Annotated in this window: 49 protein-coding genes and 1 pseudogene (1 of these 50 running past the window's edge); 20 read left to right on the top strand and 30 right to left on the bottom strand. The window is 63.4% G+C overall.

Going from position 1 to position 57,671, the window contains the following annotated elements; translation table 11 throughout:
- The 3 genes from ACX80E_RS06940 to ACX80E_RS06930 form a co-directional block, all read right to left on the bottom strand.
- On the bottom strand, positions 1-2,003 hold the 5' portion of the coding sequence (locus ACX80E_RS06940; RefSeq protein WP_459301178.1) for a hypothetical protein. Its footprint begins 109 nt before the window's first position; only the first 2,003 of its 2,112 coding nucleotides appear in the window; its start codon is at positions 2,001-2,003; its stop codon lies off the left edge, out of view.
- A 315-nt stretch (positions 2,004-2,318) separates the two neighbouring features.
- The gene (locus tag ACX80E_RS06935) at positions 2,319-3,254 is read right to left on the bottom strand and encodes a glycosyltransferase family 2 protein (RefSeq protein WP_459301177.1); all 936 of its coding nucleotides are present in this window, start codon (positions 3,252-3,254) and stop codon (positions 2,319-2,321) included.
- 28 nt (positions 3,255-3,282) lie between these two features.
- Entirely contained in the window at positions 3,283-4,794 is a 1,512-nt protein-coding gene (locus tag ACX80E_RS06930; protein WP_459301176.1) for a lipopolysaccharide biosynthesis protein, read from the bottom strand.
- Positions 4,795-5,169: 375 nt separating this feature from the next.
- Here ACX80E_RS06930 and ACX80E_RS06925 point away from each other — a divergent pair, with 375 nt between their 5' ends.
- The 3 genes from ACX80E_RS06925 to ACX80E_RS06915 are packed head-to-tail and all read left to right on the top strand — an operon-like array spanning position 5,170 to position 9,371.
- Positions 5,170-6,645, top strand: coding sequence for a tyrosine-protein kinase domain-containing protein (locus tag ACX80E_RS06925; protein ID WP_459301175.1), 1,476 nt, complete (start codon positions 5,170-5,172; stop codon positions 6,643-6,645).
- A 12-nt stretch (positions 6,646-6,657) separates the two neighbouring features.
- Positions 6,658-7,962 (top strand): hypothetical protein, encoded by a 1,305-nt coding sequence (locus tag ACX80E_RS06920; protein WP_459301174.1) that lies wholly within the window; start codon positions 6,658-6,660, stop codon positions 7,960-7,962.
- Entirely contained in the window at positions 7,959-9,371 is a 1,413-nt protein-coding gene (locus ACX80E_RS06915) for a glycerophosphodiester phosphodiesterase (RefSeq protein ID WP_459301173.1), read from the top strand. The genes ACX80E_RS06920 and ACX80E_RS06915 overlap by 4 nt, the downstream gene beginning before the upstream one ends.
- A 109-nt stretch (positions 9,372-9,480) precedes the next feature.
- Here ACX80E_RS06915 and ACX80E_RS06910 read toward each other — a convergent pair whose 3' ends face one another.
- From ACX80E_RS06910 to rfbB, 7 genes are all read right to left on the bottom strand, one after another.
- Positions 9,481-9,813 (bottom strand): nuclear transport factor 2 family protein, encoded by a 333-nt coding sequence (locus tag ACX80E_RS06910; RefSeq protein WP_459301172.1) that lies wholly within the window; start codon positions 9,811-9,813, stop codon positions 9,481-9,483.
- Positions 9,804-10,127: a hypothetical protein gene (locus tag ACX80E_RS06905; protein WP_459301171.1), complete on the bottom strand. Its 324-nt coding sequence runs from the start codon at positions 10,125-10,127 to the stop codon at positions 9,804-9,806. Before ACX80E_RS06905 ends, ACX80E_RS06910 begins: the two co-directional genes overlap by 10 nt.
- A 188-nt stretch (positions 10,128-10,315) precedes the next feature.
- Positions 10,316-10,609 carry an MBL fold metallo-hydrolase gene (locus ACX80E_RS06900; protein WP_459301170.1) on the bottom strand — a complete coding sequence of 98 codons (294 nt, stop codon included), beginning with the start codon at positions 10,607-10,609 and terminating at the stop codon, positions 10,316-10,318.
- Positions 10,610-10,728: 119 nt separating this feature from the next.
- Entirely contained in the window at positions 10,729-11,214 is a 486-nt protein-coding gene (locus ACX80E_RS06895; protein ID WP_459301169.1) for a MarR family winged helix-turn-helix transcriptional regulator, read from the bottom strand.
- Positions 11,215-11,261: 47 nt separating this feature from the next.
- Positions 11,262-12,569, bottom strand: a complete 1,308-nt coding sequence (locus tag ACX80E_RS06890; RefSeq protein WP_459301167.1) for a UDP-glucose dehydrogenase family protein — start codon at positions 12,567-12,569, stop codon at positions 11,262-11,264.
- 62 nt (positions 12,570-12,631) lie between these two features.
- A complete protein-coding gene (locus tag ACX80E_RS06885) occupies positions 12,632-14,050 on the bottom strand; it encodes a sugar nucleotide-binding protein (protein ID WP_459301166.1) in 1,419 nt (472 codons plus the stop codon).
- Positions 14,051-15,082, bottom strand: a complete 1,032-nt coding sequence (rfbB, locus tag ACX80E_RS06880; RefSeq protein ID WP_459301165.1) for a dTDP-glucose 4,6-dehydratase — start codon at positions 15,080-15,082, stop codon at positions 14,051-14,053.
- 49 nt (positions 15,083-15,131) lie between these two features.
- Between rfbB and rfbA the strand changes: the two genes are divergently transcribed.
- The 3 genes from rfbA to sufU all read left to right on the top strand — a co-directional run bounded on the left by rfbA (position 15,132) and on the right by sufU (position 17,896).
- Positions 15,132-15,992, top strand: a complete 861-nt coding sequence (gene rfbA, locus ACX80E_RS06875; protein ID WP_459301164.1) for a glucose-1-phosphate thymidylyltransferase RfbA — start codon at positions 15,132-15,134, stop codon at positions 15,990-15,992.
- 126 nt (positions 15,993-16,118) lie between these two features.
- Positions 16,119-17,429, top strand: coding sequence for a SufS family cysteine desulfurase (locus ACX80E_RS06870; protein WP_459301163.1), 1,311 nt, complete (start codon positions 16,119-16,121; stop codon positions 17,427-17,429).
- A gap of 5 nt (positions 17,430-17,434) precedes the next feature.
- Positions 17,435-17,896, top strand: a complete 462-nt coding sequence (sufU, locus tag ACX80E_RS06865; protein ID WP_459301161.1) for a Fe-S cluster assembly sulfur transfer protein SufU — start codon at positions 17,435-17,437, stop codon at positions 17,894-17,896.
- Here sufU and ACX80E_RS06860 read toward each other — a convergent pair.
- The 3 genes from ACX80E_RS06860 to ACX80E_RS06850 all read right to left on the bottom strand — a co-directional run bounded on the left by ACX80E_RS06860 (position 17,893) and on the right by ACX80E_RS06850 (position 20,316).
- Entirely contained in the window at positions 17,893-18,030 is a 138-nt protein-coding gene (locus ACX80E_RS06860) for a hypothetical protein (protein ID WP_459301160.1), read from the bottom strand. The two genes, sufU and ACX80E_RS06860, sit on opposite strands and share 4 nt — an antisense overlap.
- A gap of 9 nt (positions 18,031-18,039) precedes the next feature.
- Positions 18,040-18,408 (bottom strand): hypothetical protein, encoded by a 369-nt coding sequence (locus ACX80E_RS06855; protein WP_459301159.1) that lies wholly within the window; start codon positions 18,406-18,408, stop codon positions 18,040-18,042.
- Between the two features lie 192 nt (positions 18,409-18,600).
- Positions 18,601-20,316, bottom strand: coding sequence for a sensor histidine kinase (locus ACX80E_RS06850; protein WP_459301158.1), 1,716 nt, complete (start codon positions 20,314-20,316; stop codon positions 18,601-18,603).
- A gap of 370 nt (positions 20,317-20,686) precedes the next feature.
- On the opposite strand from ACX80E_RS06850, the gene ACX80E_RS06845 reads away from it, so the two are divergent.
- The 5 genes from ACX80E_RS06845 to ACX80E_RS06825 all read left to right on the top strand — a co-directional run bounded on the left by ACX80E_RS06845 (position 20,687) and on the right by ACX80E_RS06825 (position 24,406).
- Positions 20,687-21,232 carry an alternate-type signal peptide domain-containing protein gene (locus ACX80E_RS06845; RefSeq protein ID WP_459301157.1) on the top strand — a complete coding sequence of 182 codons (546 nt, stop codon included), beginning with the start codon at positions 20,687-20,689 and terminating at the stop codon, positions 21,230-21,232.
- An 81-nt stretch (positions 21,233-21,313) separates the two neighbouring features.
- On the top strand, positions 21,314-21,907 hold the full coding sequence (locus tag ACX80E_RS06840; protein ID WP_459301156.1) for a hypothetical protein: 594 nt from the start codon (positions 21,314-21,316) through the stop codon (positions 21,905-21,907).
- Positions 21,908-21,918: 11 nt separating this feature from the next.
- A complete protein-coding gene (locus ACX80E_RS06835) occupies positions 21,919-22,530 on the top strand; it encodes a signal peptidase I (RefSeq protein ID WP_459301155.1) in 612 nt (203 codons plus the stop codon).
- Positions 22,530-23,441 carry a hypothetical protein gene (locus tag ACX80E_RS06830; protein ID WP_459301154.1) on the top strand — a complete coding sequence of 304 codons (912 nt, stop codon included), beginning with the start codon at positions 22,530-22,532 and terminating at the stop codon, positions 23,439-23,441. Before ACX80E_RS06835 ends, ACX80E_RS06830 begins: the two co-directional genes overlap by 1 nt.
- The gene (locus ACX80E_RS06825; RefSeq protein WP_459301153.1) at positions 23,438-24,406 is read left to right on the top strand and encodes a hypothetical protein; all 969 of its coding nucleotides are present in this window, start codon (positions 23,438-23,440) and stop codon (positions 24,404-24,406) included. The genes ACX80E_RS06830 and ACX80E_RS06825 overlap by 4 nt, the downstream gene beginning before the upstream one ends.
- On the opposite strand, the gene ACX80E_RS06820 is transcribed toward ACX80E_RS06825, so the two are convergent.
- The gene (locus ACX80E_RS06820; protein WP_459301152.1) at positions 24,379-26,094 is read right to left on the bottom strand and encodes a sensor histidine kinase; all 1,716 of its coding nucleotides are present in this window, start codon (positions 26,092-26,094) and stop codon (positions 24,379-24,381) included. The genes ACX80E_RS06825 and ACX80E_RS06820 overlap by 28 nt on opposite strands.
- A gap of 222 nt (positions 26,095-26,316) precedes the next feature.
- On the opposite strand from ACX80E_RS06820, the gene ACX80E_RS06815 reads away from it, so the two are divergent.
- A complete protein-coding gene (locus ACX80E_RS06815) occupies positions 26,317-27,126 on the top strand; it encodes a response regulator transcription factor (RefSeq protein WP_459301151.1) in 810 nt (269 codons plus the stop codon).
- Here the strand turns inward: ACX80E_RS06815 and ACX80E_RS06810 are convergent.
- Both ACX80E_RS06810 and nhaA read right to left on the bottom strand, forming a co-directional pair.
- Positions 27,123-28,127 (bottom strand): sensor histidine kinase, encoded by a 1,005-nt coding sequence (locus ACX80E_RS06810; RefSeq protein WP_459301150.1) that lies wholly within the window; start codon positions 28,125-28,127, stop codon positions 27,123-27,125. The two genes, ACX80E_RS06815 and ACX80E_RS06810, sit on opposite strands and share 4 nt — an antisense overlap.
- Positions 28,128-28,320: 193 nt before the next feature.
- Complete coding sequence (gene nhaA, locus ACX80E_RS06805) at positions 28,321-29,628, bottom strand: Na+/H+ antiporter NhaA (protein ID WP_459301149.1); 1,308 nt, start codon at positions 29,626-29,628, stop codon at positions 28,321-28,323.
- Between the two features lie 300 nt (positions 29,629-29,928).
- Between nhaA and ACX80E_RS06800 the strand changes: the two genes are divergently transcribed.
- Together ACX80E_RS06800 and ACX80E_RS06795 are read left to right on the top strand one after the other, a co-directional pair.
- A complete protein-coding gene (locus ACX80E_RS06800; RefSeq protein ID WP_459301148.1) occupies positions 29,929-30,390 on the top strand; it encodes an alternate-type signal peptide domain-containing protein in 462 nt (153 codons plus the stop codon).
- Between the two features lie 157 nt (positions 30,391-30,547).
- Positions 30,548-31,219 carry a hypothetical protein gene (locus tag ACX80E_RS06795; RefSeq protein ID WP_459301147.1) on the top strand — a complete coding sequence of 224 codons (672 nt, stop codon included), beginning with the start codon at positions 30,548-30,550 and terminating at the stop codon, positions 31,217-31,219.
- A 119-nt stretch (positions 31,220-31,338) separates the two neighbouring features.
- On the opposite strand, the gene ACX80E_RS06790 is transcribed toward ACX80E_RS06795, so the two are convergent.
- Both ACX80E_RS06790 and ACX80E_RS06785 read right to left on the bottom strand, forming a co-directional pair.
- Positions 31,339-32,790: a hypothetical protein gene (locus tag ACX80E_RS06790; protein ID WP_459301146.1), complete on the bottom strand. Its 1,452-nt coding sequence runs from the start codon at positions 32,788-32,790 to the stop codon at positions 31,339-31,341.
- Between the two features lie 478 nt (positions 32,791-33,268).
- A complete protein-coding gene (locus tag ACX80E_RS06785; RefSeq protein WP_459301145.1) occupies positions 33,269-33,769 on the bottom strand; it encodes a DUF2505 domain-containing protein in 501 nt (166 codons plus the stop codon).
- A 227-nt stretch (positions 33,770-33,996) separates the two neighbouring features.
- Between ACX80E_RS06785 and mfd the strand changes: the two genes are divergently transcribed.
- Entirely contained in the window at positions 33,997-37,641 is a 3,645-nt protein-coding gene (mfd, locus tag ACX80E_RS06780) for a transcription-repair coupling factor (RefSeq protein ID WP_459301144.1), read from the top strand.
- Between the two features lie 66 nt (positions 37,642-37,707).
- On the opposite strand, the gene ACX80E_RS06775 is transcribed toward mfd, so the two are convergent.
- Both ACX80E_RS06775 and ACX80E_RS06770 read right to left on the bottom strand, forming a co-directional pair.
- Positions 37,708-38,439, bottom strand: a complete 732-nt coding sequence (locus ACX80E_RS06775) for an ANTAR domain-containing protein (protein ID WP_459301143.1) — start codon at positions 38,437-38,439, stop codon at positions 37,708-37,710.
- 9 nt (positions 38,440-38,448) lie between these two features.
- A complete protein-coding gene (locus tag ACX80E_RS06770) occupies positions 38,449-39,162 on the bottom strand; it encodes a GAF and ANTAR domain-containing protein (protein WP_459301142.1) in 714 nt (237 codons plus the stop codon).
- A 389-nt stretch (positions 39,163-39,551) separates the two neighbouring features.
- Here ACX80E_RS06770 and ACX80E_RS06765 point away from each other — a divergent pair, with 389 nt between their 5' ends.
- Positions 39,552-39,926, top strand: coding sequence for a hypothetical protein (locus ACX80E_RS06765; RefSeq protein ID WP_459301141.1), 375 nt, complete (start codon positions 39,552-39,554; stop codon positions 39,924-39,926).
- 135 nt (positions 39,927-40,061) lie between these two features.
- Here ACX80E_RS06765 and ACX80E_RS06760 read toward each other — a convergent pair whose 3' ends face one another.
- The 5 genes from ACX80E_RS06760 to nirB all read right to left on the bottom strand — a co-directional run bounded on the left by ACX80E_RS06760 (position 40,062) and on the right by nirB (position 45,727).
- On the bottom strand, positions 40,062-40,286 hold the full coding sequence (locus ACX80E_RS06760; RefSeq protein ID WP_459301140.1) for a hypothetical protein: 225 nt from the start codon (positions 40,284-40,286) through the stop codon (positions 40,062-40,064).
- 83 nt (positions 40,287-40,369) lie between these two features.
- Positions 40,370-41,077, bottom strand: a complete 708-nt coding sequence (deoC, locus tag ACX80E_RS06755; protein WP_459301139.1) for a deoxyribose-phosphate aldolase — start codon at positions 41,075-41,077, stop codon at positions 40,370-40,372.
- Positions 41,078-41,130: 53 nt separating this feature from the next.
- A complete protein-coding gene (locus tag ACX80E_RS06750; RefSeq protein ID WP_459301138.1) occupies positions 41,131-42,252 on the bottom strand; it encodes a uroporphyrinogen-III synthase in 1,122 nt (373 codons plus the stop codon).
- 23 nt (positions 42,253-42,275) lie between these two features.
- On the bottom strand, positions 42,276-43,052 hold the full coding sequence (gene cobA / locus ACX80E_RS06745) for a uroporphyrinogen-III C-methyltransferase (protein WP_459301137.1): 777 nt from the start codon (positions 43,050-43,052) through the stop codon (positions 42,276-42,278).
- 11 nt (positions 43,053-43,063) lie between these two features.
- Positions 43,064-45,727, bottom strand: a complete 2,664-nt coding sequence (gene nirB / locus ACX80E_RS06740; protein ID WP_459301136.1) for a nitrite reductase large subunit NirB — start codon at positions 45,725-45,727, stop codon at positions 43,064-43,066.
- A gap of 243 nt (positions 45,728-45,970) precedes the next feature.
- Here nirB and nirD point away from each other — a divergent pair, with 243 nt between their 5' ends.
- On the top strand, positions 45,971-46,357 hold the full coding sequence (nirD, locus tag ACX80E_RS06735) for a nitrite reductase small subunit NirD (protein ID WP_459301135.1): 387 nt from the start codon (positions 45,971-45,973) through the stop codon (positions 46,355-46,357).
- Here nirD and ACX80E_RS06730 read toward each other — a convergent pair.
- Positions 46,354-48,147, bottom strand: a complete 1,794-nt coding sequence (locus ACX80E_RS06730) for a phospho-sugar mutase (protein ID WP_459301211.1) — start codon at positions 48,145-48,147, stop codon at positions 46,354-46,356. The two genes, nirD and ACX80E_RS06730, sit on opposite strands and share 4 nt — an antisense overlap.
- A gap of 43 nt (positions 48,148-48,190) precedes the next feature.
- A complete protein-coding gene (locus ACX80E_RS06725) occupies positions 48,191-49,033 on the bottom strand; it encodes a purine-nucleoside phosphorylase (protein ID WP_459301134.1) in 843 nt (280 codons plus the stop codon).
- Between the two features lie 65 nt (positions 49,034-49,098).
- Between ACX80E_RS06725 and ACX80E_RS06720 the strand changes: the two genes are divergently transcribed.
- Entirely contained in the window at positions 49,099-50,526 is a 1,428-nt protein-coding gene (locus tag ACX80E_RS06720; RefSeq protein ID WP_459301133.1) for an NAD(P)H-quinone dehydrogenase, read from the top strand.
- A gap of 72 nt (positions 50,527-50,598) precedes the next feature.
- Here ACX80E_RS06720 and ACX80E_RS06715 read toward each other — a convergent pair whose 3' ends face one another.
- From ACX80E_RS06715 to ACX80E_RS06705, 3 genes are read right to left on the bottom strand one after another with little or no spacing between them, the layout of a single operon-like run.
- Complete coding sequence (locus ACX80E_RS06715; RefSeq protein WP_459301132.1) at positions 50,599-52,119, bottom strand: FAD-dependent oxidoreductase; 1,521 nt, start codon at positions 52,117-52,119, stop codon at positions 50,599-50,601.
- Positions 52,116-54,197 carry a molybdopterin oxidoreductase family protein gene (locus ACX80E_RS06710; protein ID WP_459301131.1) on the bottom strand — a complete coding sequence of 694 codons (2,082 nt, stop codon included), beginning with the start codon at positions 54,195-54,197 and terminating at the stop codon, positions 52,116-52,118. The genes ACX80E_RS06715 and ACX80E_RS06710 overlap by 4 nt, the downstream gene beginning before the upstream one ends.
- A 59-nt stretch (positions 54,198-54,256) precedes the next feature.
- Positions 54,257-55,654 (bottom strand): MFS transporter, encoded by a 1,398-nt coding sequence (locus ACX80E_RS06705; RefSeq protein WP_459301130.1) that lies wholly within the window; start codon positions 55,652-55,654, stop codon positions 54,257-54,259.
- Between the two features lie 272 nt (positions 55,655-55,926).
- Between ACX80E_RS06705 and ACX80E_RS06700 the strand changes: the two genes are divergently transcribed.
- The gene (locus tag ACX80E_RS06700) at positions 55,927-57,336 is read left to right on the top strand and encodes an MFS transporter (RefSeq protein WP_459301129.1); all 1,410 of its coding nucleotides are present in this window, start codon (positions 55,927-55,929) and stop codon (positions 57,334-57,336) included.
- 155 nt (positions 57,337-57,491) lie between these two features.
- A pseudogene (locus tag ACX80E_RS06695) lies at positions 57,492-57,671 on the top strand (IS5/IS1182 family transposase); the annotation flags it as partial.

The raw sequence follows: 57,671 nt of genomic DNA, 5'->3' as shown, positions 1-57,671 counted from the left end.
ATGCGGATGGGGTACTTGGAGCCGTTGCCAAAGTCCATCTGGTTGCGGCCCAGGTAGTTGCCGCGCACGGTCACCGTGATGTTGGCATAGTTCTTCGCCGTGTGGTCGATATTGATGCTGGTCTGGCCGTCATCAACCCAGTTCTTTTCAATCACCACATTGGCCAGTTTGGCCACGTTCTGTTGGATCATGATGCCAATGCCGCCGTGGGTGCCGCGGGGGCTCGGGGCACTCCCGGCACCGGTGACGATGGATGAAACAACCGTGTTGCCGAAGAGGTGGATATTCTCGCCACCTTGAATCTGAACACCATCATTGTGGGTTCCATCGGAGTGGGCGGGGTCATTGCTCCAGAACGTCAGGTCATGAATGTAGTTCCCGGAGGCGGTCACATTTGCATTCGGTGAACCACCGGGCTTGTTGAAGATGCCCAGCCCGTCGTTAGTGCGGTAAATGTGGTTGCGTGTTGCCGTGTAGTCGTGACCAACAATCCCGTCACGGTAGTACGACGCCTGGTCGGGGGTGATCGTGTTGTTTGAAACGACCAGGTTCTGCACGTTTACGTTATTGGCGTCAATGATTCCGGTGTTGCTGTTGGGAATGTACTTTCCGCCGCGAAGGTGGCTGTTCTTGATGACAACGTTCTTGGCGCGCACCTTGATGTCACCGTAGATCATCAAACCGTCAAGAACCGTATTGTCCTTGTCGATGATCAAGTCAGCTCCGCTGGTGTTGTAGGGCGTGAGTTTCGCCCCGGCCGGGGCGCCGGTATTTGTTGCGTTGGGCTTGCCGGTAGTGGGCTGTGGGGCTGTCACAGCAGGTGTGGTCGCAGCGGGAGTGGTCGGCGTGGGCGCCGGCGTCGTCACAGCAGGAGCGGTCGGGGTGGGCGTCGGGGTGGGAGCCGGCGTGGGAGTCACCGCCGGCAGCTGGTTGGAGGAGGCGACGTCGTCAAAGCGGATGCCCGAGTTGCGGCCCACGGCCAGCAAGGTGCCATTGTCGGCCCACTTGTTGGTCGAAAGACCCGTCACGGTGCTGGCCTTCTGGCTCTTGATGCGAATGACGTACTTGGAGCCGTTGCCGTAGTCGAACTGGTTGCGGCCCAAGGAGTTCTCCCGCACCGTGACGGCGATGCTCGGGAACTTGGTGACGGTGTGGTCGATGTTGATGCTGGCCTTGCCGTTATCAACCCAGTTCTTTGCCACAACAACGGTTTCCAACTTGGAAACATTTTGCTGCAGGGTGATTCCACTGTTCCCATAGCTGGGCGTGCCGGTGGTGATGCCGGGGCCGCGCTGGAGAACGCTGGCAACAATGTTGTTGCCAGTGATGTTGATGTTGCGCCCGCCCTGAACCTGGATGCCGTCGTTTGCCGTGGCCTTGGGCTGGGTGGTGTCGTTGACGAACTGGGTCAGCGAGTGAATGTAGTTGCCGGTGGCCGTCACATTGGCGTTGAGGGAACCGCCGGGCTTGTTGAAGATGCCCAGACCATCATTGGTGCCGTAAATATGGTTGTTCGTTGCCTTGTAGTCGTGCCCGACAACACCGTCACGGGTGGTTGAGGGAGCATCGGGGGCAATGGTGTTGCCGGAGACCACAAGATTGAGCACCTTGGCGTCATTGGCGTCGACAATTCCGGTATTGGTGGCTGGTTTGGACTTGCCGCCGCGAAGATAGCTGTCACGAATGACAACGTTCTTTGCACGCACCTTGATGTCCCCATAGATCATCAAGCCGCTCAGCACCGTATTGTCCTTGGTGATGATCAAGTCGGCGCCGCTGGTGTTGTACGGTGTCAGCTTTGTCCCGGCCGGCACACCTGTTGTTGCGGGGGCGGGCTTATATGAGCCGGGCACGCTGGTGATTTGAGACGACGGGGCCGCCGTGGCCATCTGGCCGCCGACACCCCCCGCAGCAGCAGTGAGCAGCAGGGAGCCAAGAGCAATGGTGGCTGTGCGCTTCTTGAGTTTTGAAGTGTTACGGGCAAGGGGGAGAGTTGTGTTCACTTAATTTCGCCGATTTTAGAGATTCCGGGCACGAAGAAAGCGATGAGCATACTGACAGGAGCTAGGCACAAGGCACTAGCTAAGAATTAGACGATTCTGCGCAGTATTCCTGCGGCCTAAATCCTCATTGTCTCTACAAGTCGAGTCCACAGAGGAGTCATCGCGAGAGTCCTTCGACCCCGGCGGGCATTTTTAAAATGTAACCGTATCGTGACCATTGAGCAAGTTTATGGCGCATCAAACGTCACAATGTGATGCAAATCAATGGATTGCACGCGTGTTCGAGTGGACTTCTGGGAACCCTTTGGGTAACTACTAGGGTTTTCGTTGATATTCGCTGTAAACATACCCGAAGGCGCCTGAGAGCATTCCGGCGCCCCGGGCCGTCGTACGCAGTCCCTTGGCGCGATGCTTGGGGGCCCGCAACACAACGCCCAGGGAGTACCTGCCAAGACCGCCCGCCAGGCGAAAGCCGCCACGAGCGGAAAGGACTGTCCGGGTCAGCAACTGTTCCTTGGGGCCCGCCGCCAGTTCCAGAGCCACCCGACTCCAGGAATTCCCGCTGCGCAGCGACCGTCGCAGCACCCAATCCTTGGTTAGCCGGCTCACCGGAACCCTGTCGATGACTATGGCCTCATCGCACCACTCCATGCGGGCGCCGCTGGTGACCAGCCGCCGGGTGAACAAGGTGTCCGAACCGCCGCTGAGGCCAAACCGTTCGTCAAAGGTCAATCCAAGGGAGCGGATCTGCCCCAAGTCCAACAATAAGTTGTTGGTCGCAGCAACCGTCAGGGGAGTCCCCGAGGCCATGCGCCGCCGCTTGAAGAACTCGCCCTCCTTGATCCACCCCGAGGGTTCCTGCTCGTATTCGGAGATGACGGGCCCGGCCACGGCTGCAGGCCGGGTGGTCAGGTACTGCGCCAGCAACAAGTTAATCCAGTTCTCAACCGGCACCTCGTCGTCGTCGATGAAAGCGAGCACCTCGGCCCCGGCGGACTCCGTCAGGGCCCGGTTTCGGGCGGCAGCAATGCCCGGCTGGGTCTCATTGGCGTAGCGAAGATTTGCGGCGTTGAACGATTCCACCATGGACCGGGCGCTACCGTGCGGATCGTTGTCGATCACGAGCACCGAGCACTCATGGCTACACGACTGCGCCTGTTCGAGCAGTCTGGGCAGCGCAACACCAATATCCGCCGGACGCTTGTAGGTGAGGACGGCAATCACAACCCTGATTTCGCTGGTGCTGGGCACTGCGGCCTCCTTGCAAATAACAACAGCACTACAGGCTGCCGGCTTTGGGCTTACGTATTAAAAGGTGAAGTTGGCTCAGGACCCAGCGGGTGGCGCGCCGGTGGAATAAGACCAACACGGCCGCGGCGACGGCGGTAAAAGCAAGCAGTCCAAGAAGGATGAGCAGGGGGTCCGGAAGCGCAAGCAAGCTCATGCCGAGGTAGGCCAAGGCCCCCCACAGGCTGGCGTGCAGGGCGGGGGCCAGTGCGCGTAGTTGCGAGCGGATCCGAATCCCACACATCTTCTTTTGAATGAGGAGGAGTGCGGGGGCCAACAGAAAACCTGCCGCAGTCAAGCCCACAGCCACACCCAGGATGCCGAACTGCAGCCCAATAACGATGCCACCGACCTGCACCAGGGTCGCAAGGATCTCATACACAAAGTTGAGTCGTGCATGCCCCATGCCCTTCATGAGGGTGGGGGTGATGTAGAGGATGGTTTCGCGCGCCCCGCCAATGGCAAGGACCGTGATCAGGGGTGCTGCGGGCAACCACTGATCACCCAAGACCACATGGACCAATTCGGGTGCGGCAACGGCCACCCACGTCATGACGGGAATGACGGCAAACGCCAGAATTCGGGTAGATTTCAGCAGGTTTGATGCCACCAACTCCCGATCATGGGCCATGCGCGAAAACGCCGGGAACATGACCCTGTTCACCGATTGCCCGAGGAGCTGAACTGGCACCACCAAAATTCGGTAGGCCATGCCATAAAGCGACAGGGACGTCAGGCCCAAATACCGGCCAACCAAGATGTTGTCGATATTTCTGGAGAAATAGGCCAGGAAGTTTGTGGCCAGCACCTGCAGGCTAAATGACAGTAGCGGGCCAAGGCTCATGAAATGAAAATTGGGTACGGGCCCCCGCGCAACCACCAGCACAATGATCACCGTCAGCAAGTCTGTAGCCACCACCTGGAAAACGATGGCGAAGTAGCTGGCACCCAATGCCGCGGCAAGAATACCCGCCGCGGCCCCGCACGCGGCGCCCACAATGTCCGCCCACGCTACGCCCACGAACCGCAGCTCCCGCGAGAGCAAGGATCGCGGCGTGATGGCCAGGGCCTTTAGGGGCAAGCCGCAGGCGAGCAGAAGCAGCACGGGGGATAGTTCGGGAGCGTGAAAGAAATCCGCCAGTGCCGGTGCTAAAAACCAGGTGGCCGCCGCCAGGGCCACCGACATGACCACGTTTAAGGTGGCGGCGGCCCCCGGCATGGCCCTGGACAGTGTTGGTCGCTGGATCAAGGCAGCCGACAAGCCCTGATCAAGCAGCAAGGACGTAAACGTCACGTAGATGCTGGCGGCGCTGATCACACCGTAGCTGCTGGGACCGAGAATGCGGGCCAGCACCAAGGCGCTGACTATTTGCAGGACTTGCCGGGAGAGGACCGCCAGCAGGCTCCAGCGAACACCCTGGACGGCTGTGGCGCCTTCAAACTGTGGTTGTGCGGACACCAGCGGCTCCTGGGCAGAAACCACTCTCCGGCGATCGACGCTCATGCGCATACACCACGGTTCCGCCCGGCAGCGCCTACCGGACGCCGCAGCGGCCCACGCCACAGACGGGGACTGCGGCATGTTCGGGCAAGGGAGAAACTACTGCTACAGAGGCGAATGAGCGTCCCCTTTCCGTGCCGTTCCGAAAAAGAATTTCACAGGTATTTGTACAGTAGTCCACGGACCCATGCTTTGGTGCTGGGCGCCTTAAAATGCCTGCCCAATCTTTGCTGGCAAACAATCGGCTTTATTGTTGCGCAGGTATGTAAGAATGGGGATGAAACGGAGGCTACGCGCTCAGGCGATCCAAAAAACACTTCGCCGGTGCAATCACCACCAGAGTCGGGTGGCTTCGGATGTGGGAAGCGAAGTGATGCAGTGGAGCTTTCAGAAGTTGTCCGTGCACTAGGCCGGCGCTGGTGGATTATCGCCGCCACCCTCGCGGCGGGGATCGCCATCAGCCTTGGTTCTATCGCAGCCACCCAACCCGTCTACCGAAGCTCGGTGGGGTTCTTTGTGGTTGCCCCCACGGCCGACCGACTATCGGCTTTAGAAGCTGACAATTTGGTGCGAGGCCGCATCACCTCCTACGCCAGCCTGGTGACCAGCGACCGGTTCCTGGAACAAATAGTCGCCGCCACCGGTGACGGTGTCACCAAGGCGCAGGCAGCCAACAGTATTAGCGCGTTTGGTGATCCCACCACATTGTTGCTCAAAGTTGAGGTCAACGATGTGGATCCCCAGCGATCGTTGGCGATGGCCACGGCAGTGTCCACCCACTTTGGCGCCTTGGTCAACGAACTTGAAGGCAGATCCAAGACCTCTGATACCGAGACAGTGCTCAACGTGGTCTCGGGACCCACCCTGTCACCCACTCCTGTGGAACCTCGAAAGGCCCTGAATCTTGGGTTGGGAGTGCTGCTGGGCCTGGCGGTTGGAACTGGAATCGCCATTGCCCTCCACCGTGGTGACAGCACCATCCGCAAGGAGGAACAACTGACGGCGGGGCTGTCGTTGCCGGTGTTGGCCACACTGCCCAAGGACAAAGTGGCAAAGAACGCCGCGCACATGATGGTCCCGCACGCCAACTCGGTGCTCGATGAGGCTGCCCGACGGCTTCGAACCAGCATCCAGTTCCACCCCCGGTCCCAGGAACTGCAACTGCTGGCTGTCACGGCGGCCCAGGCGGGGGACGGAACCACCACGACTTCGCTCGTGCTGGCCAAGGCGGTCTCCGAGACGGACCGCAAGGTGCTCCTGGTGGAAGCAAATTTGCGGATGCCAGAACTCGCGGCCCATCTGGGGCTGGACTCCGGGCCCGGCCTGACGGAGGTCCTGGCGGGGACCTGCGAGGTTGGCGAGGCCATTCAAAAAACATCCAACCACAGCCTCGACATTTTGGTGGCTGGCAAACACACCGACCGTCCGGCGGAGTTGCTGGGTGCAGGCATCTCGGAGTTGATGAAAACGATCCGAGAGCGTTACGACGTCATTGTGGTCGACACTGCCGCGCTCTCGACGTGGACGGACGCCGCGCTGGTGGCAGCAGCCGCCGACGGAACCATAGTGGTGGCACGCCATGGCAAGACCACCCCGGCCATGCTCGAAGCTGCCACGCATTCACTGGGCTCCGTAAGTGCCGAGGTTCTCGGAACTGTGTTGAACGCAAAACCGATGAAACGCTCCCAAAGCCATGAAGTCATGGTCGGCAAGGGCTACTCGGATGGCCGGGTGAACGACGATGTGCCGCATCCGGTTGCTGGGGAGTCAACGCCGGCTGGGGTGAAGGCGCCAACGCCGCCGGCCCACGTCGGCCCGGATGTGAAACGACGCACCTCAGGAACCAAGATTTAGGAGTAGCTTGCCGTGCTGCAACTAGGGCTGTGGATCGGATTGTGCGGGGCCGCTGCCTTTGTGTTGCGCCGCAAACCGTTCATCCTGGTCGTGGCCGTGCTGGCGCTGATGTTCTTTGTCCCCACCGTGGGTAGCCCCTTGATCACGGGGCAAAGCGCCGGGCCCTTGTCCCTCCACGCCGGGAGCTGGCTGATTTTCCTGACCGCCGCGGTTCAACTGCTTTTCAACTCCGACGCCGTGGCGCGAGTGATCTCCAAGTACGCATATCTGTTCCTTACTTTGGCCGTTGTGGCGGTGGCAGGAATCCTTGCCACGGAGGCTCAGGGCAGTGGCGGTGGCCTGGTGGTGCTGGTGGACCAGGTGATGGCGCCTGTGGTGTTGTTCATCGTCATAGTCTCCCTTGGGCCCAAGGACCCGGCCCTGGTGACTAAATTGCGGGCCGTGCTGTTAACCTTCGCGGCGGCCGTGAGCGTCATTGCCGTGATCCAGTGGAGCACCCACAGCGTGCTGTTCTATGAAAACGGTTTTGAAACCCAGTATTGGTTCACGCCGGAACAATCACGCTGGATGGGCACCTTTGACCAGCCGTTGGCTCTGTCCTTCGCCCTGTGCACAGTCGCTGCCTTGTTGGCCGGGGTTCGGCGTCTGGCCATCCAACTTCCCCTGCTGGCACTGTTTGCCACGGCAGTATTGACCACCCAGTCACGGGTTGGCATCCTGATCTTCCTCGCCGTGGCCCTGCTGGTGGTGATGAGATCCACAGCAAAATTCCTGGCCAAGGCCTTCATGCTGGTGGTGTTGGTGACGGCCGGGTACCTCTTCTACGATTCACCCCTGGCCGCGGGCGTTTTGGGCAGGTTTGTTGATGACACGGGCTCCGGCCAGGCCCGGGAGGCGGCCACCAGATTCTTCCTGGATACGTGGCCGCAGTTCATTCTCACCGGGCAAGGAATGACATCGAGCTACCAGGTGGGGCAGACCGCCGGCCTCGGGACAAGCCTGGAAAGCTCCATCTTGATGTACTCGATAGATGTGGGTGTCTTGTTCGCCCTGATGTATTTTGGCTCCATGGTGTTCATTGTGCTTCGCGGTGCGCGGGCCAAGATCGGTGGGGGACTTGTCCTTGCCGGCGTGTTGGCGGTAGCCATACCGCAAACGTACAGTTCCCTGGCAACACGCTCAGTGGCGGGGATCATTGTCTGGACGATCCTGGCCCTGATTGTTGTGGCCACTGACGCGCGCTCCGCAGCAGGGGACCGGGGCACGAATGTTGGTGAACCAGGCATCGACTATCAACGAGGGCGAAGCCTGAAATGAGCACAGCAGTCAGCCGCCGACAGTTTTTGATCCTCAGTACAGCCCTGCTCGCCTTGAGCGCCTGCGACTCGGGACCGCCGCCGGCGAACTTCACCGTCAAGGACTTGTTTGCCACCACGCCGTTCTATATTGCCCACCGTGGGTCCGGGGACAACTGGCCCGAGCATACCCAATCCGCCTACCACCGCGCCGTGGAGGCAGGGGCGAAGGCCCTTGAAATATCCGTTCAGGCCAGCAGCGACGGGGTGTTGATTTGCCATCATGACCTCTCCACCTTGCGGATGACTGGTGTGGGCGTGGACATTGCCACAAGCACCTTCGCGGAGCTGCAAACGTTGGACAACAACGCCCGCCAGTGGCTGGGACCGCACAGTAACTTATTGCCGATTCCCCGGCTCAAGGAGGTCCTTGACGAACATGCCGCCCACCGGGTCATCTTTATCGAAGACAAACAAGGAACCAACACGGAGGCCCTGCTAGAGCTGATGGAAAGCTACCCCAACCCGACGGAGCATTTCATTTGGAAACAACCCGCCCCGTCCCGACGGTTTAGTGTTTTCAAGGAGAAGGGCTACGCAACGTGGGGGTATTTTGCGCCGGAAGACTATGCCAAGATTGCGCAGTTTTCCGGCGATTTCGACTACCTGGGTGTTCACCACTCGGCGCCGCAGCGCATTGTTCAGGAGCTGGTGGACACGGGCAAACCCGTCATTTGTTGGGAAGTTCATACCCGGTCGTTGCGGGACACCATGGCCGCATGGGGTGTGCAGGGAATGATGTGCTCCAACTTCCCCTACGTCACCTCGGGAAAGGCGAAGAGCACCCACGACCAATTCTCCACGGGGCTGCGGGCGGCCGGGGATCTGCCGTCGGCCCTGGCCTGGAACAGGCAGCCGCTGCTCATACCCGGGGCAGCGGCTGTGCGCTTGGACCAAAAAGAAAAATCAAGCTACAGCATGGGATCGCTGTGTCCCATCCAGCCGCGCAACTACACCATCAGTTTTCACCTGGCGTGGCCGGATAAGGTACCGGCCGACTTTGAACACGCCGGTGTTGCCTTCGGCCAAGAAAGTGATGCCGCCTACCTGGTGCGAGAACCCAGCGAGGTGAGCGGATATCACCTGGTCCTGCGCGGCAGTGGCTCCCTTGAACTCTTCTCCAGGGCCGCCGGCAAGGTGTCCGGAAAACTGATCAGAGCGGTGAAGACCGAGCCGCCAAAAGCCGGAAACTGGATGCGGTTCCGGATTCAAGTCAGTGACACCGAGCTGAGAATCGACCGCGACGACGGCATTGGCTGGTTGCTCACCTCACAGGACAGCCAGTTCCGGGGCGGCTACTTTTCCCTGTGCCGAAACTACGACAACGGGCCCGCCGCACAGTTTCGAAGCATCTCCGTGAGCGACGCATAGCGCCGGTCCGGTCAGCTGGGTGGGGGCTGGCTTGCCTCGGCGACTTTCTCTGTGTCGACGAATTGTTCGAAACGGACGATGAGCCCGCCACGGACGACAAAGTGGTGGGCTACCCGGACGTTGAGGGGTTTCCTGTCGCCAGGTGGGTGGCCGTGTACCGGGCCAGGACCACCACGTTTTCGCCGTCGACGATGTAGGTGTGGTCGTGGGCCGTCCGGCCTTCCCAGTCCCGGCCGAGGACTTCCATGACATTGGAGGTGACGCTGGTGGGGGTGCGGTAGGTGCCGGCAAGGGGGAAGCCAGCCATTTCGGTCCATTCGACATCCGGGGCCAGCGTGGCACGAAGTGCCTCGAGGTCACCGGCAGCCGAGGCGAGGTATTGCCGGCGGACGACGTCGCGCGGGGAGGTTGACGGGGCGGGTTCGGTGTTGGTCAGCCCCATGTCATTTCTCCCGTGGCAACCTTGGGCCCGACTTGTGCGGCGATGAGCATACCGGAGTTCGGGTACTTTTCGACCAGCGCGGCGGTAGCTGTTGCTGCATCGGCCGCGGTGGAGAGGAATCGCTCGAAGTCTTGCAGGTACGTCCGGGTGTAGGTGATACCCGTGGCGTCGTTGGCAGATCCCGGCAGGCGGTGGCCTGCGATGACGAGGTCCGGGTCCAGGGCCTGCATCTGGTCAAGGAGATCGATCCAGGCGGAGCGCAACGCGGCAGTTGCGGTATCTGCTGTCCAGACGTGCTCCTCCTGGAAGACCAAAACCCGCCGACGACTGCGTGGTGATCTGCGTTGTACAGGTAGTGACGGTCGGGAAGGGCCGCCGAGCCGCCCCGGAGCTCGAAGCGGTAGCTTTCGAGGTCGATCGCGTCGGCCCTGAGGGGAGTGATGGCGGCCAGGCGGGTGGGCAGGTTTGCCCCCAAGGCGGCCCAGGCTGCGAGCTTGCCCTCTTAGCTCACCTTGATGTGCTCAATGACGAGGGGGGTCGCCAGGATTCTGGCCTCGGGGAAGGCGCCGGCGATGACTTCCAGGCCGAAGTAGTAGTCGGGGTCGGTGTGGCTGATGAAGACAGTTTCCAGGTCCTTGCCGGAGTCCAGGACTGCCGCGACGAGACGGTGCCCGTCAGCCCGGGTGAAGCCGGCGTCCACGAGCAGTGCCTTGGTGTGGCCGGTGATCAAGGTGGCTGACTTGTTGGGCGAACCCGCAGGGAAGTCGAGATCGAAGACCTCAAATTTCAGTGACATGTGGTGAACCTTTCCTCGATTGGCCTCGATTTGCCCGGGGTGAGTCGCGCCGGGCGCGTCCACTCAAGTACAACAATAGCTGAGCTGTCAGCTATTCCCGAGTTCCCTGACATGGCCGATCAGGGCATGATCGGCAGCAGCTGCGCGGCGTTTTTGCTGATCTTTTTCACGGCGGTGGCAAAAACCTCGGCCTCGGCGGGGGTGAGTAGATCCACAAGGTACGTTTCGATGTTCTCCACGTGGCGGGTACTGGCGCAAAGAAGCACGTCCTCTCCCCGCGCCGACAGACGGATCAGCTGAACCCGGGCGTCGCGAGCGGAGCTTTCGCGTTCAATCAGGCCCAGTGTTGCCGCGCGCTGCACCAAACGGGTCGCTCCACCTGAGGTCAGGACCCTCGCCTGGGCGATGTCGCGCACCGGGATTCCCTCGGCGCCGGCCCGCCCTGCCAGGAGAAGAAGTTCAAAGAGTGGGTGCGTGATGCCGAACTCTCGTTCCAGGCCGCGGCCAAGGAGGTATTCCAGCCGGTTCGCCGCACCCAACAGGCGCCCGAAGACCACAACACGAGGATCATTGGCCGCTTCTTGGCCGGACTCAAATTTCTTCACTGCTCAACACTATGCGCAAGCGCCGGAGGGCGGTGGCTGGACCAGCTCTAGGGGCGGCCCAGGGCGCGGTACGTCCACCCGGCCGCGCGCCATTTGCCCGGGTCCAGACAGTTGCGGCCATCCACAATGACAGGGGCCGCCACCAAGGCCGCCAACTCAAACGGGTCCAGGTCAACGTATTCTTGCCATTCGGTCAGCAGCATGATGGCGTCGGCGCCCGTGACAGCTTCTTCCAGTGACTCGGAAAACACCAGCTCCGGGAACCGCTTGGCCGAATTCGCCACCGCCTTGGGGTCGGTGGCCACCACCGAGGCGCCCTGGAGCTGCAACTGTGCCGCCACGCTCAGCGCGGGGGAGTCCCTCACGTCGTCGGAATTGGGTTTGAAGGCCAAGCCCAACACGGCGATGCGTTTGCCCAGCAGGCTGCCCCCGCACACCTCGCGGGCCAGATCGATGGTGCGTGACCGCCGTCGCATATTAATCGAGTCAACCTCGCGCAGGAACGTCAAAGCCTGGTCCGCCCCCAACTCGCCGGCTCGGGCCATGAACGCGCGAATGTCCTTGGGCAGGCAGCCACCACCGAACCCGAGCCCGGCGTTGAGGAAGCGGCGCCCAATCCGGGGGTCGTGCCCTATCGCGTCAGCGAGCTGGACCACGTCGGCACCGGCCACCTCGCACACCTCGGCCATGGCGTTGATGAAGGAAATCTTGGTGGCCAGGAAAGCGTTTGCCGCCACCTTGACAAGTTCGGCGGTGGCGAAGTCGGTAACAATCCGCGGCGTTCCGGCACTCAACGCAGCAGCATAAATCTCATCCAGGACCAGTGCGGAGTCCTCAGTGCCGGCCGCCAGACCGTACACCAGCCGATCTGGCGCCAAGGTATCTGCCACGGCAAATCCCTCGCGCAAAAATTCCGGATTCCAGATCACCACGGTGTCGGGGGAGTCCTGGTGGATTCGTTCGGTGATCCGGGCGGCAGTACCCACCGGCACGGTGGACTTGCCAACAACAATGGCCCCGGGACGCAGGTGCGGGATGAGGCTATCCACGGCGCTGTCCACAAAACGCAGATCCGCGGCCTTTTCATTCTTGCGCTGCGGTGTCCCCACCGCCAGAAAATGCACCTCACACGGCGCAACCTCGGACACGTCCGTGGTGAAGGTCAATCGGCCGCCGCTCAACCCCTTGGCGAGCAACTCTGGCATGTCGGGCTCAAAGAAGGGCGCGTTCCCCTCATTGAGCGAGGCAATCTTGGCGTCATCAACATCAATGCCTACGACGTCGTGCCCCAAGTCCGCCATGCACGCCGCGTGTACGGCACCTAAATATCCACAACCTATGACTGAAATGAGCATTGAGACCCCTTAGGCCTACCAGTGACTTCTGTTGAGTGGTGCTACGAGGCAAGTGTATCGCTTCACGCTCGCGGGGTCAGGAATTCCAGGAGCCGGCTCCGTGCACTGGGCGGGTCGAATCCGGTGGCCCGAATCTTTGCCAGGGCAAGGGCCGAGTGGGTTGGCCGTGGCGCTGCCTCTTTGCCAGCGAAGTAGGCCGCGGCGCTGACCCCTGTGACCCACTCGCGGGGCAGACCCAGCGCCTGGTACACGTCAGCGGCAATATCCGCCCAGGACTGGAGCGGGCCACTGTTGCTGAGGTTGTAGGTGCCGTACGCGGCGCCGGTGGCGAGCAGGTGGCCGATGCCTGCCGCGATATCGGCGGCGAAGCTCAAGCGGCCGTACTGATCGTTGACCACCTGCGGTTGGTGCCCGCGCCCGGCCAAGGCGGCCATGGTGGCGATAAAGTTATTGCCACCGCCCACCACCCAGCTGGTACGCACGATGTAGTGGGCGGGCACCGTGGCGGCGGCAATGTCACCGGCGGCCTTGCTCTGCCCGTACACGCCCAGCGGCGAGAGCGGTTCCTCCTCCGTGTGCACGGACATGCTGCCGTCAAAGACGTAGTCGCTGGAGATGTGCACCAGCGTGATGTTGTGGGCGGTGCAGTGCCGGGCCAGGGTCGCCACAGCCGTGGCGTTCACCGCCCAGGCCGCCGCCCGGCCGGCAGCGGTTTCGGCCGAGTCCACCGAGGTGTAGGCGGCGGCATTAATGATGGTGGCGTAGCCGGTGAATTCTGTGCCGGCGAAGGGATCCGGCCCGGCCAGGTCAAGGTCCGTGCGTGTGGCAAACTCGACGCAAGGATCGCCACTGAACAGGTGACGCAACGCCATGCCGAGCTGACCATTGGCGCCCAGAACCAGCGTCTTCTTCGGTGCCATGGCGCTCACCTGCGCCAAGAACGGGTGGTCCTTGTCCTTGCTGGAGAGTTCAGCCTGCGTCAGCGGGATGGGCCAGGGAATGTTCACCGTGGGATCGGCCAGGTTCAAGAACGTGTAGCTCGCCTGCGCTGCCGCCGACCAGTGGTCGTTGACCAGATAGCTGTAGACGGTGCCGTCGCTGAGGGTTTGAAAGGCGTTGCCCACACCTCGGGGGATGAAAATCGCTGTGGCAGGATCCAGCACGGCCGTGAAGACAGTGCCAAACGTGGGGCCAACACGCAGATCCACCCACGCACCAAAGACGCTACCTGTCGCCACGGAGATGAACTTGTCCCACGGTTCTGCATGGATGCCGCGGGTGGTACCTGCTTTTTCGTTGAAGGAGACGTTGTTTTGTACGGGGCCAAAATCGGGCAGTCCCGCGGCCACCATTTTCTCCCGCTGCCAGTTCTCCTTGAACCAGCCGCGGTTGTCCCCGTGCACCGGCAGTGCAAAAAGCAACACCCCGGCAATCGGTGTTGTGGTGCAGCTGAGCTGTTTACCGAATTCCAGGTCTGGCATCTATGCGCCCCGGCCGGACGCTGCTGGGCGGAGCCGCTCACCGGCGGCCACATACTTTGCCTCGGTGCCGGCCTTTTGCGCCCGCCACCAGTGTTGGTTTTCCCGGTACCAGTCAATGGTGGCGGCAAGTCCCGCCGCAAAATCGGAGTGGGCGGGAACCCAGCCCAGTTCGGTCCGCAACTTGCTGGAGTCGATAGCGTAGCGCAGGTCATGGCCCGGCCTGTCGGTCACCAGATCGTAAGCGTCCGCCGGCTGGCCCATGCTCGTCAGGATGGCCTCGATGACCTCCTTGTTGCTCTTTTCCCCGTCGGCGCCGATCAAGTACGTTTCCCCCGGCACGCCACGGGCCAAGATGCGCAGCACGGCGCGGGAGTGGTCCTCGGCGTGGATCCAGTCGCGCACATTGTGCCCCGAACCGTAGAGTTTGGGCCGGATGCCGTCAAGGATGTTGGTGATCTGGCGGGGGATGAACTTCTCCACGTGTTGGTACGGGCCATAGTTGTTGGAGCAGTTGCTGATGGTCGCCGCCACCCCGAAGGAACGCACCCACGCCCGCACCAGCAGATCCGAGCCGGCCTTCGTGGCGGAATACGGGCTCGACGGGTTGTAGGGGGTGTGTTCGGTGAACCGGCGCGGATCATCCAGCGCCAAGTCCCCGTAAACCTCGTCCGTGGAGATGTGGTGGAACCTTTTCCCGTGCCGCCGCACCGATTCCAGCAGCGTGTAGGTGCCCATAATGTTCGTGGCCAGAAACGGTGAAGGATCGCTCAAGGAGTTGTCATTGTGAGACTCGGCCGCGTAGTGGACCACGGCGTCCACCCCGGCAACCAGTGAATCCACCAGGGCCGCATCGCAAATATCGCCGCGAACAAAGCTAAGACGCTCCGCCGGCAGTCCGGCCAGCGAGGATTGGTGGCCGGCGTACGTCAATTTATCCAGCACTATCACCTGAAAATCGGTGTGAGCTATGACATAGTGGACAAAGTTAGCCCCAATGAAACCAGCACCACCGGTAACCAGAAGTCTCATCATGACCCCAGCGTAGTTCCATCAACGCAGTAATTGGTGTTAGGACGGTAAAATGCGCGGCATCATTCTCGCCGGAGGCACGGGAAGCCGGCTGCATCCGATCACCTTGGGCATCAGCAAACAACTTGTCCCGGTGTATGACAAGCCCATGATTTATTACCCCCTGTCCACGCTGATCCTGGCCGGCATCAGGGACATCCTGATCATCACCACCCCGCACGACGCCGAACAGTTCCGCCGGTTGTTAGGTGACGGTAGCCAATTTGGGGTGAGTCTCACGTACAAGGAGCAACCCTCACCGGACGGTTTGGCGCAGGCGTTCTTGTTGGGCGCAGACCACATTGGCCGTGACACTGTGGCCTTGGTGCTGGGGGACAATATTTTCTACGGCCCGGGCCTGGGTGCCGAGTTGCAAAAACATGAGTACCTGCGCGGCGGATCCATCTTTGGGTATTGGGTCAAGGACCCCGGCGCCTATGGTGTGGTGGAATTTGATAGCCGCGGCACTGTCATTTCGCTGGAGGAAAAGCCTGTCAGTCCCCGCAGCAACTATGTGGTGCCCGGGCTGTATTTTTATGACAATGACGTCATCGATATCGCCAAAAATCTGAAACCCTCAGACCGGGGGGAGCTGGAGATCACAGATGTCAACAAGGTCTACCTGGCGCGCGGTGAATTGCACGTGGAATTGCTGCCCCGCGGCACGGCCTGGCTGGATACCGGCACCTTCAGTGACCTCAACGACGCCTCCACCTTTGTGCGCACCGTGGAGAACCGGCAGGGGTTAAAGATCGGCGCCCCGGAGGAAGTTGCCTGGCGCATGGGTTTCCTCAGCGATCAGGAGCTGCGCGACAGGGCCGGGCATCTGATGAAGTCCGGCTACGGAAGCTACCTGCTGGCCCTGCTCGAGTAAGCCGAACCTGAGATGCCCCCGCTGCCTAACAGTGCAACAATTAGGTGAAATGGATGTGACGTATTCAGTTGTGTCCCCTGCGAGCCGAACACCGGCCTGCTGCGCTAGCGAAGGAGCACAATTTTGGTGACAGGATCCACGCAACACGATCACCTCACCCCACTGGGGGATGTCGAAGTTCTGCGCATTCGCAACGACTTCCCCATCTTGGCGACGGAAGTCAACGGCCAGCCGCTGGTGTACCTTGACTCCGGTGCCACCTCACAGAATCCTTTCAGCGTCATGGAGGCCGAACAGGAATACTACGAGCAGCGCAACTCAGCAGTGCACCGTGGCGCCCACACGCTGGCCGTGGCCGCCACGGATGTTTTTGAGGATGCCCGCAGCACAGTTGCAGCCTTCATTGGCGCGCAGGACAATGAGCTGGTGTGGACCCAAAACGCCACCGCCGGGCTGAACCTCCTTGCGTACTCCTTCGGCAACGCCAGCGTTGGAGAAGTTTCCGAGCATGCCAAGAGGTTTGCCGTGAGGGCCGGGGATGAGGTGCTGGTCACCGAAATGGAACACCACGCCAACCTGATCCCCTGGCAGGAGCTGTGCCGGCGCACCGGCGCCACCTTGCGTTTCATCCCCATCCACGACGACGGCACCCTGGACATGGACGCCGCGGCCGAGCTCATCGGGGCAAAAACCAGGGTCCTGGCCTTCACCCACGTCTCCAACGTCACCGGCGTCATCAACCCGGTGGCCCAACTGAGCGCCATGGCTCATGCGGTGGGTGCGCTGGTGGTCCTGGACGCCTGCCAGTCGGCCCCCCACCTGCCCTTGGATGTGAAAGCCCTGGATGTTGACTTTGCCGTGTTCTCGGGCCACAAGATGCTGGCGCCCACAGGCATTGGCGGTGTTTATGGGCGTGCGGAACTGCTCGATGCCATGCCACCGTTCCTCACGGGAGGGTCCATGATCACCACCGTCACCATGGCAGAAGCCGCCTACTTGCCGGCGCCGCAGCGCTTTGAAGCCGGCACCCAGCCCATTTCCCAGGCGGCCGCGCTGGCCGCGGCCACGAACTACCTGCGCGAAACCGGTATGGAACGCATCCACGAGTGGGAAGCGGCGCTGGGCCAGCGCCTGGTGCGCGGGCTCGAAGGCATTGAGGGCATCAGGGTCTTGGGTCCGGCGTCAGGCATCCCGCGGGCGGGCCTGGCCTCCTTCGAGGTGGAAGGGGTGCACGCGCATGACGTCGGTCAGTTCCTTGACGCTGCCGGCATCGCCGTCCGGGTGGGGCACCACTGCGCCCAACCCCTGCACCGGCGCCTGGGCTTGAACGCCTCAACCCGGGCCAGCACATATTTGTACAACACCACAGCAGAAGTTGACACGTTCCTGGCCGCTGTGGCCGGGGTGCGCGCCTACTTCGGCGTGAACGGAGCATAAGTCCCATGAGTTCGTTGGATTCGCTGTATCAGCAGATCATTTTGGAGCAGTCCAAGGCCCGGTACGGCGCCGACCTGCCGGATGAGCAGTTGCAGGGTTTGCACCTGCCCCAGAACGTGGGGCAGTGCCACCAGTTGAACCCCGTCTGCGGGGATGAGATCACCTTGCGCCTTGAGACGGCCGACGGCGTGGTGTCCGGGATTCACTGGGCGGGGGACGGGTGCGCCATTTCCATGGCGTCCGCGTCCATCCTCAGCGAAATGCTGGAGGGGCTGGGCCGCGCCGAGGTGCATTCGCTGATTGAGAGTTTCCGTGAGGTGATGCGCTCCCGCGGAAAACTGCAAGCCGACGAGGAAATCCTGGGCGACGCCGCGGCGCTCTCGGGTGTGTCCAAGTTCCCGGCCAGGGTCAAGTGCGCCATGCTGGCCTGGGTTGCTGCCGAGGATGCGCTGAACCAGACGAGCTAAGCCGCTACGAGCGCCTGTTCCGCCACCATGGCCGGAGCTCCGGTGGGCCAGAAGACTATGAGGGCAAGCGCCAACAAATAGGCGGCCATCACGGCAACAGCAAGGCGGCGGAAAGTTTGCTTGCCGCCAATCACGGTGAAACGCTAGGCCACGTTGACGTAGCTTGCCGTCAACTGGCAGGCGGTTTGGTTTCCGCACCGACCCAGGGCCGCAAGCTTGGTGGCGGCGGCAGCGTTGCAGCCAGTTTCCAGGATCCTGATGAGATCTCCGGTCAGCTCGCCGAGCCGGGCTGCCCCCACCATCATGCTGGAGCTGCGCAGGCTTAGTGCTGCGTCCAAGGCAGCCTCGTGGTGTCCGGCGGCGACAGCCTCACGAAGGCGAACAAAACGTCCGGGCCACATCTCCACGTAGCGGCACACAAAGTTACGGCACAGGGTGTACTCGCCGTCGAGGGACTCCTCAAGGGAGTGCAAGGTGGCTGTGCAGACAAGCGGCAATGCTGTGACTGTCATGGTCTAGTCCCCGCCTCCTGCCTTCGTGTGAAGTGCGACCTCAATGGTTCATGAGTGCCGTTGTAAGACTATCGGCAGTAGACCGGAAATTAACTGGTTCTTCAAGAAATAGTTGAAACTTGACGAAACCTTAGACAAACGGACAAACCTGAGGAAATCTTGTGGGTTTTTGGTGTCATCGTGGTGGCCACGTTACGTCGCGGCACCGGCCACAGATTGGGCGGGCACGGCACGTCCGCCGGTTCCGTTGCCAACAGTCAAGCACCCCGGCAGCACAAACCCGATCGTCGTTCCCACGCCTCGGGCACTGCTCAAGCTGATGGTGCCGCCATGTTTGGCAACAATGGTTCGCGAAATCATCAACCCCAAGCCGATACCCGGGATGGAGCGGGCCATAGCTGACCTGGCCCGGAAAAACTTGGTAAAAGCTTCAGCCTGCTCCTGCGTGTTCATGCCCATGCCGGTGTCCTGAACTTCGCACCACAAATCCGCACCATCAGCCCAGGCTCGCACGGTGATGGTACCGCCGTCGGGAGAGTACTTCACGGCATTGGACACAAAATTATCCAGTACCTGGCCAATCCGCCTGACATCGATGAACGCCTGCAAGGGCCCTTGCACCTCGGCGACCAGCGTGAGCTGGTTGAGCTCGGCCCCAGGCGCAGCCGTGGACATGCTTTCCGCGACCAGGGAGGCGAAATCGCGCCGGCTCAGCTGAAGCGTCAACGAGTCAGTGGTCAGCAGATCAGAGACCAGCGAACTGAGCCGATCAACATTGCGTGAGGCTATGCTCAGATAGTTGTGAACGTCGGCGGTGAGCGCCTCCGGTTCCTCCAACACCATGTCCAAGTAGCCCTGGATGGAGGTCAGAGGGGTACGGAATTCGTGCGAAACGTTCGCCACGAAATCATTTTTGGCCTCCAGCGCCGCCATCATGTCGGTGATGTCATGAAAAGCAATCACCGCACCGTCAAAGCTGCCGTCCTCCGTGAGGATGGGCCGTGCAGCGGTGGAAACAGCCCGCGCCTGGTCCCCAGCGCCCAGCCACATCTGGTAGTTGGTGAACGCCTCACCCCGGACGGCCCGTCGCACCGGGCGCTCCTCAGCCTCCAGGGACGTGACGGTGTCGACCGCGAAAACCAGCAAGTCCTTTTCCTGCGGGTCGGCAATCTCCAGCGGCAGCGCATGGAGGTGCAGGGCCTTCTGGGTCGCATTCATCAGCGTGTCATGACCGTCGGCATCCACCACCACAACACCCACGGCGACAGTGTCCACCACAGTTGCCAAGAGCCGTTCCCGTTGCTGGCTGGCGTGCAGGCTGGCGCGCAGTTCGGCGTCCTTGGCTTCCAACTCCTTCCGCTGCACGTGCACCGTGTTGGTCACGGCAAGCACTGTGGTGACGTAGGCAAGCACCACCAGCGGAAAGAGCAGGGGCTTTGCCAGCTGCTCCAGGGTGAAGCCGTTCGGGGACAGCAGCACAGGCAGCCACACGATGAGCAAGGCGGCCGTCACGCTGACCACCGCAGCGGTTCTGCGGGCGATCCCCGAGGACGCCAGCCAGAAGACGGGGAAAAAGATCAGCAACCCAACAGCGGCGAGGAATTGTTGATTGCCGCCACGGAAAAGGCCAATCGCCACAAAATCCAGGTAGGGGATGATCAAAAAAGCCCCTCGCGGAAGCTTCTCCCAGGGGACGGCGATGGCTGCCAGCAGCAACAAGGCGTGCATCACCAATGCGGCGATGAACAAGGGCTCCTGGAACGACAACGGATAGACGACTGCGGCAATGACAACCGCAACCATCATTAGCAGCGCCAACGGCAACTGGTTCAGAAAGACTCGCCTGCGCATAGGCTGCAGCCGGTCCAAGAAGCGGGCGGATTTTTGTTGACTATCCGGGTGGGTCATGTGGGCTTCCCTCCATCGACGTCGCGACGTGGCTTCTCCGCGCCAACCCCGCACCAACAGAGGTACCCGTGAGGGGCCGGTCGTGGCCAGGGCCGGCACAACCGCCAGGCAACAAGTTGTTGGTACCGATAATCTCACATCGGGGGGATTGCGACGTTTGGTGACCTGCCGGCGCCCTCTACCGTGGATCTCTTGAGGTGCTCTTGAGCTTGCCCGGCGGCACAGCGGGTGGCGGAAATCTTGTGTTTTTCTTGTTGTAATCTTCCGGCTTTGTGGCGTTGTTTCTTGAGGTGGTTGCAGCATTGTTGAATTCATCGGCAGGAACGCTTGCCGAGTGAACGTGAATTGAACGTCAACAAGGGGTCTGAACATGAACAAGATGGCTAAAGGCGCAATTGCAACTGGTGTAGGCGTTATCCTGCTGGCAGGTGGTGGCGGAACGTTGGCTACCTGGAACCAGGCAAACTCTGCCGCCATGGGCTCAGTGGTTTCCGGTGACTTGAACCTGGTACCCGTGGCCAAGTCGGCCGTGTGGACGAACGCTTCCGGCAACCCGATCGACATCACCACCTACAAGGTTGTGCCGGGTGACTCCTTGACGTACACGCAGCAGCTGAATGTGACGTTGTCCGGCGATTTGATGGTTGCCAAGCTGGCTGTCACCGGTGCCGCAGCTGACAAGGGCTTCGGCGCCAATGCCGTCGTTTCGGCGACGAGGTTGAGCGACAGCAAGGGCGGGGCGGTCCTGAAGGACGATAAATTGACTCCCGCCAACACAGGTGTTGTGACAGCCTCGACAACCTTTGCGTTCAAGGAATCAACGACAGCCCGGAACTCGGTGAACTCGACCGTTGACTTCAGCTCCATCGGCTACAAGCTCGAGCAGCAGGCCCCGGCCGGCAGCAACGGCCTCTAACACCACGTCTCCACAGACCCCTGACGGTGGTGTGTTGGACCCCGCTCCAACACGCCACCACCCCTCCCAACGGAAGCAGCCATGAAAAGCACCCGCGCACTGAAAGCCACCGGCCTCGTGCTCGTTGCCGTGGTGTTGGGTCTTCTCACAGTCCAAGGGAGCTACGCCCTGTGGAACAAATTCGCGGCAGCAGACGCCGGTGTGGTTCAGTCCGCAGATTTTCGGATCAGCCTCACCGATACCACGACCAGTGCGTACACCGACATGACCTTGCCCGACGGGACGGCTGCCACGCTGGCGCTGAGCACCACCCCGGCAGGGCTTGTGGCCCCCGGGCACAGCAGCTACGCGGGCGTGCAGTTGGGCAATGTGACCAACGCCGGAGGGCCCTTCACGGTACGGGCCAGCACGGGTGTCCCGGCCATAGAGAACAATGCTGGATCTCCGCTTGCACCCTACCTGGGGGTTAAGGTGGTGGCCGCAACAGCGCTCTCACAGTGCTCCCAAGCCTCACTCTACGCGTCAGCTCCGGCCAACGGCACGGCCACCGTGGACATCGCCAAAACCGCAAGCGCCGTGCTGTGCTTCCAAGTCACCCTGGCCGCCACCATGCCGGCGCAACTTGGCGGACAAACCGCCGCCGTTGCCGTCCCGATCATCGTCAACCAACTCTAAGAGGGTCCACCATGACTGTTCTCAGCCCCGTCACCAGCGATGTTTCTGCCCCGCCCGCTGACCCGGCAGCCAAGGTGCCCACCCGCGGAGTCCTGCACCAGATTGGCGTCTGGGGCTCCTATGTGGTGCTCGTGCTGGCGGCGCTCAGCGCCCTGATCATGATTGTGATACCCCTAGCCACCGGCTCACAGACCTACACCGTGCTGACCAACTCCATGGCCCCCCACTATGCGCCCGGAACATTCCTGGTGGTCAAGCCTGCTGCTGTTGACACGCTCCGGGCCGGCGATGTCATCACCTACCAGATAGAGTCCGGCAAGCCGGACGTTATTTCACACCGCATCACCTCCGTGGGCTCCACCCAAAGTGGTCAACGAGTATTCACCACCAAGGGCGACAATAACTCGCTGGCAGACGCGGCAACCGTCCAGGAAGTACAGATCAAGGGCAAGCTGCTCTACGCAGTACCTTATGTGGGCTTCGCCGCCCATGCCGCGGGCGAACAGCGCGGCACACTGCTTCCAGTCATCGCCGTCGGATTTATCGCCCTGGGTGCGTTGAGCATGGTCAGGGGCGCCGTGGAGTCCAAGCGCGGCAAACAGGCCGATCGCGACAACATCTGATGAGCAGCGTCCCGCTGCGCGGCCTCGCCGGTTCGGCACGCAGGGCCGTCATGGCCATCGCGGCAAGCGTTGCCCTGGGAACACTGCTGGCGGGGCCTGCCACGGGCGCCGAGACCACAAATGATCTGCTTGAGCTAAGCGGCGACGGCGTCCACTTCGCCGCCGACGCACCTCCAACCATGTTTAGGAGCACAAAAGGTTATGTTCCAGGAGAATCACGGCAAGGGCTTATCTGGGTCCGCAACGCCAGCAACCACAGCGCACAGCTCTCCGTCGGTGCGCACAACACCGCCAACGCCGGCGCAGCTTTCCTGCCCGGATACCTGCGCCTGCAAACGCACGCTCCAAGCCACAGTCCAACGGCCGCCACACTACCGTTCCCCGGCGCCTGCACACCTGTCATCAATGGTTGGACGCTGGCCGCAGGCGAGGTACTGCCCCTGACCCTTGCCCTGGGCCTGACGCTGCAAGCACCCAACTCCACCCGGAACCAGGCAGCCGACTTCACCCTGATGTTTGTGCTGCAAGAGCGAGGTGCCGGGGAGCTCGTTGGGCCTTGCTCCGGGCGTCCAGACACTCCGCCCGCCGCAGGCGCAGCGCTCACCCTGCCCGTCAGTGGTGGGACTGCCGGCACGGTGGAGGCCAGGTTGAACGGCACGGTGACCGGCCGGACGCAGGCGGCCGAAGGCGCCGTCAACGGTGCGGAGACAGCCAGCGGTGCACCACCGGTGGCCGGCCCTGGACCAGCGGAGCAGCAAGGGGTTTTGGCGGCTCGGGAGCCGCAGCCTTTATTGCGCCGGCTGCAAAGTAATGTGGAAGCAACCGCCCACAACCCCTGGCCGTGGCTTGCGCTCATCAGCGCATGCGTGTACGTATTCACCTCAGTTCGGAAACGGAGCAGGACTCGATGAGCCCAGCAGGACCGCAGCAACCAGAACCGATGCCGGGCAACCGTGTTCGGCGCGCTGCCCGCCGACTGCGTCAGCTGCCCGGGTTCACCATGGCGGCCGTGGCGTTTCTCGTGGTAGTGCTGTTGGGTGGCGGCGGTGTCGCGATCGCCAAATGGAACCAAAGCGCAACAGCCACCATCGCCATCACCGCAGGGGCTGCGCCGGCACCGAGCCCGACGCCCGGTAGCCAGGGAAACATTGTGCTCAGTCCTGTGATTGCCCCACGGCCCGCGACCATGGATCCGGACAAGGTTACCTGCAGAGCCGATGGAAACTCCGGAAAATACACTGTCAATTGGCCCGCCAATGCCTCCAGCGGCATCAGCTACGTTGTTTCCTTGAGTACCAGTGAGAAGAACTACGGTTCCCCGCAGTCAAAGACTGTCACCGTGAATACGGCCAGTTTTGTTCTTGACAACACCCAGAAGGCCTACGGCCTGTACATCCTGCGGATTCTACCCATGAAGGGCGGTGTTGCCGGTGACCCGGTCTACAGGACGGTCAAGCACCAGAAGTGGTCGCAGCAATGCGCCTACGCCAGCCCGGAAGGCAGGTCCCCGCTGGGTTCCTTCACGCTCACTGCCGCGCCGGTACCGTGGCCTCCCGCGGCCCAAGACAACGTGCTGCGCATCAACTGGACAGCAGCTGCCACTGCCACCAGTTATGTGGTCAGCGTCGAATCCAAGAGCACCGGCAGTGGGGGGACCACGAAGAAGTATGGTGCAGAATTCACCACTGTCGCTCGCAACGCCACCTTGACCTTCCCGCCCCGGGTGCTGGACCGGTGGGGGAGCCCTGCCTGGGCGGCTGACTCTTACGGACAATACACTTTGCGTATTGTGCCGATGAACGGCAGCCAGGCCGGTGACGCGGAATACTGGGTGGTTCAGTACCTGGCCTACGGCCTAGATGTTTGGCAGGAGTAGGCGGCAAACTCTTCGGCACTGATGACACACCCAGGAATCATCAAACTCATGGTGGTTCCCTGACCTTGTGTGCTGTTCACGGTCAGGGATCCACCATGGTTGTCAACAATTGTCTTGGAAATCATCAGCCCCAGACCTATGCCCGGGATACCGCGTTCCATGGCAGATCCTGCTCTGAAGAACTTGCTGAACACCCCGGCCTGCTCGGCAACACTCATGCCCAGGCCGGTGTCGGTGACCTGGGCGTGCAGGTCTGTTCCGTCCGCCCACGCCCGCACCGTGAGGGTCCCGCCGTCGGGCGAATACTTCACCGCGTTCGAAACCAGATTATCCAACACCTGCCCGATCCGGCCGGCGTCGATCATAGCCGGCAGTGGTTGCGGGCACTGGGACCTCACGGCGACACCGTTGGCTGCCGCGGCCGGCGCAGCGGAGGCAAGGGCATCGGCAATGAGCCTGGCGACGTCGGCGGGGGCCCGATCCACGCTCATGGTGGTGGTGGTCAACAAATCCGACACCAGGCCGTTGAGCCGCACGGCGTTGCGTTCGGCAACCTTCAAATACGAGGCAACTACCTTGGGGGCCAGTCCGGGCGCCTCCAAGGCCAGGGCCACGTAGGACTGGATGGCTGTGAGGGGGGTGCGGAACTCGTGGGACACGTTCGCCACAAAGTCGTCTTTGGCGGCCAGGGCAACCACCATGTCGGTGACATCGTGAAAAGCGATGACGGCGCCGTCGGACGTGCCATCGTCATTGACTATGGTGCGGGCAGTTGTTGACAGGGCCCTGGCCTGCTCGCCGGTACCAATCCAGATTTGGTAGTTGGTGAACGACTCGCCCATGATGGCACGGCGGACCGGGCGAGCGTCGGCGGCCAGCGGAACGCGGTCGACGCCGAACACCAACAGTTCGTTTTCCTGCGGGTCACTGGTGTCCGGGGGTACGCCCAAGGCGTGAATGGCCTCCTGAGTGGAGTTCATGAGGCGGTCGTTGCCGTCAGCATCCACCACCACCACCCCCACACTGACCGTGTCCACAATGGTCGCCAGCAGCCGTTCACGCTGCTGGCTGTCCTCCAAGGCTGTCCGACGCTGCAGGTCCTGGGCCACCAAGGCATCGTGCTGCTTGTCCATGCTGGTGGTCAGCACCACCATGGCGACGGCGAAGGACAGCATCATGAACGGAAACAGCAACGGCCTGACCAATTGCTCCGCCGAGATGGGGCCGGGCGCCTGCACCACCGGAATCCACACGATCAGCAGGCTTGCCAGGGTGCTGGCGATGACGGCCGTTTTCGGTGCGTACCCGGAGGCGCAGAGCCAAAAGACCGGGAACAACGCCAACATGCCCGCCGAAGACAGCAGCGCGTTGCTCCCGTCGCGGAACAGGGCCACAGCAACAAAGTCCAGATAGGGGATGACCAAAAAGGTGCCCCCCGGCAGCTTTTCCCACGGGACGGCCGCGGCCGCGGCCAGCAACGCAATGCTCATGGCCACGGCGGCAACGAGTTCGGTCCCAGCGAAAAGGGACGGCTGCAAAAATGCTATCAATGTGGCTGCCAGGGCCACTGTCAGGGTGAACGGCAGCTGGGCCAGAAACATGCGGGTCCGCATCGATCGCTCATAAAAGTAGCGCCGGATGAGCTGGGCTCCGGGGATATCGGTTAACTTCGCTGTGCTGGTGGTCAAAATTGCTTCCGTTACTCATTCGTTTCTGCCAAAACCGAGGTGCTCGAGGACTTGGGCAGTGGCTTCACCGAGGTGTCCGTAAGGGCGCGCCGCGCAGAGGGAAACCTGTATAGGTACCGGTACCGATAATGCCATACTGTAGGTAACAAAGGGGCCTGGGGGCTCTAAGACGCCGTAACAGGCAAGTTTCTTATTGGTCTTTGGAAGTTTAGTGAGGGAAAAATGGACAATCCTCGTGTTGCAGTCATCGTTGAAGATGACCAGGATATCCGCGAACTTATCGGCGTAATTCTCAATCAGGCAGGATTTGAGGTTTACACGGCCAGCAATGGTGTAGACGGGGTTGAGGCAATTAAAAAATACAACCCGGCCATCGTCACCCTCGATTTGGGCTTGCCAGACATTGACGGTTTCGAAGTGGCCAGGCGCGTACGGCTTTTCAGTGACGCCTACATCATCATGCTGACAGGGCGCGCCGATGAGATGGACACCCTGCTGGGCCTTGAAACAGGTGCCGACGACTACCTCACCAAACCGTTCCGCCCCCGTGAGCTGCGCGCCAGGATCAGTGCCATGATGCGCCGGCCCCGCGCCTCCGGCCCCGAATCCCCGGCAGGGGAGGCCGCACCGGACGCCGACACGGTGGCAGTGCCGGCCGACGGCGGACCGCCCCCTGCTGAGTCGGCGGCGGTGCCGGCCGGGAGCGCTCCGGCCACGCGGGCCCTCAACGGTTTAGTGCTCAACGACAGCGACCGCACGGCGGAGGTGGACGGCACCGAGTTGGAGCTGACCCGCACCGAATTTGACCTGCTCCATGCCCTGGTGAACGGCGGCAAGCAAGTGCGCAGCAAATCCGACTTGGTGCGTTGGCTGCGCGGGGAAGAGTACGACGTGGGCACGTATATCAGCGACGCCGACGAACGCACCATCGAGGTGCATATGACCAACCTGCGCCGCAAAATGGGTGACAACCCCCGTGATCCGCGCTGGATCAAAACAGTGCGCGGCGTGGGCTACCGGCTGGTTCACTAAGCCCGCGGTGGCCCTTCCGGGGCCGTGATGCTGCTCCCCGGCTCAGACCGCGACGAGGGCGCAGTCGGGCAGAACCATCCGCGCGTGGTCCCCACCCGCGCTCGCTCTGCAGCGAGATGCTGCCGCCGTGGTTGGCCACAATTGTTTGGGTGATCAGCAGCCCCAACTCCAGCGGAGCGTTCCAGGGCAGGATCGGCTCGGAAGAACTTGGTGAACGCCTGGGCCTGTTCGGCGCTACTCATCCCCATGCCGGTGTCCTGGACCTCGCACACCACCTCCGCGCCGTCGTGCCACGCACGCACCGTGACGGTTCCGCCGTCGGGCGAGTACCTGATGGCGTTGGAGATGAGGTTGCCCAACGCCTGCCCAATCCGGCCGGCGTCGACCATGGCCCGCAGCTGAACCGGGGCAGTCATCAGCAACTCCACCCCATTCCGCGACGCCATGGGCCTGGCGGAGGCGAGGCACTGGGCGAGGATGGCGGAAATATCGGTCAACGCCGGGGTGACCTCCATGGAATCGGTGGCTAAAAGGTCAGAGACCAGCCGATTCGGGCGTTGCGCGTTGCGCTGGGCAATGGTTAAGTACGTGGCCAGGTCCGCCGGCAGGGCCTGGGCGCGCAGGTGGGCCTGAGTCGAATTCATGAACTGGTCGTTGCCGTCCTGATCCACCACCAGGCCGACAGTCACCGTGTCCACCCAGACAATCAGCAAGGTGGCCGGGGTGCTGCTGGCGACGGCGGTTTTCCGGGCCGGACCCGACGCCGACAGCCAGAAGATGGGGAACAGCACCAACAAACCGGCGGAGGTGACGTACTGGGCACTGCCGTGGCGGATGAATCCCACGGCCAAGAAGTCCAGGAGCGGAATGAGCCAAAACGCCCCACACGGCAACCGATCCCAGGTCAGCAAGAAACAGAGGGCAAGAACGCCCGCCTGCAGCCTCAAGCCAACGACGAAGTTCGGATCCGTCAGGGACTGGGGGTAGTAGGCTGCGGCCAACCACGAGCAAGATGACAGTCACGGTCACGGCAACTTCTTGAGGATGATTCGCATCCGCAGCGAGCGCTAGGAGAAATGGCGCGTCAACAGGGTTTCAGGTGTTGGCTTGGTCAGGTGCTTTCCGATGGTGGGCCACATTCATGCACCACCATTGGTAAAAGCAAGTCTCCATATCCGCGCGGCGAACCGGCACCTACTTGGCGGAGTCGCCGTGCTGAAAAACATCGGGGATGCCGTCGTGGTCCTCGTCGAGTTCCTCCAGCTCGGCAAGCCTGCGGTAGTGCCTGTTGCGACTGCGCAGGACGATCGCGGCCAGCAGGGCTGACAGTACGGAGCCGGTCAGGATGGCCACCTTGGCGTGAGAGTAGTGGGGGCTTTCGGCACCGAAACTCAGTTCACTAATGAGCAAGGACACCGTGAAACCAACCCCGGCCAGGAGTGCAAGGCCGGCGACGTCGATCCAGGCCAGTCCGTCGTCGAGCTCGGCCCTGGTGGTTTTCGTGACAAGCCAGGTGGCACCAAAGACGCCCATGAACTTGCCCGCGATCAAGGCCACCACAATGCCTATGGCCACCGAATCGGTGAAGGCGCTGTTGAGCCCGGCCACCCCGCCTAGGGCGACCCCGGCGGAGAAGAACGCGAACACGGGCACGGCAAGACCGGCCGAAACAGGGCGGATAGCGTGCTCAAACTTTTCGGCCAGGCCGGGACCATTTTCGGGAGTCTTGTCCCTGCGCAGCACAGGAACCATGAAGCCCAACAACACACCAGCCACCGTGGCGTGCACGCCCGAGGCATGGACCAGGGCCCAGGTGGCAAACGCCAGCGGTACCAGGAAGTACCAGGCGCTAATGCGTTTTTGCACCAACCAGGCGAAGACCAGCAGCGGCAGTAGTGCCAGTGCAAGGAACTCGAAGTGCATTTCGCCCGGGTAGAAAACGGCGATGATGGCGATGGCTATGAGATCATCCACCACGGCGAGTGTCAGCAAGAAGGTGCGCAGGGCGCTGGGCAGGTGGGTGCTGATGACGGCCAGGACTGCCAAGGCGAAGGCAATGTCGGTGGCCGTGGGGATGGCCCAACCCTTGAGTGTCTCCGGCCCGGCTTGGAGATTGATCAGCACGAAAAGCACTGCGGGCATGATGACACCGCCAAAGGCCGCGGCAATGGGGACCATGGCGCGTGAGGGGCTGCGCAAATCCCCGGCCACAAACTCGCGCTTGAGTTCAAGCCCGGCAACAAAGAAGAAGATGGCCAGCAAGCCATCGGCCGCCCAGCCGCCCAGGCTGAGGTTCAGGTGCAGGCTTTCCGGGCCAATCCGGAAGTCACGCAAATTGAAGTAGCCATCAGCCCAGGGCGAGTTGGCCCAAATCAAGGCAACCACGGTTGCGACGAGCAAAAGGGCTCCACCGACAGTTTCGGAGCGAAGAATAGTGCTGATGCGCACGGATTCGGCGTAGCTTCCCCGGCTAAAGATGCGGAGACTGCGTGATGGTTTCATGGGTGCCATGACTTTCGGGTAGGTCCAGCAGTGGCGAGGCCACTTTTGGGTTCAGCAAAGACGTTGCCGACCAGACTTCCCGGCGCACCTAATCGACGAGTCTACAGGGGATCAACGGCGGAGCTCATATTTGCTGCCGGCGACGGCTGCCGTGTTAGCCGACAGGCCGTAAAGAATTAGCCCTTTGGCTTGCAGAACTAGCCGTTTGGGGGAAGATTCCGTGGCGCCGATGAGCTTAGATGAGAGCACTGCCTAGTGGGGGCATAATTTTAGCGTGAGGAAAGACTCGCTAAAAAAATTATGAAGGCAGCCATCGCTGCTGGTGCCGCTGGAGCGTTGATGTTCGGTGGAGCAGGCACGTTCGCGCTGTGGAACGGCAGCGGCGACGTGAGCGCAGGAACCGTGACCACCGGCCACCTCTTGCTTGACACCGCAGCCGCCGGTGTTTGGCAAGATGTCAGCGTTCCCGCCACTCCGGTTGCCTTCAACCCCGCCACGGATACCATTGTGCCCGGCGACATTGTGGAATACAAGCAGACAGTGACCATCGACGCCGACGGGGACTTGTTCTGTTGCGCCGGTCTATTCAAAGACTGGCGGGCAAGCGTTCCCCGCCCCGTACTCCCTGGGGGTTTTGGCTGCCGGTGGTACTGCCATCTATTGTGTGCAGGCCCAGCTGCCGCTTGGTGCGGCACCGTCCTTGCAGGGCCAGTCCACCACCATCACGCTCACTTTCACAGCAACTGCGGGGTCTTGAGATGAAGAACTATGGCGTGCGACTTGCCGGCTGGGAACGGCGGCTGCTGAACTTTGGGGCCACCTTGGGCGTGCTGTGCCTGGTGCTGGGGCTCAAACCGTTGGTAGTTGTCTCCGGCTCCATGGGGGCGGGGCTGCCGGCGGGCTCGGGTCGCCCGTTGCCATGGTGTTGGGTGGGCTGCTGTGTGCGTACCTTATCTACCTGGCCTTCTTCCATTCCGAGGCTGGACGATCCGACGGCGCAGGCCCCGAGGCTGGACGAACCGAGGGCGCACGCCCGGGGACGCGGCGTCGGGCCTGGCTGGGCATGGGGGCAACTGTGGCCAGGCTCGCCGTGGTGATCCCGTTGGTGGCGGTGAACCGGGTGGAAGCCACGGCGGCGGCGTGGAGCGCAAGCGCTGCGGCCAGTGCCGGGATGTCAGCCGTGACAGTGACTGCGCATGTCCCGGGTGCGCTGAACTGCGCGGCTTCTGGTACCGGAAACCAAGCGGTGAATGTTACCTGGTCGGCTCCAAGCAGTCCTCCGGTGGTGTTGGAAGGGTGCAGACTCACCGTGGCGGTGGATGGGGAAAGCAATAGTCAATCTGTGCCGGTGACGCCACTGTCCAAGATCCTGTCGTTGGGCGAGGGAGCGCAAGGTTTGCTGGGCGGCGTCATCAACCTTCTGGGCGGGCTTATGGAACTGCTGCTGGGCGGCCCCAAGGCCGTGGACGTCAGTGTTGTGGCTGTCTATGCCGGCGGATGGGAATCTGCACCGACATCGGCCAATGGCCTGGCCACCATTTCCCAACCAATACTTCCCCTCGGATCGCCTCCAGTCATCAAATGCAACTAGCCAGGGCCGCCTGCTTCAGCACACTGCCCACGTAAAGGGGTCCTCCGACGTACTTGAGAGGACCCCTTCATTGCGCCACTACCCGGGAATGGCCGTCGGTGGCGAGTTTTCTCTGGCGGTTAGTGTCTTCCGGCTACCCGGCGGTTTCGCCAGAGTGCCACGCAGCCGAGTCCCAGGAACAGCATCGCCAAAGCGAGCGTGGGAACTACCACCAAGCCGGTGTTCGCCAAACCGCCCTGCGCCATGACCACCGGGGTGGCTGCCGTCGTCGTCGGAGTAGTGGCCGGGGTGGTGGCCAGTGTTGTGGCAAACGTGGCTAATGTGGTTGCGGGTGGGGTTGCTACCGTCGTCGCCGGTGTAGTGGCTGGGGTGATTGCCGGTGTAGTAGCTGACGTCGTCGTAGCCGGTGTCGTAGCCGGTGTCGTCGCCGGTGTAGTAGCTGACGTCGTCGTCGCCGGTGTTGTGGCGGGAGTGGTTGCCACCGTGGTTGCTGAAGTGGTCGCCGGTGTACTTGCTGAGGTTGTGGCTGCGGTCGTCACGGGAGTTGTTGCAGGCGTGGTCGCTGGAGTCGAAGCGGCGGTGGTGGCCGGCGTAGTGGTGGCCTGGCTGCTGGGGCACACTACCGTCTGCAGAACCACCGTGTATGTTGCCGTTCCGTCAGCCGCATTGGCCGTCCAATCTGGAGCAGCGCCGAGCCGAGTGTCCACCCCCGGGGTTGCCGTAACAACAACTGTTGCTCCGTTGGCCGCCACACCCAGAACCGAATAGACAATGCCCCCAGTGCTGGCAGGGGTCACTGAGGGGATGCTCAGCTGCCCAAATTGATCACAAACAGCCAGGACAACCACCGGCGCAACCGGGACCGCCATAACAACGGTGGGTGGAACTGTGCAGTCAGGGACTGAGAAGACCACCGTGTACATTGCTGCCCCGGTAACTGCGTCAATCACCCAGCCGTTGCCACCCAACAAGAGGGTGCCAAGGGTGGGAGTCGCCACCACCGTGGCGGTGTTGCCGGCAGCAACTACGCCCTGCAATGAATAGCTGAGGGCAGTTGTGTTGGCGGGTAGCTGCAGCGCTGGCAAGGTGGCAACTCCCGGAGCGCTGCATACAGCCTGCACAACCACCGGGGCAACAGGCACTACCGAGACCTTGCCGGGCACTATGCAACCGTTGTTGAAAACGGCTTGACCCTCAGCCGTCCAATTCTGGCCGTCAGGGTTGTAGTCATTCGGCGGGTAGATGTCTCCCCACGATCCGTCGGCATTCGTGACGGGGTAGATAGGGCCCGTATGGTCGATGTGGCCTGAGTTGTAGAATCCTTTGGGGCTGGTCTCCAGCGCCACATACGGGTTGCTTGCACTCGCAGAACTGTGGCAAAAGGCAATAGTCTTTTCCTCTTCAGGTGCTCCGGCAGCTCCGGCTGCTCCGGCTGCTCCGGCAGCCATTGCACCCAGACTTGCAAAGCCCAGCGCCAAGACGGCGGCGAAGGGCATGACTTTGGACCACAGTTTGGGCGTGCGTGGACGCTGATCCGTGGCAGGTTGACGTGGTTGCGAGTTGTTCTTCATGGCTCCCCAGCTCTCCGATGACTCTTCTGTCACCACACGACTACGGCCTTTTCAAAGAATGAATCTGCCTGCCGCCCCGAATCAAATGCAGCATCGGGGTGATGGGGAAACCTTTGTCCCACCCTGAAATGCAACAATTTGGAAGCAATTTGCCCTCAAATTCTCATTGACATTTCCGGGTCCCAATGACGAAATTTCTCCGGATGTGGAATTCGAAGACTATGGTTGGGGAAAATCAACGGCTAGAGTGTTCGACACTCTAGGGCCGGCTGAATACCACTCGCTTTCGGGCCGTGACTACTCACTTTTGGCCACTGAATTGTCGGCAAACAAGGCAATTGTCACCGATGTGATACCTGCGTACGCGTAGAGCAGGCAGACCGGTAGAGACGGAAAATTTTTCCCTTAAACAAACATGGCGCACAACTTTGTTGTGCGCCATGGGCGGTCTGGGGAGGTTCTGGGCCCTCCGTCCTATTTAAGCGTGCGTGTCCAGCCATTCCTGGGCAAGGTTTGCCTGCAGGTTCAGAGCCCTGCCAATGACGGGTTCGGCAGCTGCGGCAATCTTGGCGCCCAGGAACGGCACGCCAGAGGTAACCTGGCCGGTGAGCTCCACCAGGGTGGCAGCGCCGTCGGCCGTCAACTTCTGCAAGGCGGTGACATCCACAGGCGCCCCAGCCACGCTCAGTTTGATGGAGTTGGTGCGGGCACCGTCGGGCGCCGGGGCGCTCCAGGACTCCTCCTGCGTTACAGTCAACGAGGCGCCAACAAACTTCTTGACAATCTCAGGCATCCGGGTGGTGGGCAGGGTGCGCACCGTCTTGGTGGTGAAGGCTGCCGAGGTGGGTCCGCTGATGGCGAACGACTTCAACTCCCCGCCCACAGTTTCGCTGACATGCTTGACGAAGTCGGCGTTGGTAAAAACATCTGTCACGCTCTGGGCTGTGGCAGTAAGAGTTGTTGAGGCGGCAAGCGCCATGGTTCCTCCAAGGGTGGGGGTGCGTAGGGCAGCTCCTAGGATAGCAAGGGTTGGCTCGGGATACTTGGGCGTGCCCGGCCCGGAGTAAGCTGGAGGTATCCTAGTCCTTTTGCGAAAATCTGGGCTTTCGTGCTGTTCCCGGCACGGTTTGGACCTGCCAAAACAGCTGCGGCGCACCGCCACCGGCCACTTAGTCAATCTGTCACTCGCCAAGGAGAAAATCACCCATGAGTCTTGCAGGGTTGCGAACCGCACTGTCCCAGGATCCGCTGTTCGCCCGTGTTCGCAGCTACGCCGCCAGCGACCCGGCCACCCGCAGCACAGACATTGCCTTTAGCGCCCCCGCAGGAATGCGGGCGGTGCTGCTGGCCGAGGTGGCCGACGGCTTGGCGTCCCTGGGCGCCGGCAATGCCGGTGTGGTGCTGGCTGTGACAGCCACCGGGCGTGAGGCCGAGGACACCGTGGCGGCCCTGAACTCCTACCTACCGGCAGGTTCCGTGGCGGAGTTTCCCAGCTGGGAGACACTCCCGCACGAACGCCTCTCACCGCGCTCGGACACCGTGGGCCGCCGCCTTGCGGTGCTGCGCCGGCTGGCGCATCCCGAGCTCGACGCCGGACCCGCCTTGCGCGTTGTGGTGGCACCCATCCGGGCTGTGGTGCAACCCCTGGTGGCCGGCTTGGGTGAGCTGGTGCCCGTGCGTGTTCGCGTCGGTGAGGAGGTCGCCTTCACCGAGCTGATCAGGCGACTCTCCGATGCCGCCTACGCCCGCGTGGACATGGTCACGCACCGCGGCGAATTTGCTGTGCGCGGCGGTATTTTGGATGTTTTCCCGCCCACCGACAACCACCCGGTCCGCATTGAGTTCTTTGGGGATGAGGTCGAAGCCATGCGCTGGTTCAGCGTGGCCGACCAGCGCTCCCTGACCTCCGTCAAGGGCGAGGTCAGCCACCCCACCGAGCTGTATGCCCCGCCGTGCCGGGAAATCCTCATCACCCCGGCCGTCATGAGTCGGGCGGCGAAGCTCAAGGCCAGCATGCCGGGCGCGGCCGCTATGCTGGAAAAAATTGCCGGTGGCATTGCCGTGGAAGGCATGGAATCGCTGGCCCCGGCACTGGTGGATGGCATGGTCCCGCTGACCTCGCTGCTGCCTTCGGGATCCATTGCCGTGGTGTTGGATCCGGAAAAGGTCAGCGCCAGGGCTCACGATCTGGAATCCACCAATGAGGAGTTCCTGGAGGCCGCCTGGTCCACGGCGTCCGACGGCGGCAACGCGCCCTTGGACTTGGGCGCGGCCGACCTGGGCCAACACGGCGTCGACCTGGCCCAGGCCGGGTTCAAGTCGCTGGCACAAACCCGCAGCGGTGCCTTGGAATATGGCGTGAGCTGGTGGTCCATCAGCGCACTGGCCCAGGATGAGGAACTTGGCACTGAAACGGATGTGCTGAATCTGCACGCCCGCGAACCGCGCGGCTACCGCGGCGACGTGGCCGAAATGATGGAGTTCATCGGCTCCCGGGTGAAGGACCAGTGGCGGGTTGTGGTGGCCACCCAGGGCCCCGGCCCGGCCCAGCGCCTTGCCGAACTTTTTCACGAAGCCAACATCCCGGCGTCGCGCGTGGAATCCTTGGACCACGAACCGCAGCCGGGCATTATCGAGGTGACCACGGCGGATACCGGTCGCGGTTTTGTGCTGGATTCGCTGAAGTTGGGGCTGTTGACCGAGGCGGACTTGCTGGGCCGGGCCTCGGCTGTGTCGACCCGGGACATGCGCAAGATGCCCTCCAAACGGCGCAACGCGGTGGACCCGCTGCAGCTGAGCGCAGGTGACCATGTTGTCCACGAGCAGCACGGTGTGGGCAAATTTGTGGAGCTGATCCAACGCAAGGTGGCCGGGGCAGGTGTTGGCGGCGCCGCGGGACTGCGCGAATACCTGGTGCTCGAATATGCGCCGTCCAAGCGTGGGGCGCCGGGGGACAGGCTGTTTGTGCCCACGGACCAGCTCGACCAGGTGACGGCGTATGTTGGCGGGGACGCGCCGGCGCTGTCGAAGATGGGCGGCTCGGATTGGGCTGCGACGAAGTCCAAGGCCCGCAAGGCTGTGAAGGAAATCGCCGGGGAGCTGATCAGGCTGTACTCGGCGCGCATGGCCTCCAAGGGGCACTCGTTTGGGCCGGACACGCCCTGGCAGGCGGAGCTGGAGGAGGCGTTCCCCTATGTTGAGACGCCCGACCAGCTGGTGGCCATCAATGAGGTGAAGGCGGACATGGAGAAGGAAGTGCCCATGGACCGGCTCATCTCCGGGGATGTGGGCTATGGAAAGACGGAGATCGCCGTCCGGGCGGCGTTCAAGGCTGTCCAGGACGGAAAGCAGGTGGCGGTGCTGGTTCCCACCACCTTGTTGGCACAGCAGCACTTCGAGACGTTCAACGAGCGCTTCTCCGGCTTCCCCGTGCGGGTGGCTGCGCTTTCTCGCTTCCAAACCACCAAGGAATCCAAGGAGATCGTGGAGGGCGTGCGCACAGGCTCGGTGGACGTTGTCATCGGCACGCACCGGCTGCTGTCCAAGGACTTTGGCTTCAAGGATCTGGGACTTGTCATTGTTGATGAGGAACAGCGTTTTGGTGTTGAACACAAGGAGGCGCTGAAGAAAATGCGCACCAACGTCGACGTGCTGGCCATGAGTGCCACGCCCATTCCGCGCACCCTGGAAATGTCCATGACAGGCATTCGCGAGACATCAACGCTGGCCACCCCGCCGGAGGAACGCCACCCGGTGCTGACCTATGTTGGCGGCTACACGGACAAACAGGTGGGTGCCGCCATCCGCCGCGAGCTTATGCGCGAGGGCCAGGTGTTTTATGTGCACAACCGGGTTAAATCGATTGAGCGCACGGCGGCCCACATTCAGCAGCTGGTCCCCGACGCACGGGTGGCCGTGGCGCACGGGCAGATGAGTGAATCCCGCTTGGAGCAGATCATTGTTGACTTCTGGGAGAAGCGCTTTGATGTGCTGGTGTGCACCACCATCATTGAAACAGGGCTGGACATTTCCAACGCCAACACGCTCATTGTGGAGCAGGCCAACAACTACGGGCTTTCCCAACTGCACCAGCTGCGTGGCCGGGTGGGCCGTGGCCGGGAGCGGGCCTATGCCTACTTCCTGTACCCGGCCGACAAGCCCCTGGGTGAAGTTGCCCTGGAGCGGCTCAAGGCCGTGGCCGCCCACAACGAGTTGGGGGCCGGCATGGCCCTGGCCATGAAGGACCTGGAAATTCGTGGTGCCGGCAACCTGCTCGGTGGAGAACAGTCCGGGCACATCCAAGGTGTTGGCTTTGACCTGTACATCCGCCTGGTGGGCGAGGCTGTGGCCGAGTACCGCGGCGACGGTGAGGAGCGGGCGGCGGAGATGAAGATTGAACTGCCCGTCAACGCCCACCTGCCGCATGAGTACGTGCCGGGGGAGCGGCTCCGTCTGGAGGCGTACAGGAAGCTGGCCGTGGCGGTCAGTGTTGAGGCGATCGCCGAGGTTGAGGCTGAACTGATCGACAGGTACGGCGAGTTGCCACCGGCGGCGCTCAACCTCCTTGCGGTGGCCCATTTCAAGGTCGCGGCACGTACCGCCGGGCTCAGCGACGTGGCCATGCAGGGCAACTTCATCAAATTTGCCCCGGCCGATCTGCCCGAATCCAAGGTCATGCGGCTGAACCGCATGTACCCCGGGTCCATGGTGAAACCGGCGCTGAACTCAATCCTCATCCCCAAACCCAAGACTGCCCGCATCGGTGGCCGGGACCTGGCCGACGCCGAGGTGCTCAAGTGGGCGCAGGGTGTGCTCGAAGCCATTTTTGAAACCGTCCCGGCGAGCACTTAAGCAACTGACCCGCAGAAAACGCCGAAAATGTGCGCTTTTCGCGCAATTTTCGGCGTTTTCTGCGGGTCAGTTGGCGGGCTGGGAGGTGATGGTGATGGCGCGCTCCACAACATTCCGGGAGGCCTCGGACAGTGGCTGGCTGTGTGAGCGCGCATAGGAGCGCAGCAGAATAAACGCTTCATCGATGGACACATTGGCTGTGTGCGCAATAACGCCCTTGGCCTGCTCGATCACGATTCTGCTGTTGAGGGCCCGCTGCAGCTGCTCGTTGACCACGGCACTTTCGCGCAAAGCCCGCTCTTGCAAAAGGCTGATGGTTGCCACATCCGCGAACGCCTGGGCCAGGGCGGCATCCTCATCGCTGAGCGGCCCCGCCACGTTACGAAACAGGTTCATGGAGCCGATGGTGTTTCCGCGCAGTTTCATCGGGACTGCATGCAGTGAAACAAAACCTTGGGCCAGGGCGGCGGACTGGAAAAGCGGCCAGGCCGCACCATCGGCGGCAATGTCATGGATCGCAACGACGGCGCCCGTACGGAAACAGTCAACGCAGGGACCCACCCCGGCCTCAAGCTGAAGCACCTCCACGAGTTGACTCTTCTCGCTGGTGGAGGCCATGACCTGCAGGTCGCCGCCCGGATCAACCAGCAACAGTCCGGCAGCGGTGGCGTCCAGGAGCGCGACTGATTCATCGACCAGCGTATGCAAAAGGTCGACGACATCGTAGTCAGCCACCAAGGTATCCGCTATCTTGACGAAAGCGGCACTCACGCGCCGGGCGCGGCTTAAGATCGCCATAGTCGAATTCTACTCCACTATGGCACTGGCATCGCCTCCACGCGGTGGTGTGAAGTCAAGTTCTCTATTGACCACATCACGGGCCACCTCTCGTACCGTCAGACCCTGGGAAAAAGCGTGGGCGCGCAACAGCAAAAGCGCATCGGTGGCTGACATTCCGGTTTGGGCCAGCACCATGCCTGTGGCCTGGTGGACTTCGCGTCGAGACAGCAAGGACTTTTCCAGCGCCGGGTCCTTTTCGACGCTGTGTTCTCCCGGGCTGGCAGTCAAAATATGGCGCAGCAGCTGCCAGGCAGCTGCATCACTGAGCTGCAGCGCTGCCGCGTGGTCAACGGGGCTGAGGGAGCCGGGGGAAGAACTGTATAGTTCGATGACGCCCACGTCCATGGCTCCCAACAGAAGTGGGAACACGAAGATGGCTGCGACGTCGTAGTCCAACACGGCTTTGGCAAAGACCGGCCAGGCGGAGTGGCCAGCGGATTTGACGCTCGGCAGAAAGACTGGCTGACGGGTTCGCAGCGCCTCCCAGCGTGGGCCTTCGCCCAAATCGAATTGCAGCTCCTCGATCCGGGCAGCTATCGCGTCACTGGCGCCAATCGAAGTTTCCGGGGCGTGGCCGGGGAAAGCAGAGATGGAGATGCCGGAGATGGGCAGCTTCGCCAGAAAATCCGCGCACAAGTCCGCTCCGAAGCTTTCAAATCCTCCGGGCAATTGCTCAGCCATGAGCGACTCTTCTCCCCAGCGGCGCCAGCTGCCGATGAGTAACCGTGAAGGGTGCAGGGGTCAAGACCGGCGATGAATCATCGAGGCGGACTATGAGAGGCACAGGGCCGCTCCTCCTTGGGCTTTGTCAGAGTGCTCTGAAACGTACTACGAAACAACTGGTCTTATTACAGCTTATGCCTGTTCCGCAACACTGCATCCTAACTGACGCCTACGCCCCCTAGCTAGGCGGCGTACGCTCAACTAGAATGAGGTACCGCCCCAGACCCCGGCGCGACCATTGTTGTCGAGAATTCTAAAGGGAGTGGCGCCATGCCGGGGATAAAGATGCCAATTGATTTACCACCACCGGTCGGTTCCTTTTGTCTGAGGACTGCTGGCGGTTTGTCATGAGGCCGCTCCAAAGAGATGACGAATTGCCCTACGACGGGCCGTTTGGCGATGTTGGGCGGCTGACTCTTGAACTCCAGGCCTTGTCGGAACCAGACGTGCCGGTGGGCTGCGCCACAGGTGAACCTCCACTGATGCTTTTGGACCGGCAGGAAGTGCTGGCCAGTGAGGTCGTGGCGCTTGTGGTGGAGCTGCACCACAAACTTGAGCTCTACCTGGCCACGAATTCCCGGCTCGCAACGGACGAAGTGTTGCGACTCGATGCCGAGGCTGCGGTTGCCTGGATGCAAGAAACCATTGAAGATCTGGTGGCGACAGTTGTGGGTATCGAGGAGATAGACCCGAATCCGCCTGCCGATCCCGTGGAACTTTGAACCCGGGCGGCGCCGGAACAAGGCCCCGCGCCCATCCCGGCGACCCCACCATGAACTGACCCGCAGAAAACGCCGAAAAGCAGCGCTTTTCGCGCTGTTTTCGGCGTTTTCTGCGGGTCAGTTCGGAAGGGGTGGCTACTCTCCGGCGGAGTTTGAGCGCCCCATGATGGTCAGCGGGATCCAGATGCCCAAGGCGCACAGGCCGATGCCCACCCCGGCCGGGACAAAGGCGTGCGCAAAGCTTTCCAGGCTCCAGAAGGAGAAGGCAAAGATTCCGCCAAGGAACAAGGCGAAGAAGATGACGAACAAGACCGCTGATTGCACAACGTTGTTCTCACCACGGTAACGGGTGTTGGACACGGTTCCTCCTGACCCCAAAGAGGGGAGCTGAGTGGGTGCACCGGAGGCCCGGTGCGCTGATCTACCCACGATCTTAGTACGGATTAGTAGGAGCCAGCGCCTGCCCCACCGGCGACGATGGCAATACCGGAGCTGGTGCCAATGCGTGTCGCCCCGGCGGCGATCATTTCCAGGGCCCGGTCACGGGTCCTGACACCACCGGAGGCCTTCACTCCCATCTCCGGGCCCACGGTGTGGCGCATGAGGGCGACGTCGGATGCGGTGGCGCCGCCGCCGTTGAAACCCGTGGATGTTTTCACGAAATCGGCCCCCGCCTCCACTGCTGCCTCACAGGCCAGGACCTTTTCGGCGTCGCTGAGCAGCGCGGTTTCAATGATGACCTTCAGCAGTGAGTCCTCGGCATGGACCACCTCGGCCACGGCGGAAATGTCCGACACCAGGGCGTCCTTGTCCAGTGCCCGGGCCGAGGCAACATTGATGACCATGTCCACCTCGTCGGCGCCGTCCATGGTGGCCCCGCGGGCCTCAAAAACCTTGACATCCGTATTGTGCGTGCCCAGCGGGAAACCCACCACTGTGCACGTCAACACACCTGTGCCCAGCAGCGCCTTCTTGGCTGTTTCCACCCAGATCGGGTTGACGCAGACAGACTTGAAATGGTGCTGCGCCGCTTCCTTGCACAACCGCACAATATCGGCCCGGCTGGCCTCGGGCGCCAAGAGGGTGTGGTCAATGTAGCGTGCCAAATCGGCTGTGGCATGAGGTTCTGCCAAGGGGCCGGTGAGTGTCATAATGTGTACCTTCCTGGGTGCGGGCTGATAACTCCATGGTGCCACAAGACGGCTCAGCGCAGCCGGTAGCCGCGCTTGACAACTGTTTCCACAATGGCCGGATCGGGCAGGGCCGCGCGCAGGCGGCTGATGGTCATGTGCAGGGCGTGGTCGGCGTCGCCCACACCCATCTCCGCCGCCAATTCGCCGTGCGAGAGCACGGCGCCGTTGGCACTGAGCAGGGCCCTGAGCAACTGCAGCGGGGCCGGTGCTAAGGGGACGGGCGCGCCGTCGATGCTCAGCGACTGCCCGCGAATCTCCAGCAGCGTCCCGCAACTCTCCCGGCGCAGCACAGCTGTTTGTTCCAAATGCTCAGACACAATTCTGATCAAGGCGCCCATCCGGAACCGCTCCGGCACCAGGGCCGTGATCCCGGCCTGGTGGAGCGGGGACGCTGTGACGGGGCCGACGGCGGCACAGACCACGTGCCCCGGCCCGCGCAGGGCCGCCAGGAATTCGGCACCCCGCCCCAATTGATCGGCCGTGCTCAGGACGGCGTCCACGGCGGGGGCGCTGGTGAACGTGATGACATCGAGCTCGCCGTTGATGACGGCCTGGATCAGCTGGGGCAACTTGTCCCCGTCCTCGGCGTTAACCCAGCGGTAGGGTGTCACCGTCAACACCGTAGCGCCGGCGTCGCGCAGCCGATCCAACGCGGCAACATCGGTGTAGCCGTGGACCTGGACGGCCACGGTCTTGCCCCGAACACCGCCGGCAATCACCAGATCGGTGAGTGTAGCTGTTGTCTCATCGGCGCTGATGCCTTGGTCATCCAGGCCGGCGGCACGGACCGCGCCACGTGCCTTGGGCCCGCGCACATAGATGGCGGCCTTGGCGAGTGCGGCCAGCAGATCCTCGCCCTGGCCGGCGGCGTCGGCGGCCTCGCACCAGCGGCGCATCCCGTAGGCGGTGGTGACCATGACAATGTCCGGGGCCGCCCCGATCACGGCGGCTGTTTCGGCGCGCAGGGCGTCGTCGTCCGCCACCGGTGCAATCTTCAAGGCGGGGGCGTGCAACACCGAAGCGCCGCGGCGTTCCAGCGCCTCGATCAGGTCCCCGGCCCTGCGATGGGCTGTGACTCCGATCCGGAATCCGCGCAGGGGTTGGGCGGGGCGACTGTGCGGTGTTTCGCTCATGGGTTCCTTAAAGCTGAGGTGCCTCACGCGGACTGCAAGCTGGTCTCCGTGAGGAAGTCCGTGACCGCCAGGCCGTGGTCCCGGGCCAGCGTGACCACGTCCCCGATGACTATGACCGCGGGATTGCGGCAGGTGGAGGTTGTGTTGACTATGGTACCGAGCGTGGCGATGGTGGTGCGCTGGGTGTTGCTAAATCCGCGTTCGACGACGGCCACCGGCGTAACATGGCTCAGCCCGGCCCGGCGCAGCCCCGCCATCAGGGCGGGCAGGGTGCCTATGCCCATGAGTACCACGATGGTCCCGCCCAAGCCAGCCAAATGCCGGTACTCCTTACCCGTCAGGGGTGCATGGCCGGACACCACCGTGAACAGGTGACTGACGTTGCGGTGCGTCACCGGGATGCCCGCCGCACCGGGCACAGCGATGGCGCTGGACACCCCGGGGATCACGGTGACGGGGATGCCAGCAGCGACGGCCGCCGCCATTTCCTCCCCACCACGGCCAAACACGAACGGGTCCCCGCCCTTGAGTCGGAGAACGTGCAGACCGCTCCGGGCGCCGTCGATCATCCGGGCCGTGATGTCCGCCTGGGCAACCTTGTGATGTCCCGGGGTTTTGCCCACGTCCACAAACGTGGCCCGCGGTGCCAGGGCGGCCAGATCCTCCGTGGGCCCGAGCCGGTCAAAATAGACCACGTCTGCCGCGGCCAGCGCCGTGGCGGCCCGGAGGGTGAGCAGATCGGTGGGGCCGGGGCCGCCACCAACGAGGGTGATGCGTCCGGCACGTCGGGTGCGTGGCATGGTTCCCGCCTTCACTTGGTGAGCGCGTCTGCGCCGCGGACGGGAATGTGGGTGGCGATCAACACCGGACCGGCTTTTTCCTGTTCGGTGGCCGGGCGGATCTGGCCGCGTTCGGGCACAAACACAATCGATTCATCGAGGGATTCCGGGGCGTTGACGAAGGAGCGGAAACGGCGCAACCGCTCGGGGTCCGCCAAGGTGGCCGCCCACTCGTCCTGGTAGTTCTCCACATGGGCCGCCATGGCCGCCTCGAGGTCGGCGGCGATGCCGAGGGAGTCGTTGACCACCACCTCCACCACGTGCGCCAGCCCGCCCGGGAGCTCCTCCTGCCAGCGGGCCGTGCGCTGCAACCGCTCCGCCGTGCGGATGTAGTACATGAGGTACCTGTCGATGTAGCTGACCAGCGTGGCGTCGTCGAGGTCCTTGGCCAGCAGTTGGGCGTGCGCCGGGGTGGCACCGCCGTTGCCGCCAACGTACAGGTTCCAGCCGTCGGCGGTGGCAATGATGCCCACATCCTTGCCCCGGGCCTCGGCGCACTCGCGGGCGCAGCCGGAGACGCCCAGCTTGATCTTGTGCGGGCTGCGCAGACCCCTGTACCGCAGTTCAAGGTTGATGGCCATCGCCACCGAATCCTGGACCCCGAAACGGCACCAGGTGGAGCCCACACAGGACTTCACCGTGCGCAGCGACTTCCCGTACGCCTGCCCGGACTCCATGCCGGCGTCGATCAGGATCTTCCAAATGTGCGGCAGCTGCTCCAACCGGGCCCCAAACAAGTCGATCCGCTGCCCGCCGGTGATCTTCGTGTACAGGCCAAAGTCCTGGGCCACCTTGGCGATGACGGCCAGCTTGTCGGGGGTGATCTCACCGCCGGGAATGCGCGGCACCACCGAGTAGCTGCCGTCCTTTTGCATATTGGCCAGCGCCCGGTCGTTCGTGTCCTGCAGCGTGCCACGCCCGGCATCCAGGACGTATTCGCCGTGCTGGCTGGCCAAAATATTGGCCACTGTGGGTTTGCAAATGTCGCAGCCGCGCCCGGCCTTGGCGGTGTCATCGACGCCGAAGCGGGCCAGAATGTCGGGGAAACTCTTGAGTTCCAGGGCCCGGACGGCCTCAAAGAGTTCCGGGCGGGACATCTCAAAGTGCTCGCAGAGGGCCGTGGAGACGGCGATCCCGGACTTGGCCAGCTCGCCCTCCATGAGCTTTTTCAACAGCGGAACGCACGACCCGCACTGGGTGCCGGCCCGGGTACACGCCTTCAGGCCCGCCAGCTCCTGGACCGGGTCCTGGCCCTGGCAGCTGCCGCAGCCGTTGACGGCGTCGCGAACTCCACCGGCGGTGACGTTGTTGCAGGAGCACAAGATGGCGTCGTCGGGAAGTTCGACGACGGGGGCGTCACCTCCGCCGGCGGCCGAGAGGAACGCGCCCGGCTCGGCGGGCAGTTCCCGGCCCAGCAGGGGCCGCAGGCTCGTGTACGGGCTGGCGTCGCCCACAAAGATGCCGCCCAGCAGGATTTTTGCGTCGGCGCTGGTGACAATCTTTTGGTACACGCCCCGGGCCGGGTCGGCATACACCACCTCCAGGCTGTCCGCGGTGCGGGCAAAGGCGTCACCAAAACTTGCCACATCCACCCCGGAGAGTTTCAACTTCGTGGCCGTGTCAAAGCCGGCGAACGTGGCATTGCCGCCGTGCAACCTGTCCGCCACAATCTCCGCCATGGTGTTGGCAGGGGCCACCAAACCCATGCACGTACCGCCAAAGTTGGCCACCTCGCCGATCGCCCACACCCGGGGGACTGTGGTGGCGCAGTGCTCGGAAATGACCACGCCGCCGCGCGGGCCCAGCTCAAAGCCGTGGTGGGCGCCGCCGTCGTCGCCCCGGGCCAGTTCGTCGCGGGGGCGCACGCCCACGGCCACCACCACCAGATCGGCGGGCACCACCGTGTCGTCGGCCAGCAGCACGCCCGTGACCTGGCCTTCGTGATCCGTCGCAATCGCCGCCGGGTACACGCCGGCCGTGGCGTTCATGCCCTTGGCCGCCACGAGCCGTCCCAGCGCCTGCCCGGCCCCCTCATCCAGTTGGGCGTTCATGAGCCAGGTGCCGCCGTTGACGACCACCGAGGTGGCGCCGAGTTTGATGAGCCCGGCGGCTGCCTCCAAGCCCAGCAAGCCCCCGCCAATGACGGCCGTGGACACCGTGCGGCCCAGTTTTTTGCCCAGCACGGCCAGCTGTTCGTTCAAGGTCCACACATCCTCAAGCGTGCGGTAAACGTGGGTGTGTTCGGCGCCGGGAATTCTCAGCCGGGTGGCATCGGAGCCTGTTGCCAAGACCAGCTCGTCATAGGGGTAGTGGGTCAACACCCCCTCGGCCATGGTCTGCACCGTTTGGGTTTCCGGATTGATCGAGGCCACCTCCGCGCCGCGGACCAAGGTCACGGCCGGGTGCTCCCAGAGGGCGGGATCGCCCAACGTCAGGTCTGTGTCCACTGCCGTCAGGGCCTGACTGAGCGCCACCCTGTCATACGGGGCGTGGACCTCCTCGGTCAGCACCGTCAGGTGCCAGTCGTCGAGCCCGCGGGCGTGCATGGCCTCGGTAAAACGGTGAGCGGCCGGGCCTCCGCCAACAACGACTACCCTGCGGAACGCTGCGCTGTTCGGCGCGGTGGGCTGCTTCATGGCTGTGGGCCTTTCACTGAGGTTGGCCGAGTGTGCGCACCAACGTGTAAACCCAATGCTAGAAAGACGGCGTTGCCGAGCCGTTTCGCCCGTGTAACGGACAGTTAACGTCTACCTACCGGCCGTCCCGGGCAGCCGGTGACACGGGATTTACGTCACCGTCACATACGCGGCGGCGGGGCGAAACATGGCCTCCCTAGTGTGAAAACCAAGCAGTTTGGCCCACCCACGTTAGGAACGCTCATGGAACTCGTCCTGGAAACCCCTGCCACCGGCTACGCGCCGCTTCCTGGCGGCACGACGCCGGCGGCCGAGTGGGTGCCGGTGTGCCGGCTCTCAGATTTGGCCGACTCCTGGGGTGAGGCGGCCCTGGTCAAGGGCCGGCAGCTGGCCTTGTTCCGGGTGGGGCGCGCGGACGTCTTTGCCGTGTCTCAGGCTGATCCCCGCACCCGCGCCCACGTCATGTCCCGCGGAATGGTGGGTTCGCGGGGACGCACCCACACCATTGCCTCACCACTCCACAAGGAGGTCTACTCCCTGGTCACGGGGGAGTGCCTTGGCCGCCCCGAGCTGCACCTTGGCACGTATCCTGTGCGGGTCGTGGACGGTGCCGTGGAGGTTGCGCTTTAAAGCGGCGCCAGCCCCAGCGATGCCTTGGTGTCGTGCACGACGGCGGCGAGGGCTCGCTGCGCTTCCACCTGGGCGGCGGCCAGCTGCGTTCGCTCGGCCACCGGCACAATGACCTCAAGATAGCATTTGAGTTTGGGCTCGGTGCCGCTGGGCCGGACAATGACCCGTGTGCCATGCTCACTCAGGTACGCCACACCATCGGTGGCCGGGAGCAGGGGCGTCCCCACCGCCAGGTCGGTGAACTGGGCAACGGCCGAACCGTCAAAACTGGCCGGTGGCTGGGCCCGGAGCCGGGCCATCATGTTCGCGATGTCGGCAGGATCCTCCACCCGGATGCTGATTTGGGTGCTGGCGTGCAGCCCGTGCGCCAGGGCCAGATCATCCAAAACGTCAAAGAGGCTCCGGCCAACGGCCTTGAGCCCGGCAGCCATTTCGGCCATCAACAGCCCGGCCGAGATGCCGTCCTTGTCCCGGACCACCTCCGGCGCCACACAATACCCCAACGCTTCCTCATAGCCGTAGGACAGTTCCGGTACCCGTGAAATCCATTTGAAACCTGTCAGCGTCTGGACGTGTTCATAACCTGCCGCGGCGGCAATCTTGGCCAGGAGCCGTGAGGAAACGATGGAATTGGCAAAGACGGGGGTGCCGGCGCCGCCAGCGTTCGCACCCACTCGTCCACCCCGGGCCACCACATGGGCGCCGAGCAGCGCACCCACCTGGTCCCCGTGCAGTTGGCGCCACTGCCCGCTCGCCGGGTCCCGGACACCGACGGCCACCCTGTCGGCGTCGGGATCGTTGGCGAGCACCAAATCGGCGCCCACCTGCTCCGCCAGCGCAAAGGCCAGGTCCATGGCCCCGGGCTCCTCCGGGTTGGGGAAGGAGACGGTGGGGAAGAGGGGATCGGGGGCGGACTGTTCGGGCACCGCATGGTTGTCGGTGAAACCGGCCTGGCGCAGAACTGCCAGCGCCGTCTCGTGTCCCACCCCGTGCAGGGAGGTGTGCACTATGCGCAGCTCACGGTGCGGGAAAGTCTCAGGGTCCGTCAGCTCAACGATGGCCTGCCGGTAACTCTCCAGCAGTTGTGGCCCCGGCACGCTCCAGCCGCTGGCCGCCACCTCAACGGCGGACGTGTCGCCCAGCTCGGCGGTGTTGGCCACAGCATCGATCTGGGCCGCTATCTGGGTGTCGTGGGGGGACACGATCTGCACCCCCCGGGCGGTGGGCGCCACCGCGCGCCCACCCAAATACACCTTGTAGCCGTTGTCCCGGGACGGGTTGTGGCTGGCGGTAACCATGACACCCGCCTCGCACGCCAGGGCCCGCACGGCAAAGGCAAGAACAGGGGTTGGCAGGGCGGCCGGCAACAAGAACGTGTGGATGCCAGCAGCGGTAAAAATGGCTGCCGTCTCCCGGGCAAAGACCGCCGAGTTGTGGCGTGCGTCAAATCCCACGACAGCCCTGGGCTGGTAGGCGGCATCATCGCCGGAGGAGGCTGCGGCGTCGTGCGCCAGGGCCACCAGGTGGGCGGCCACCCCGGCAGCAGCGCGGCGCACCACAATCCTGTTCATCCGGTTCGGGCCCGGACCCATCGCGGCCCGCAGCCCGGCCGTGCCAAACTGCAAGGGGCCAGAAAAACTGTCCGCCAGTTCCGGTGCGTCCGCCGCAACCCAGTCTCGCAACGTTTGTGCCGTGGCCGGGTCGGGGTCATGGCTGGCCCACTGCAGCGCCGCAGCCCTCAGCGCATCCTGTTCGAGCGCGGCGTTGGTCCCGGAGGTGGTGTCATCTATATGTTTCACCCCACAAATGTAGCCCGGCTGCGCGGGGACGGCGTCACATTGTGGCGATAATGCCCGCCAACAGGGCCGAAATGCGCGGACCGGCCGCCAGCCCGGCCGCCAACACTTCCTCATGGCTGAGCGGATCCGGGCTGATGCCGGCCGCCAGATTGGTGACCAGGGAGATACCAAACACCTCCATGCCTGCTGCGCGTGCGGCGATGGCCTCCAACGCCGTGGACATGCCCACCAAATCCGCCCCAATGCGTTTGGCGTACTGCACCTCCGCCGGGGTTTCATAGTGCGGGCCGGTGAACTGCGCGTACACGCCTTGCGCCAGCGACGGATCCACAGCACTGGCCAGCGCTCGCAGTCGTGGGGAGTATAGGTCTGTCAGGTCCACGAAGGTGGCACCCTCCAGGGGGGAGGCCGCCGTGAGGTTGATGTGGTCGCTAATCAGCACCGGAGTGCCCGGCGCCCAGTCCTCGTTGAGGCCGCCGCAGCCATTGGTCAGCACCAGGGTGGTGGCGCCGCAGGCAGCAGCTGTGCGCACCCCGTGGACCACGGCGCGCACACCCTTGCCCTCATAAAAGTGGGTACGGGCGCCGAGCACCAGCACGTTCTTGCCAGCCGGGGTGCGGATGGAGGTCAGGGTGGCCACGTGGCCGGCGACGGCGGGAGGGGAAAACCCTGGCACGTCCGCCGCGTCCACGGTCGCCGTGACCTGGCCGATAAGTCCTGCCGCAGCACCCCAGCCGGAACCCAGAACCACTGCAATGTCGTGGTGGGCAACGCCTGTGTGCTGGGCAATGTACGCTGCCGCCTCGCGGGCCAGCTCGGTGGGATCAAGGTCCGCCGGAGAATGTTCAATAGTCACAAAACCAACATACCGGTACATGGTGTGCCAGCGCACAGCGGCGAATAACTTGGTGCACGGGGCAAGCTAGGGAAGAATGAACAATTGTGACGAGCCAACAAGAAGCCTTTCAGCCCTTTGCCCTTCCCAGCCTGGCCATTCTCGGCGGCGGACCGGGCGGTTATGAAGCCGCCATGGTGGCCGCCTCGATGGGGGCCGCCGTGACCATTGTGGAGCGCGCCGGGATGGGCGGCGCGGCGGTGCTCACCGATGTGGTCCCGTCCAAGACGCTGATTGCCGTGGCGGAGGCCATGAACCGCAGCGTCGAATCCACCGAGCTGGGCGTGAGCTTCGAGGCCGCTGAGGGCAACCCCAAAACTGTCATGCGTGCGGACCTCAAGCACATCAATGAACGCGTCATACGCCTGGCCAAGGAACAATCCACGGACATTCGGCGCGGGCTCGAGGCTGTGGGGGTCAAGATTGTGATCGGCACCGGCCGGCTGCTGGACAACCGCACCATTGAAGTTGACCGGGGCGAGTCCAAGGAGATCATCAAGGCCGACGCCATCCTGGTCTCGGTGGGCGCCCACCCCCGCGAACTGGCCACGGCCCAGCCCGACGGCGAACGCATCTTAAACTGGACCCAGATTTATGACCTTCAGGAGCTTCCCGAGGAACTCATTGTGGTCGGATCCGGTGTGACGGGGGCAGAATTCGCCTCCGCGTTCAACGGCCTGGGCTCGAAGGTCACACTGATTTCCAGCCGCGAGCAGGTGCTGCCGGGTGAGGATTCCGACGCCGCAGCCGTGCTCGAGGACGTCTTTGCCCGCCGCGGTTTGCGGGTGCTGTCCCGGTCCCGGGCCGAGGCTGTGGAGCGCACCGCCGACGGCGTGGTGGTCACCCTCGGTGATGGCACCAAGGTCACCGGCTCGCATTGCCTGGTGTGTGTGGGGTCCATCCCGAACACCACAGACATCGGCTTGGCGGAGGCCGGCGTTGAGGTCACCACCAGCGGCCACATCAAGGTCGACGGCGTTTCCCGCACCAGTGCGCCCAACGTGTACGCAGCCGGCGACTGCACCGGCGTGTTTGCGTTGGCCTCGGTGGCCGCCATGCAGGGCCGCATCGCTGTAGCCCACCTGGGCGGTGACGGTGTGCGCCCGCTGAAACTAAACCAGGTGTCCTCGAACATTTTCACGTCCCCCGAAATCGCCTCGGTGGGTGTCTCCGAAGCCGATCTGGTCTCCGGCAAGTACCAGGGCGACGTCATCAAGTTGTCGCTGCACACCAACGCCCGGGCCAAGATGCGCGGGGTCAAGGACGGCTTCATCAAGATCATTGCGCGCAAGGGCTCCGGCACCGTCATCGGCGGCGTTGTAGTGGGCGCCGGCGCCTGCGAGCTGATCTTCCCGATTGCCCTGGCCGTCACCCAAAAACTGCACGTGGACGACGTCGCGAACACCTTCACCGTGTACCCCTCATTGTCGGGGTCCATCTCCGAGGCTGCGCGTCGCCTGCACGTCCACATGTAAAAGCCCTGCGGGTCAGCTGCACGAGGGTAGGGAAGGTGTGGGGAGGGTCAGTTCGGCCTTCTTGGCGGGCAGCTAGGCGGGGGCGAAGTGCGCCTCGATCAGCTCCTTCAGATCCCCGTGGCAACCGCCGCAGCCCGTGCCGGCCCTGGTGGCCGCGGAGACCTCCTGCACCGTTGCACACCCGCCCTTGACGGCGCCGGTGATGGTTGCTTCGGCGACTCCTGCGCACCGGCACACAGTCCGGGCCGGGTCTGCCTTCGCGAGCACCTCCCGGTCCGGGCCGTCCAGCCGCAGCAGGGCGGACCTGTCGGCCGGCAATTCTGCGCCCCGTTCAAACAGCAGCGTCAGCTCGGCGCCCGTGCGGGGCATGCCAACACTGATGAAGCCGGTCAGAACGCCGTCACGCGTGCTCATTTTCACGTATTTGCCGTGCTCGGGGTCAGCCCACAGGCTCACCGCCAGGCCGGGTGCGGGCTCGAACGGCCCGGCCGAGACGTCACCGGCGGCAACAACATCCACACCCCGCGCCTTGAGCATCATGACCGGCGCCCGCTCGGCGGGCAAGGGGAGCCGAGTCCCCGCCTGGTCCGTCAGAAAGTCCGCGAGCCATTCGGCCTGCCGCCAGCCCGGACCAATCAGGCCCGCTGGCCCATCGCTGGCGGCGCAGTCCGCGCAGGCGGCGTCCAGGCAGCGAATCTCGGCGCAGTCGCCCATGGCAAAAATGTGGGGATCGTGCAGGGCCGCCAGCCGGTGGTCCACCAGGATGCCACGGGCCGTGGCCAGGCCCGCCCCGGCGGCCACCTCAACGCGGGGGCGCACGCCGCAGGAGAGCACCAGCAGATCCCCCGCAACGGCTGCGCCGTGGTCCTGGCGCAGGGCAGCAAAGGTTTGTTCGCCGTCGGGCCCGGGGCGCAGCTCCAGCCCCACGGAGCGGGCGCTGGCGACGACGGTGACGCCACTGGCACGCAGGGCCGCGGCCAGGGTGTGGCCGGCCCCCGCGTCGATGCTTCGCGCCAGCGTGTGCGGGCCGTGGTGGACAACAGTGACGCGGGCGCCCTCGGCCTGGGCGGCCAGCGCCGCCTCCAGGCCCAGGATGCCACCGCCGAGCACCACCACGTTCGCTTTGCGTGCGACGGCGTCGTGCAGCTGTGCGGCGTCGGCAAGGTCCCGCAGCGCAATGACGCCGCGGGGCAGCGGCACCCGGGCCGTCGGGTCCGGGTTGAGGCCGTGCAGGGTGGGCACCACCGGGCGCGCACCGGTGGCAAACACCAGTTTGTCGTAGCGCACGGCGGTGCCGTCCGCCAGGCGTACCTGCTGGCGTGCCCGGTCCAAGCGCAGCACCCGCGTACCCAAGTGGACGTTGACGCCGGCGGCAATGAGCTCCGCGGCGTCGGAGAGCGCGATGGCTGCCGCGGTGGTGCGCCCCACCCCAAGATCGGCCACCAGCACACGGTTGTAGGCGGCGGCGGACTCCTCGCCAATGACGGTGACCGCCAAGGCGCCGCTGCGTACGGCCGGGAGCAGCTGGTCCACGAATCTGGCGGCAACAGGGCCGTAACCCACAACAACCACCTGCCTGGGTGCCTGGCTCATGACTGATCCGCCAGTGCTGCGACGGTGACAGAACTGGCCTTGAATTCCGGCATCCCCGAGATCGGGTCGGTCGCCTGGCTGGTCAGCAGATTCGCGTTCTGCGCCTGCGCGAAATGGAACGGCAGAAACACTGTGTCGGTGCGGATGGTGGTGGTGTATTTAGCCGCACACAGCACGGTGCCGCGGGCGTTGGCCACGGTGACCTGTGCGCCGTCGGGAATTCCACGGGGCGCCGCAGCCAGGGGGTGGATGAGCAGCTGGGCGTGCGGCACGGCGCCGGCCAGTTCGCCCACGCGCCGGGTCTGGGCCCCGGACTGGTAGTGCTCCAGCAGGCGCCCCGTCACCAGGGCGAGCGTTGCGCCGGTAAAAAGCGGGTCCCGGGCTGGATTTGCCGCTGGGGAGACAGCTGTCAGCACTGCACGGCCGTCCGGGTGGGCAAAAGCTGTGCGGAACAGCCGGGGCGTGCCGTGGCTGCCGGCGGGGAACGGCCAGTAGGCCGCCGCCCCGGAATCCAACAGCGCGTAGTCGATCCCTGAGTAGTCGGCAAGTCCACCGGCGGAGGCGGCCCGCAACTCGGTGAAGACGGTTTCCGGGTCGGCGCTGAAAGTTGACGGTGCCTCCAACCGCCGGGCCAGCTCGGCCATGATCCACAGCTCCGACCTCGCCCCGGCCGGCGGTGTGGTGGCGGCACGGCGGCGCAGCACCCGGCCCTCCAAATTGGTCATGGTGCCCTCCTCCTCGGCCCATTGCAGCACGGGGAGCACCAGATCGGCCTCCCGGGCGGTCTCGGACATGAAGAAATCGCACACCACCAAAAAGTCCAGGGCCCGCAGGCCCGTGAGCACCTCGCCGGCGTTGGGTGCCGACACGGCCACATTGGCGCCGTGGATGAGAAACATCCGGACGCCGTCCGCTTTGCCCAGTGACGCTAAAAGTTCGACGGCGGGAAGCCCGGGCCCGGGGATCAGGGCCGGGTCCACGCCCCACACCTGCGCCACATGCTGCCGGGCTGCGGGGTCGGTGATCTTGCGGTAGCCCGGCAGCTGGTCGGCTTTTTGGCCGTGCTCACGCCCGCCCTGGCCGTTGCCCTGGCCCGTCAACGTGCCGTAGCCGCTGTTGGCCGAACCTGGCAGGCCCAGCAGCAATGCCAGATTGATGGCAGCCGTGGCCGTGTCGGTGCCGTCGACGTGCTGTTCCACGCCCCGGCCCGTGAGGATGTAGCTGCCGCCGTTGCGTGCACCCGCCGCCAGCAGGCGGACGGTTTCGCGCAGCAGGTGCACGGGAACACCTGTCACCGATTGGACCCTTTCGGGCCACCATCCGGCCACGCTGCGAGCCACCGCCGCAAAGCCGGTGGTCCGGCTGGCCACAAAGTCCATATCGGCGAAACCCTCATGGAGTGCGATGTGGCACAGGCCCAGCAGCAGCACCAGGTCGGTGGCCGGGGCGGGCGCCAGGTGCAGGCCGGCGCCGTCGGCCGTGAAACCGGCAGTGGCCGTGCGCCGGGGGTCCACGACTATCAAACCGCCGGCGGCGCGGGCACCCACCAGGTGCTGGACAAACGGCGGCATGGTCTCGGCAACGTTGGATCCCAGCAGCAGCACGGCGTCGGCGGTGTCCAAATCCTCCAGCGGGAACGGCAGACCCCTGTCCACGCCGAAGGCCCGGTTGCCGGCGGCGGCGGCGGAGGACATGCAAAACCGGCCGTTGTAGTCGATCCGGGACGTGCCCAACGCCAGCCGGGCAAACTTGCCCAACTGGTAGGCCTTCTCATTGGTCAAACCGCCACCGCCAAACACGCCCACGGCATCCGGGCCATGGTTCTTGCGGGTCCGGCGCACCTGGTCGGCAATCATGTCCAGGGCCTGCGTCCACGGCACCGGGCGGTGAACGCCGTCCTCACCACGGAGCAGGGGAGTTGTGAGCCGTTCCGGATGCCCCAACAAGGCTGCCGCCGTCCACCCCTTGCGGCACAGTCCGCCCCGATTGGTGGGGAATTGGCGGCCGGTGATGACAGGCTCCGCCGCGGGGGCTTGCAGCGCCGCGCCCACTACACCGGGCGCCGCCGTCACCGTCATGGCACATTGCAGCGCGCAATAGGGACAGTGGGTGTCAGTGGCTTGCCCGGGCGCGATCACTAGACACTTCCCAGATTGGCGGCCGACGACGGGCGTAGATACACGGCCCAGGTCACCGCCATGAGCACCAGGTAGCCGGCCACGAAGGCGATGAACGCGTTCTCATAGCCGCCGGTGGCCTGGCGGGAGGCGTTCAGGACCTGCGGGACCAGGAAGCCGCCGTAGGCGCCGATCGCCGAAATGATGCCCAGTGCCGCCGACGCTTTGCGCCCCGCACTCTTCAGGGCGCCGGGCTCGGACTTGGACCGGAGTGCGAAGACGATCGGGATCATGCGGTAGGTGGAGCCGTTGCCGGCGCCGGCCGCGGCGAAAAGCACCAGGAACAACAGCAGGAACAAAGGGAAACTCCCCAGCGGCAGAGTGATCAGCTGGGCCAGTGCCGTCAGGGCCAGGACGCCGAAGCAGACCACTGTGACCCGTGCACCGCCCCACCTGTCAGCCAGTTTCCCACCAAACGGGCGGGCCAGGGAGCCCACCAGGGCGCCCAGGAAGGCCAGCGAGATGATGGCCGGGCCAATGGAAATGCCAACACCGGCCCCGAAGGAATCCACGATCAATTTCGGGAAGACGGCCGCGAAACCAATGAACGAGCCGAAGGTGCCAATGTACAGCAGCGCCAGAATCCACAGGTGCGGTTCCCGCAAGGATGCCAGCGAGCCGGCAATGTCAGACTTTGCGCTGGCCAGATTGTCCATGTACTTCCAGGCGCCCCAGGCAGCAACAAGAATCAGCGGCACCCACATGAGCCCTGCCAGCGGCAGGCCAAGGGTGCCGGCAGCCAGCAGGGTGACGGCCAGTGGGACCATGAACTGGGCGACGGCGGCGCCCAAGTTCCCGCCGGCGGCGTTGAGTCCCAGCGCCCAACCCTTTTCGCGGGCCGGGAAGAAGTAGGTGATGTTCGCCATCGAGGAGGCAAAATTGCCGCCGCCCAGGCCGGCCAGAGCGGCAACTGCCAGCATGGTGCCGAACGGAGTGGTCGGATCGCCGAGGCACCAGGCCATGCCCAGTGTGGGCATGAGCAGGAGCAGTGCCGAGATGATGGTCCAGTTACGCCCGCCGAACTTGGCCACCATGAAGGTGTACGGGATGCGCAGCGTTGCGCCGACCAGGGATGGGATGGAGATCAGCCAGAAAAGTTCGGCGGAGCTGAAGGTGAAACCCGCGCCGGGCAGGAACACCACCACAATGGACCACAGCTGCCACACCACGAAGCCCAAGAATTCGCAGGCGATGGACCACCAAAGATTACGTTTGGCGATGGCCCGCCCCACACTTTCAAACTGCGCCGTGTCTTCAGCGTCCCACCCGTGCAGCCACCGGCCAGGTGAGCTGCTCAGGGCCGCTCCGGTGCTGGGCCCGGACTGAACTAGTGAGCCGTTCATGTTCTCTACAGTCATGGCTTTCCTCCCCATCGCTTGTTGTGTGTACAACGCTAGAGAACCGGCGTTTCGGGGGCTGTCACGGGGTGTGAAATCGTTGTGACGTTTCCCTATCCACGGCCGCCGGGTTCTTGTTAGGCAGCCGATGCGGCCCTGCCGCGAATCCACATGGTGGCGGAGGGCGTCCAATGGGTGGACACTGCGTATAGTGTTGACGGTCGCACTAAGTATCGCCATCGCCTTGCAACAGATTAGAAATCGCTGACAAGGCCCTGAGAGAAAGCCACCCCATGAGCACTCCCCAAATAGCGGAGACAGTGGAGATTCCACCAGCCAACAGTCGAGGACGGGTCATAGTGGCCAGCCTCATCGGCACCACTGTCGAGTTTTACGACTTCTACGTTTATGCCACGGCAGCCGTCTTGGTCTTCCCGGCCCTTTTCTTCCCCAACGCCGAGGGTTCGGTGGCGTTGCTGAGCTCCTTCGCCATCTTCGGCGTGGCGTTTATTGCCCGGCCCCTGGGGTCCATCGTGTTTGGCCACTTCGGTGACAAGGTTGGCCGCAAGGGCACGCTGGTGGCATCCCTGTTGACCATGGGTATTGCCACCTTCCTCATTGGCTGCCTGCCCACGGCACTGGTGCCGGGCTGGGTCTTCTGGGCTCCGGCGTTGCTGGTCGTCATGCGATTCATGCAGGGCCTGGCCCTGGGCGGTGAGTGGAGCGGTGCGGCACTGCTGGCCACCGAGAACGCCCCCGCGGGCAAGCGCGCCATTTACGGCACGTTCCCGCAGCTTGGCGCACCCATTGGCTTCATCCTGGCCAACGGAATCTTCCTGGCCCTGAGCCTTGGCCTGAGCACGGAGCAGTTCACCGCGTGGGGTTGGCGTATTCCGTTCCTGCTCAGCGCAGTCATGGTGATCATTGGCCTGTACGTTCGCCTGAAGCTGGTGGAAACCCCCGCGTTCCAGAATGTCATCGACGCCGGCGAGGTGTCCAAGCTTCCTGTTGGCCGGGTGTTCAAGACCAGCTGGCGCCCCCTGATCCTTGGCACCTTCGTCATGCTCGCCACGTACGTGTTGTTTTACCTCATGACAACGTTCACGCTTTCCTACGGAACTGCGCCGGCCACCCTTGAGGCGGCCAAGGACAAGGCTGCAGCAGCCGGTAAACCCATGAGTGCTGACGCCATTGCCTCGTGGGTTCCCGGGCTGGGGCACACCCGCAACGAGTTCCTGGTCATGCTCATCATCGGTGTGGTGTTCTTCGGTATCTTCACCCTCGTCTCCGGCCCGCTGGCGGAGAAGTTTGGTCGCCGCAAGACCCTCCTGTGGGTCACCGGCGGCATCCTGGTGTTCGGCCTAACGTTTGTGCCGTTGTTCGGCGCCGGCATGGTGGGCGTCATGACCCTGCTGATCGTTGGTTTCACGCTCATGGGCCTGACATTCGGCCCCATGGGTGCCCTGTTGCCGGAGCTGTTCCCGACGAACGTGCGCTACACGGGATCGGCCATTAGCTACAACATGGCCAGCATTCTCGGTGCCGCCGTGGCTCCCTTTATCGCCGTGGCACTGTGGCAAAGCGCCGATGGCAGCCCCGTGCTGGTGGGGGTGTACCTCTCCGCCATGGCCGTGCTGACCTTGATTGCGTTGTTCATCATGAAGGAAACCCGCGACTTGGACTACACCACCAACGTCAGCTGATCCCCAACCGGATCTGACCCGCAGAAAACGACGAAAATCGCGCTAAAAGAGGCTGTTGCTTTTTGGGGTGTGGCGGTGTTTGCTTTGTCCCGGGTCGTGTTTAAGAATTGAGCATGGCCCGGGATTATCGCTCTGTAGATCGTGACACACCGTTTTTGCTTCCGCCTGATATTCGGGAGTGGTTGCCAGCGGATCATTTGGCGTTGTTTGTTGTGGATGTGCTGGCACGGTTGGATACGACGGTGCTTCATGGCCGCTCCAAGCGTGGGGGTACGGGCCGGCAGGGTTATGACCCGGACATGTTGTTGGGGTTGTGGTTGTATGCCTCAGCGAGG

The organism is Arthrobacter sp. TMN-49 (assembly GCF_054511095.1).
Note: the sequence above shows the minus strand (reverse complement) of the source record. Positions and strands in the feature narration are given on the sequence as shown.

What these genes read in the sequence shown, in the direction of transcription:
- ACX80E_RS06930 (WP_459301176.1), bottom strand. Translation starts at nt 4,794, where the DNA reads ATGAGCGTCGATCGCCGGAGAGTGGTTTCTGCCCAGGAGCCGCTGGTG.
- ACX80E_RS06915 (WP_459301173.1), top strand. Translation starts at nt 7,959, where the DNA reads ATGAGCACAGCAGTCAGCCGCCGACAGTTTTTGATCCTCAGTACAGCC.
- ACX80E_RS06910 (WP_459301172.1), bottom strand. Translation starts at nt 9,813, where the DNA reads ATGGGGCTGACCAACACCGAACCCGCCCCGTCAACCTCCCCGCGCGAC.
- ACX80E_RS06900 (WP_459301170.1), bottom strand. Translation starts at nt 10,609, where the DNA reads ATGTCACTGAAATTTGAGGTCTTCGATCTCGACTTCCCTGCGGGTTCG.
- ACX80E_RS06890 (WP_459301167.1), bottom strand. Translation starts at nt 12,569, where the DNA reads ATGCTCATTTCAGTCATAGGTTGTGGATATTTAGGTGCCGTACACGCG.
- ACX80E_RS06885 (WP_459301166.1), bottom strand. Translation starts at nt 14,050, where the DNA reads ATGCCAGACCTGGAATTCGGTAAACAGCTCAGCTGCACCACAACACCG.
- rfbB (WP_459301165.1), bottom strand. Translation starts at nt 15,082, where the DNA reads ATGATGAGACTTCTGGTTACCGGTGGTGCTGGTTTCATTGGGGCTAAC.
- rfbA (WP_459301164.1), top strand. Translation starts at nt 15,132, where the DNA reads ATGCGCGGCATCATTCTCGCCGGAGGCACGGGAAGCCGGCTGCATCCG.
- sufU (WP_459301161.1), top strand. Translation starts at nt 17,435, where the DNA reads ATGAGTTCGTTGGATTCGCTGTATCAGCAGATCATTTTGGAGCAGTCC.
- ACX80E_RS06855 (WP_459301159.1), bottom strand. Translation starts at nt 18,408, where the DNA reads ATGACAGTCACAGCATTGCCGCTTGTCTGCACAGCCACCTTGCACTCC.
- ACX80E_RS06850 (WP_459301158.1), bottom strand. Translation starts at nt 20,316, where the DNA reads ATGACCCACCCGGATAGTCAACAAAAATCCGCCCGCTTCTTGGACCGG.
- ACX80E_RS06845 (WP_459301157.1), top strand. Translation starts at nt 20,687, where the DNA reads ATGAACAAGATGGCTAAAGGCGCAATTGCAACTGGTGTAGGCGTTATC.
- ACX80E_RS06840 (WP_459301156.1), top strand. Translation starts at nt 21,314, where the DNA reads ATGAAAAGCACCCGCGCACTGAAAGCCACCGGCCTCGTGCTCGTTGCC.
- ACX80E_RS06835 (WP_459301155.1), top strand. Translation starts at nt 21,919, where the DNA reads ATGACTGTTCTCAGCCCCGTCACCAGCGATGTTTCTGCCCCGCCCGCT.
- ACX80E_RS06830 (WP_459301154.1), top strand. Translation starts at nt 22,530, where the DNA reads ATGAGCAGCGTCCCGCTGCGCGGCCTCGCCGGTTCGGCACGCAGGGCC.
- ACX80E_RS06825 (WP_459301153.1), top strand. Translation starts at nt 23,438, where the DNA reads ATGAGCCCAGCAGGACCGCAGCAACCAGAACCGATGCCGGGCAACCGT.
- ACX80E_RS06815 (WP_459301151.1), top strand. Translation starts at nt 26,317, where the DNA reads ATGGACAATCCTCGTGTTGCAGTCATCGTTGAAGATGACCAGGATATC.
- nhaA (WP_459301149.1), bottom strand. Translation starts at nt 29,628, where the DNA reads ATGAAACCATCACGCAGTCTCCGCATCTTTAGCCGGGGAAGCTACGCC.
- ACX80E_RS06800 (WP_459301148.1), top strand. Translation starts at nt 29,929, where the DNA reads ATGAAGGCAGCCATCGCTGCTGGTGCCGCTGGAGCGTTGATGTTCGGT.
- ACX80E_RS06795 (WP_459301147.1), top strand. Translation starts at nt 30,548, where the DNA reads ATGGTGTTGGGTGGGCTGCTGTGTGCGTACCTTATCTACCTGGCCTTC.
- ACX80E_RS06790 (WP_459301146.1), bottom strand. Translation starts at nt 32,790, where the DNA reads ATGAAGAACAACTCGCAACCACGTCAACCTGCCACGGATCAGCGTCCA.
- ACX80E_RS06785 (WP_459301145.1), bottom strand. Translation starts at nt 33,769, where the DNA reads ATGGCGCTTGCCGCCTCAACAACTCTTACTGCCACAGCCCAGAGCGTG.
- mfd (WP_459301144.1), top strand. Translation starts at nt 33,997, where the DNA reads ATGAGTCTTGCAGGGTTGCGAACCGCACTGTCCCAGGATCCGCTGTTC.
- ACX80E_RS06775 (WP_459301143.1), bottom strand. Translation starts at nt 38,439, where the DNA reads ATGGCGATCTTAAGCCGCGCCCGGCGCGTGAGTGCCGCTTTCGTCAAG.
- ACX80E_RS06770 (WP_459301142.1), bottom strand. Translation starts at nt 39,162, where the DNA reads ATGGCTGAGCAATTGCCCGGAGGATTTGAAAGCTTCGGAGCGGACTTG.
- ACX80E_RS06765 (WP_459301141.1), top strand. Translation starts at nt 39,552, where the DNA reads ATGAGGCCGCTCCAAAGAGATGACGAATTGCCCTACGACGGGCCGTTT.
- deoC (WP_459301139.1), bottom strand. Translation starts at nt 41,077, where the DNA reads ATGACACTCACCGGCCCCTTGGCAGAACCTCATGCCACAGCCGATTTG.
- ACX80E_RS06750 (WP_459301138.1), bottom strand. Translation starts at nt 42,252, where the DNA reads ATGAGCGAAACACCGCACAGTCGCCCCGCCCAACCCCTGCGCGGATTC.
- cobA (WP_459301137.1), bottom strand. Translation starts at nt 43,052, where the DNA reads ATGCCACGCACCCGACGTGCCGGACGCATCACCCTCGTTGGTGGCGGC.
- nirB (WP_459301136.1), bottom strand. Translation starts at nt 45,727, where the DNA reads ATGAAGCAGCCCACCGCGCCGAACAGCGCAGCGTTCCGCAGGGTAGTC.
- nirD (WP_459301135.1), top strand. Translation starts at nt 45,971, where the DNA reads ATGGAACTCGTCCTGGAAACCCCTGCCACCGGCTACGCGCCGCTTCCT.
- ACX80E_RS06725 (WP_459301134.1), bottom strand. Translation starts at nt 49,033, where the DNA reads ATGTACCGGTATGTTGGTTTTGTGACTATTGAACATTCTCCGGCGGAC.
- ACX80E_RS06715 (WP_459301132.1), bottom strand. Translation starts at nt 52,119, where the DNA reads ATGAGCCAGGCACCCAGGCAGGTGGTTGTTGTGGGTTACGGCCCTGTT.
- ACX80E_RS06710 (WP_459301131.1), bottom strand. Translation starts at nt 54,197, where the DNA reads ATGACGGTGACGGCGGCGCCCGGTGTAGTGGGCGCGGCGCTGCAAGCC.
- ACX80E_RS06705 (WP_459301130.1), bottom strand. Translation starts at nt 55,654, where the DNA reads ATGACTGTAGAGAACATGAACGGCTCACTAGTTCAGTCCGGGCCCAGC.
- ACX80E_RS06700 (WP_459301129.1), top strand. Translation starts at nt 55,927, where the DNA reads ATGAGCACTCCCCAAATAGCGGAGACAGTGGAGATTCCACCAGCCAAC.